Source organism: Tunturibacter gelidoferens, assembly GCF_040358255.1.
GTDB lineage: Bacteria > Acidobacteriota > Terriglobia > Terriglobales > Acidobacteriaceae > Edaphobacter > Edaphobacter gelidiferens.
This window is the reverse complement of record NZ_CP132938.1, coordinates 4381380-4439050: the sequence shown is the minus strand read 5'-3', so window position 1 is coordinate 4439050 and position 57671 is coordinate 4381380. Positions and strand designations below refer to the sequence as shown.

Genomic DNA, 57671 nt, shown 5'->3' with positions numbered 1-57671 from the left:
GCATGGTTGTCGACGGCGCTGTCGTAATGGTGGAAAACATCGTCCGTCACCTCAGCCATCAGCGCAAAGACTCGCTGTCTCCGGCAGAGCAGATTCGCGAGGCCGCGCACGAAGTGCAGCGCCCCGTCTTCTACGCGATCGGCATCATCATCACGGCCTATCTGCCGATCTTCACCCTGCAGGCAGTTGAAGGCCGTCTCTTCCAGCCCATGGCCTGGACCGTGGCGTTCGCTCTTCTCGGTGCTCTTGTCTTCTCCATGCTGATCGCGCCGGTTCTGGCCAGCCTGCTCTTTCCCAACGGCACAACGGAATGGCAGAACCCGGTGATGGCGTGGCTCACCGATCGATATCGTCACTCCGCGAGATGGGCCATCGAGCATCGTTACGTTACGCTCAGCGTGGCAGGTGGGGCTCTTGCTCTTGCTCTGTTCCTGGGGCTCAGCGGCGTGATCGGGTCAGAGTTTCTTCCTCATCTCGATGAAGGCGCCATCTGGGTGCGTGGCACACTCGCCCCAAGCACCGGTCCCACGGAGAGCCTGCGAGTGATGAATCAGGCTCGTATCATCCTCTCTTCTTTTCCCGAGGTGACCCAGGTCGTAAGTCAGACCGGTCGTCCTGACGACGGCACCGATGTTACCGGTTTCTTCAACACGGAGTACTTTGTCGACCTGAAGCCCAAAGAAGCGTGGCGTCCCGTCTTCAAGAAAAACAAAGACGAGCTGATCGGTGCGATGGACCGCGAGCTGGAGAAGATGCCCGGCGTCATCTGGAACTTCTCGCAGCCGATCTCCGACAACGTCGAAGAGGCCGTCAGCGGTGTCAAAGGCGAACTCGCCGTCAAGATCTACGGGGATGATCTCAAGACCCTCGAGGCGAAGGGTGACCAGATCGTCTCCATCATGAGCAAAATCAAAGGAGTAAGTGATCTCGGGCTATTTCGCGTCATCGGCCAGCCCAATCTGAACTACACCGTAAATCGCTCGGCCGCGGCACGCTTTGGAATCAATGTCGCCGATATTCAGGACGCAATCCAAACCGCAGTGGGGGGCAACGCAGTCAGCCAGGTTCTTCAGGGTGAAGCGCGTTACGACCTCGTCGTCCGCTATCTGCCGCAGTACCGCGACACGCAGGAGGCCATCAATAATATCCGGCTTCTTTCGCCCTCGGGAGAGCGTGTCTCGCTGGCACAGCTTACCAACATCTCGATGGAAGATGGTGCTGAAACGATCTCTCGCGAAGGTGGCCAGCGCTTTGTGGCCATCAAATACAGCGTTCGCAATCGCGATCTCGGCAGCACCGTCGAAGAGGCCATCGCTAAAGTCAATGAGCAGGTAAAGCTCCCGCCCGGCTACAAGATCGACTGGGCTGGCGAGTACGAGAGCCAGAAGCGCTCCTCTCGCCGTCTCATGCTCGTGCTTCCCGTTACGATCCTCATCATCTTCATCATTCTCTATTCCATGTTTCACTCCGGCAAATGGGCCGGCCTTATCTTAGTCAATGTCTCAATGGCTCCAGTCGGCGGTCTGCTCGCTCTGCTCCTTACTCACACAAACTTCAGCGTCTCCTCTGGCGTCGGCTTTCTGGCTCTCTTCGGCGTCTCGGTTCAGACGGGTGTCATTATGCTCGAGTACATCAATCAGATGCGGGTTCGTGGCCACTCCATCGAAGAGTCCGCAATCGAAGGGGCAGTGCTTCGCCTTCGTCCCATCATGATGACCATGCTCGTTGCCACTCTAGGTCTTCTACCTGCAGCAACCTCGCACGGCATCGGGTCCGACTCGCAGCGTCCCTTCGCCATGGTCATCGTCGGCGGTCTCATTGGCGCGCTTCTCATCAGCGTCTTCCTTCTGCCCACGTTATACGTCTGGATTGCAAGGCCCGACGATGTCCTCCCTACCCCCGAGACGGAGTTTGAGAACTAATGCAGTTCAAGCATGCAGGCAAATCTTCAATAAGAACTACGCAGACCAAAGGAGGTTCGGAAAACTACATGACGAAGAAAAAACATCGAATCCTCCTTGTTGCCTCCTGCCTTCTGCTCGTGGCTCGTGTCGCGTTTCCGCAGACTCAGCCATCCAGCTCCGCCCCTGCCGCCATCACCATGCAGCAGGCCGTAGATATAGCGCGAATGAAGAATCCCAACCTGCTCTCCTCACAGCAGAACCTGCTCTCAGTCAAAGCTCAGGAGATTCAGGCTGGAGTTAGAGCCAATCCCTACTTCGGATTTACTGGATCAAACATAACTCTTCCTGCAGAGGGAGCCTCTAATCCATATTCCTATAGTTTGCAGGTTTCGAGGCTCTTCGAGCGCGGCGAGAAGCGTCGCTGGCGTCTCGACAGCGCCCGCTCCACCACGGCCCAGACCGACGCCCAATACCACCAGCAGGAGCAACAGACCATACTTGCCGTGCGCCAGGCCTTCACCAGCTTCGTCATCGCAAAGGCTGCAAAAAAACTAGCCGACGACAACCTAAGCGACTTCAGGCACGAGCTCGACATCGGACGGGAGCGCTACAAAGCCGGAGATATCGCCAAGCTCGACTTCGAACGCCTCGACCTCCAGCTGGCTCAGTTTGAATCTGACGAGTCCAACGCCATCACGAATGCCCAGCAGGCCAGCATCCAACTTCAGGCTCTCCTGGGCTATGACAAAGCTCGCACCGACTTCGATGTCATCGGTGATGTTGTGCCGCCGCTCGTCTCCGACACGATGGAAGGGCTGGAACAGAAGGCGCTCGCCGCGCGCCCCGACTACCATGCCGCCCATCTCGGCGTGGCCGTTGCCGATGCCAACGTCAAGCTCGCCTACGCGAACGGCACCACCGACCCAACCCTCGAAGGCGAATATGACCGCAGCGGCACCTATAACTCTGCCGGCTTCAACTTCAATATTCCCATCCGAATCTTTGATCGAAATCAGGGGAATAAAGAGACCAGCAAATATCTCGCACAGGCTAGTCGCTTCACCGAGCTTGCGACCCGCAATCAGGTAGTCGCCGACGTAGATCAGGCTTGGTCCGGCTACGCTAATGCCAAGGTCCTCTCCGACCGCTACAACGGCCACTACCTCGACGAAGCGAAGGACGTTCTCGATATCGCCCAGTTCAGTTATCAGCACGGCGGCCTTGCCCTGATCGACTATCTGGACGCACTGCGCGAATCCCGCTCCGTCACATCCGACGCTCTCAACGCCTACTCCCAGACATGGATGGCAATCCACCAGCTAAGCTTCGCCACCGCCACCGAGATAGTCCCATAGCCTCGCTGAGGTTCTGTATCACATGGCAAAGAAGCGACAGACATACTAGCCCAATTGCAAACAGCTAAACCGCTCCTCTGCGCGACGGCATCAGACGATCCGTGCTTTCGCCTGAACGGCTGAACCGTCCATTAAGAATCGATCCACCCTTCCAGACAAAAAATAAAGTCGAGAAAAGTGGCGCATTTTTTATGCCTCAGAAATGTGGTGTTTGGAAACCACGTTTACCACACATTTCACCACAACCTGACCACGTTTCTACCACCATCTGCAGCCGAAAATCTGGAAAAACCCCTGCAAAACGGTGCAACACCACAGCTGTATATTTATGTCCGCAATCCTCGTTGCAAGGGTCAGTTACTGGGCTTTCAGCGCTTCGACTGGATCGACTCCAGCAGCGCGCCGCGCTGGTAGATAGCTGGCAATCGCAGCCGCTGTCGCCAGGACAACCGGTACCGCAAAGAACGTCAGGGGATCGAGCGGGCTGATGCCGAAGAGCAGGGTTTTCATGAGCTGCATCAGTGCAGCTGCTGCTCCAAGGCCAACGGCAATGCCAACTCCGGTTAGCACAAGAGCCGATCGAACGAACATCCACCGCAGCAGGTTTTTCTGTGCTCCAAGTGCCAGTCGAATTCCTATTTCGCGAGTCCTCTGCGAAACAGCATATGAGATAACTCCATAGATGCCGACGAGGCTCAGGGCAAGTGCCATTGCACCGGCAAGCGCCAGCATTACAAGCGTGAATGAGGTCCGCGCAAGCGACTGGCTATAGATCTCCTGCATAGTGTTCACCGATGCGAGCGGCAGGCTCGCGTTCACAGACCAGACGGCCTGTTGCACCTGGTTGAGGAAGCTTTCAGTTCCAGCACGGTTACTGCGAATGGCGAACGTGACAAAGCGTGGGGCATCGATGGTAGGCTTCGGCGTATATGGATCGTTGATCATTGCCGGCCAGTAGACGATGGCGGGCGCTTTCTCATCAACGCCGTGCACCCTCACATCTTCGACGACTCCGATCACCTCCTGCCATGGAGTGTTTGAGAACTGACGGAGCCGTTTGCCGATAGCCGAGGACGCCGAACCCCACGACTCCCGCGCAAAGTTCTCCGACACGATCACCTTGGGCCGCAGGTCGTAGATATCTGCCCATGTGAAGTCGTGACCAGCCACAAAACGTGTACCCATAGCATTGAAGTACGCTGGTGAGACGAAGTTGAAGAGCCTGAGAGGAGGTTCCCCGCCTTCGTAATTTTTTCCTTCTACGCGAATCTGGTCCCAGTTGGGGTCGATGTTCTCCATGGGAACAGATCCGGCGAACCCAACCGAAGTGACTCCCGGAATGGCAGCGATTTTGTCGGCGATGTTGTTCTGAACGTGCGTGACCACTTGCGGATCGGAGACCAGCAGGTCGGGAATCCAAATATGCATGGTTTGCAGGTGCTGAGGATCGGCAAAGCCGGGCTCGACGCGGTGCAGCGCAGCGAAGGTGCGAATCATAAGCAACGCGCTTATTAACAGAACGAGCGCCATGGCTACCTGTGCTATGACCAGTACATTGCGCGAGTGCTGCCGCGCACGACCAGCGCTGGCTGTCCGGTTTCCGCCTCCCATCATTGCAGAGGTTTGGGTCCGCGCATATCTCATAGCCGGTATGGATCCGAAGAACAGCCCCGAAAGAATCGAGAGAGCGAGAGTCAGGCCGAGCGAGCGCGCATCGAGAGAGAGTTCGCTCAGGCGCGGCAGATCGACGGGACCCGTGGCAACGAGGAGGCGCAAGCCGACAAAGGCTACCACGATCGCAAGTACGCCGCCGAGGAGTCCGAGCGATATGCTTTCGATCATCAGCTCACGCGCGATGCGCATACGGCCAGCGCCGAGCGCGGCTCGAATGGAAAGCTCCTGGTGGCGAGACTCCGCACGCACCAACAGGAGATTGGCCACGTTGGTGCATGCAATCAGCATCACGAGTCCGACGGTCGCCATAACCACCCACAACATACTGCTTACGCCGCCAATGATCTGCTGCTTCAGTGAACGGAGGCTGGGTGTGATTCGCCACGTCTCGTAGAAGTGAGGGTTGGTCCCGGGGCCGTTTGACCAGGAATCCATCCAGACAGGAATCAGACGCGCAATGTCGGCATCTGCCTGTGCGATCGCGATCCCGGGCTTGAGACGAGCGATTCCGTAGAAGCCGAAGCCTGCGAGTTTTTGATTGGTGCGATCCAGCGCCAGCGGGATCAGAAGATCGAAATCACGATCGACGAGCCGGAAGCCGCGCGGCATCACGCCAACAACCTCTCTGGTCTGGGCGTCGACCTGAATAGGGCGCCCGATCACATTGCGATCTCCGCCGAAGCGGCGTTGCCAATACCCGTAGCTCAATACCACGCTCTTTCGTCCATGCGGATCCTGATCGACTTCAGAAAGCCAACGGCCGGCTACAGGAGGAACTTTAAGTGTCTCGAGTACGCCGTCGCTCACGATCTCGGTTCGCACCTCTTCCGGTTTAGCCACGCCCGTTACACTGGCCGTACCCGGCGTCCAAATACCCATTGTCTCGAACGTTCGATTGTGCTGAGAGAAAGTGAGGTACATCGACGATGAGAGCTGAAGGCCGTTGGAAAAGTTGGCGAGTCCCCCGGCGCCTGGAGCGTTGAGCCATAGAGAGACAAGCTGTTCTGAATTGGGGTAAGGCAACGGCTTCAAAAGGATGCTGTTCAACACGCTGAAGATCGCGGTATTGGCCCCGATCCCGATCGCCAGCGTAAGGAGAACGGTCGCGGTAAAGCCCGGCGACGTCCGCAGCCTTCGGAAGGTGAACTTCAAGTCGGCCACAATGGATTCAAGCGCCGGCCATTGCCATACTTCACGGCTGCGCTGTTCAATGAGAGCCACGTTGCCAAATTCGCGCCGCGCCTCCTGCTCTGCCTGCTTGCGCGAGATGCCGTCGTCCATCAACTCCTCGATACGGTTCTCCATATGTTCCTGGATCGAAACGGAGATATCGTCATAGCGGTGGCGTCGAGAGAAAAATTGAGCGAACCACTGCAATTGTGACCTCCTACGCCTTGGCAACAGCGAGCACGCGCGTGATGCCGGCGAACATCTTTTCGAAGCTGATGACTTCTTTCTCGAGGTGGCGGATGCCCGCGTCAGTAAGTCGATAAATGCGCGTGGGGCGGCCCTTGGTAGAAACTCCGGTCTCCGCTTCGAGCCAGCCTTCCTTCAGCATTCGCTGGAGTGCCGGATAGAGAGAACCTTCTTCCACCTGCAGCAGGTCGTCGGACACCTGTTTAATATGCTTCACGAGTGCATAGCCATGCATGGGGTGTAGTCGCAGGGACTGAAGAATCATGACCTCCAGCGCACCAGGGAAAAGATCGCGATGTTTGGGGTTCTTCGCCATGGAAGAAATACTATATCAAAATACCTATTTTAAAAATAGGTATTTTATCAGGTGAAGCATACATAAAAAACTTCGCTCCTTCAACTCGGGCAAAATTCTGCATGTGATCTATAGGCGGGCTCCAAATCGTGCAGAGAACGCAGAGTTGGATCGGTACGGTAAGCCCCGCTCGCTGCGGAAACGTTTCCGCAGTCAACTCCTGCTTCATTGCGGAAGGAGGGCGTACGGTGCGGCTGGGGCTGCGGCACTGTTGCCTGTCGCAAAGAGATCGTGATGGTGACGAGGATCAATCACACCGCCTCACTACCTAAAATGTTCCGGCACTGACGGAGTTCTTCTGCTCAACGTTCGATTTGCAGACGGTGGAGAGACCTAACGAGAAACTAGCGGTGCAGCGGAACACCGACGGCTTTATGCTGATACCGTGGTACGGCAAGCGCATGACTCCGCAGCAGTGGTCTGCCCGATTCTTCTGCATCCGTGAGAGTGATTAGTAGCGCGTCCATAAGTTGCGTGGCAAACCGTGCGCGGGATGAGACCCGCCACTAGACCGAGGCCCAACCTGGACATGCGGAAGAAATTGGGATAGAAGATATACAGTAACCGTGGACCCAATGAGTATAACTTTGGGGCTGGTTCGCTGCCGCTCGGACCTCAAGTCCGGAGCTGGCATTCAAGACAGCCTTCTATATTTCAGGTATCCCGAAACCTCAGGCTACCGAAGCCAAGACCCCTATCTAGCGACTCCATCCGGCACGAGACATTTAGCATAAGGAAGTTACCATGAGCACTCTTTGGTTCCTTGCCGCATTGGCTTTGGATGATCGTACGTTACCGACTCCAGGCGAAAATCCAGGCGAAACTGGCAGTTTTCTCCCAGGAATACCCGACAACCTGCTGATACTCGTTGTCTCGATCGGCGCGCTTCTGGCGGTGCCAACCTTGAAGGTGGCAGTCCTTTTGCTTCGAGAATTTAAGTTCTGGCTTCGTGAACATCTCTAAGAAAAATTGTATCAGCGTAGAAAACGGTGAGGGTTAGGAAACTTTTCTACCCTACGTGATGCTGCTTTCGCAGTCGTTGTCTGCGTACCAACAATTCTCGTCCTCGGATTTTTGCCAAGCCTACACTAGTATCACGTCGTCGTAACCTGTAGTGCGATTCTCAATGCGGCGATCACTGTGGCTGTCTGTTGGAATCCGGATGATATGACCAGGAGTACGGCCTTATCCAACAATGTATAAACAAGAAAGTCTCTTGTTAACGGGGGCTACTAACTCCTGTAGATGAGGTGGAGGAATCTTTTGTTTGCGCGAATTCGTAAATCTGCATTCGGTCCTGCCTTGTGCGGTCTGTTTCTTGTCCTTGCGATTGTTGTTTCACATCCTGTAGCCGAGATGGGTCTGGATGACGATTGGTCTTACATTTGGAGCGCACGGGTACTCGCCGATACGGGGCACGTTGTTTATAACGGATGGTCGGCCGCTATGCTGGGTTGGCAACTGTACCTCGGCGCACTCTTCTTCAAGATATTCGGATTTTCTTTTTTTATTGCTAGGGTCTCCGTACTAGTTGTTGCGGTAGCGACGATCATGTTGGCTCAACGCCTTCTCGTTCGCTTAGGAGTGAACGAGTGGAACGCTACGGTCGGCGCTCTGATGATTGCGCTGTCACCAGTGTTTTTGTCAGTGGCCTTTAGCTTTATGTCCGACGTCCCGGGGTTTTTCTGTATAGTTCTTTGTTTCTACAGTTGCGCACGCGCGATTCAGGCAAGCACGACGCGGAAGGCGATTGGATGGCTCGTGTTTGCAGCGCTATCAAATGCAGTTGGTGGGACTGTCCGCCAGTTAGCTTGGCTTGGGGCTCTGGTAATGGTTCCTTCCGTAGCATGGCATCTTCGGAGAAGGGCTGGCATTCCGATAGTGGCAGCTGCGTTGTGGCTCATCAGTGTCGGAATGATCGGATGGAGTATGTACTGGTTCCGCCACCAACCTTACTCACTTACCGATGCGCTCGTACACATCCCGCATGGACGAGTAGGCGGTGTGCTGAAGAACATAGTGCTGCGTAATAGCCTAGCTATCTGTTTCTTCGTCCTTCCAATTATCACCGCCTTCATAGTCAAGCTGCCCTTTCGTGATCGGCTAACGCGTTTTGAAGCTACTGCGCTATTAACTGCCTTTGCAGTGGCGGGGCTTCTCGGTTTGATTTTCAGCAAGCAGATTAGCCTCGAACTTGAGTTCACTAGCAGCACCGTTATAAACGGAGGATTGACTAGCGGATCTGGAATTCTTGGTGTACAGCCGGATGTACTTCCTTATGACTGTCGCATGGTGCTCACTCTGCTAGTCCTAGCTGCTCTCTCGGGTTTCATTCTATTTCTACTTAACGTTTCCAAAATTCAACGCCCGCATTGGAAAGGCAAAGCGACATTCACATGGAGTAGTACGTTTGCGATGTTTGGTCCATTTACCATGGCCTACATCGTATTGCTCGTGACAAGGACAAACATCTTCGACAGATACCTGATTCCCTTGATCTTTGTGGCCGTAGTGGGTCTTTTGAGGTTATATGAGGAGAGAGTCGGTGGTCGTCTACCGTTGTTGACCGTGGCTTTAATTCTGATGTTTGGAGCCTTTGGTGTTGCTGAACTTCACGACTTGTATGCCAGAGATCGTGCGGTGTTGGCAATCACAAACGAAGTGCTGTCTACGGGTGTGACTAAAAGTGAGATTCGTGCTGGATTTGAATACGACGCCTGGACAGAACTCGAGAATTCTCGTTATGTCAACGATTCTCGGTTGATGGTTCCAACAGGAGCTTACAAGACTCATCCAATGCGGCAAGGTCTTTCGCCGGCATGTCAATCCTGGTTTTCAGGCCTCATGCCGTCGTTGAATATTCACTATGCTTTGGCGTACGACCAATCAACGTGCTATGAAACATCATCTTTTGCGCCTGTTTCCTTTCAGTCGTGGTTACCTTCTCACAATCGCACTCTATACGTTCAGAGGGTCCCGTAAAGCAAAGGATAGTCAGAATCATAGACCCTGAATTCGATAGCTCGCTCAATCGTCGGCCCGCGCCTACCTTCATTTGTTAGAGACTCAACAGGGTAGAGGGGTCAGCGGCTTTGAACTGCGACGATTGTTCCGGCTCTTCTGGTCAGCGAGTGGCGGCAGTCGGCAGAGTGGGGAACAAAGACAGTGGTCGAAGGGATGTCCTAACAGGATACTTCCATTTCGGGGGCGACAACCTCGAAACGGGAGCAAAATCAGCACAAACGGTTAGATGAAGCTGGCTTGGACCTCAGCATAGGCTGGCCATAAGAACCGTCAGAGTCACAACCCTTCGACTCTGGTTGTCTCCACTAATCCGACCACTCACCTCGTCAACCTCAAACTTCACGCCATATACCAGCGCGGGTTTGCACACGCCGCCCACGTTACTCGCATTGGCATTTTACGAGCGTAGTTCACGCAAGGCACGATGGACTTTTCCGGTGCTCAAACGCTAACGGGAACTTTCAAGACTTTTGCGGTTTATGCGGTCATCTGTTTCGGCTGATCTTCGCCAAATTCGGATCATGAGTGGTCGTTTTCGAAGACGCCATCCCAGGCCTCTTCTTAGCGCTGTTTGGTGGAGGCGTCTTCGGATGTGCTCCTGGCTGGATCGGTTCTCTGATGGGCCAATCAATGAACAGACCAAGGGCCAAGCACGGCCTCGACCCCTCAACAGGGATGGCGATCATATTAGTCACGGTAAAATTCTGAGCTTCGCGCTGAAACACCCTGCGACTCCGCCTGACGGTTGTAGACCCCTTTATTTATTCTTTATTCCCTACTTGCAATGTTCCTGCAAGTGGCCAAGTTTCTGAAAGTCCATTGCCGTAACAATATATCTAGACACGCTCAGTCCATGCGTGCTTCGTTTCGCGCTTGCTGCCCATTAAAGCTCCTTGATCCCTCGAAAACCGACAAAAGAGCGGTTTTTCATCTTTTTAATTTCATAGTTGACTGTTTTTGTTTGCGTGTACTATTCTCATTTCGATTTCGTACAAGACTAAATCTATTCCCTGACAGAGAGCTACCCAACAACAATTAGTTCGGGTCACAAAAAAAATCAAGTGAAAGAGGCCGCACCATGCTTTACACAATGTCTAACCTTCAACTCAAAAGGAGACTCGCTTTACTCCTCTTCCTGACCGTCAGCTTGCTCGGCACAGCTACACATCTGCAGGCGCAGACTACTGCCAGTCTCTCGGGCAACGTCGTCGATACGACCGGCGCCGTCATCCCGGGAGCCACGGTCAGCCTCACCAACACGGCAAGCAGAGACAAGCGCAACGTGACTTCCAATGCCTCCGGCTATTTCACCTTCGCTGGTGTTATCCCAGGGACCTACACGGTGCAGATTGCGGCGCCTGGTTTCCGCGGATTCCGTCAGGATAATGTGACGGTCGACCCGGGAGACGTTCGCAATCTCAACAACCTCAGCCTCACTGTCGGTGGCAGTACAGACACGGTCACTGTAGAGAGCGCTGCCAACGAGATCGCCCCCCAGGACTCCGGCGAGCGCTCGGCGCTATTGACCGCCAGGGACATAGAGAGGCTTCCTATTGAGAGCCGCAACCTCTCTGAATTACTAAAAATTCTCCCTGGAACCACGACCACCGCGAGTGGCACGGGCAACGGCCCTGGCTTCGACTTCAGCGATAACGGGTCTTCAGGCTCTGCGGTTGGAGTAGGCCTTAACACCAATGGTGCTCCCTATCGCGGAGGCACCGCCTATCTGTTGGACGGCGCGAGCATCATCGATCCCGGCTGTGCCTGCTGGTCGATCGCAACTGTGAACCCGGATATGACCCAGGAGGTTAAGGTTCAGACCTCCAACTTCGGCGCCGATGCGGCCCAGGGCCCCGTCGTCATCAACGTGATCAGCCGCTCCGGTTCGTCAGAGTTCCACGGTCAGGGGTATTTCTACGCGCGTAACAGTGTGCTGAACGCCAATACCTGGCAAGACAAGCACAGCACAACTCCAACCGCACGGCCGGAAGCCTCTTACTACTATCCGGGCGGCAGCGTGGGCGGCCCCATCCTGATTCCTCACACCAACTTCAATTACAGCCGCAAACTGCTTTTCTGGGCTGGGTTCGAAGATTTTCGTCAGACACTCCCAGCAGCCTCACCCTTAACCTCCTATGTGCCGACCCCGGCCATGCGCGCCGGCAACTTCAGCCTCAGCGATCCGGACAACGCAGCACTCTGCGCTACGAGCACAGGAAACGATTTCTGTCAGTCACTGAACGGCGGATACGCTCCGGATGGAACAAAGCTGAGCGGCACGCAGATTCCTACGCAGTATCTCGATCCAGGTGCGCTGGCGTTACTGAAGCTCTTTCCCCAGCCCAATACGAATCCCTCGAGCAACGGCAGCGGTTACAACTACTTTCTGCAGACGACCAACGTCCACAATGGATATATCTACCGCGGCCGCGTGGACTACAATCTCAGCGACAAAAACAAGTTGTTTGTGAGCTACCAATATGGCAGCGACTCCGAGACCAGCCTGGCGCATATCTATTACACCCCTTCCAATGCCGTCGCCTATCCTGGTGGTCCGCTCGTAAGCGCCGTTCACTCTCACGTGTTGAGCGGCAGCTACATTCATGTGTTTAACTCCGCGGCGACCAACGAATTACGCGTCGCCGTGGGCTGGCTGGACAATCCGTTCTCCGCCAGCAACCTGAAGGCGATGGATATCTCTACCCTCGGCTATCCCTACGGCACCGTTTACAACAACGCCTCCGAGCTTGTGCCGTCAATTAACTCGCCGGGAGCCCGTACGTTACCCGACATTTCACAACCAGACCTGTTTGGAAATGGCGGAGTCTACAACACCAACAAGAAGGCCCCGTCTGTGGCCGATGACGTCACGTTCGTCTACAGAACACATACTTTTAAGATGGGTGGCTACTGGAGCCGGTCAGGTAATAAGCAGGAGACCTACGGCTCTCCCAACGGGTCGCTCTCGTTTGCAAGTGGGGCAAAGACCGATCAGGTCACCGGCCTGACCATAGGCACGGTCAATCCGCTGGCAAACTTTCTGATGGGCATCACCAGCGGCTATACGCAGAATAATAGTAATCCCACCGACGACATGGCCTATACCACCGGTGCCGGCTATTTCCTGGATAACTGGAAGACGACCCGCCACCTGACGCTCAACCTCGGACTTCGCCTCGAACACCTCGGTCGATGGCAGGACAACACAGGTACGGGTCTTGCAGTGTGGGAGCCCAATCGCTACGCTGCCGACGTCAGCACAGGCAAGATCTATCCTGGTGTCTATTGGCATGCTATCGATGGGGCCGTCCCTAACGGAGGATCTCCAGTACAGACGATCTTCTTCGAGCCTCGCCTCGGATTAGCCTATGACGTTAGAGGCAACGGTGAGACTGTTGTGCGCGGCGGCTGGGCGGCCTATCGCTGGAACGATCAGTACAACGACTATGCTGGTCCGCTCCAGACATCACTCGGGGTCAAGACGTACAACTCCAGCAATAACCAAGCAATCACCCTCAAGGAGATTGCAGCCCTCGGTTCAAACTCGGCGTCGCTTGGTTCACTGCCTTCGAGCGTTTACGCTACCGACCAGGCCGACGACAAGGTGGGCGTAACCTATGCCTACAACCTGACCATCTCGCAGCGCATCCCGCGCAATATGCTGCTGGAGGTCGCCTATGTCGGCAATCAAACTCAGAACATCCTCATGGGTGGACAGAGCGGCGGCTCCGGTGTAGGCGGCACCAGCTTCGTCAACGAGAACAAGGTTCCGGTCGGCGGACTTTTCAAACCAGATCCCGTCACCGGCGCACCTGCTCCGGTTGATCCTGAGAACCTTCCCAACATCGCGGACTATTTCCCCTACTACAAGGGCTACGGCACCAACGCAATCTCGGTCAACACCCACTCGGGTTATGCGAACTATAACGGAGCCCAGATCAGTCTGCTTCGCCAGACGGGCCGTGCAACTTTCAATGTCAACTACACCTACTCAAAGTCGCTGGGAATCGTCGGCGGCGTCGGCAACTCATCGACCTCGGTCGATGCCTTCAACGTCGCGGGCAATTACGGCGTCCTGAACATCGACCGTCCCCACGTCGTTAACACTTCCTATGCGTTCGATCTCGGCTCGCCCATTCATGGTCATCTCCTGGCGGGTGGACTTGTTAACGGGTGGACGCTCTCCGGCACCACCACCTGGCAGTCAGGTGGCAATCTGCAGGCAAACACAAGCCAGAACCTCGGCTTGACCATCGAGAACACCACGCTAGGCCACACCGTAGGGTCGTCCACTTTCTACGGAACGCCATTCAACAGTGTGCTCCCGGTCACAATCTGCAATCCTACCGCTGGCCTTAAGCACAATCAGCACGTCAACCTCGATTGCTTCACCGCGCCACAGATCGGGCAGGTGGGAGACCGTCAGGCCCCGTATCTCAGCGGCCCGTCCTACTTCGACTCCGATCTCGGCATTTACAAGAGTTTCCACGTCACTGAGCATCAGGCCCTGCAGATTCGTGGATCGGCGTTCAACTTCCTCAATCATCCGCTGCCTGGCTACAGCACCTCGGATCTGGTGACACTAAAGCTTCAAACTCCGAATAACAGTTCCTTCGCGTCTCAGGTCTCTAATGTCGACCGTGGCATCACCGACGCGAAGTACACACAACGCACCCTATTGCTCGCAATCAAGTACAACTTCTAGCGGAGTTGTTCTCCAATTGTGCAATTGGACGAGCTCTGCCGCCACCTGCCCTGGCGGTAGAGCCTGTCTTATGTTCCGTCTGTATCACTCCGCAAGTCACGCCGAACGATAGGGAGTATCGCTGTCATGTATAGGTTCAACCGATCCATCTACATCGCGTCTACGCTCGCTATCGTCTCCTTCTCGCAGCTTCTACCGGCGCAGCAGAGCTACCGTTTTCAAGACACCCATCTCCCCGTCGAGGAACGCATCACCGATCTGCTCTCGCACATGACGCTCGAGGAGAAGGTGCAAGCACTCAGCACGAACCCAACCATTCCCAGGCTAGGAGTCGTCGGCACCCAACACGTAGAAGGCCTGCACGGGCTCGCCCTTGGAGGTCCTGCCGGTTGGGAGGGTAAGAATCTTCCCGTCATTCCCACGACTCAGTTTCCTCAGTCGCGCGGACTCGGCCAGACCTGGGATCCCGCACTCATTCAGAAGGCTGCTGCTGCTGAAGGTTACGAGACTCGTTATGCGTACGGGAAATACCATCGTGGCGGCATGGTCGTTCGCGCGCCAAATGCTGACCTCAGCCGCGATCCGCGCTGGGGTCGCAGTGAAGAATCTTACGGAGAAGACCCGTTCCTCGTCGGAACAATGGCCGCTGCTTTTACCCGCGGACTGCAGGGCGATGATCCTTATGTATGGCTCACTTCCTCGCTCCTCAAGCACTTTCTCGCCAACAGCAACGAAGACGGTCGCGATGGCTCCTCGTCGAACTTCGACGAGCGCCTCTTCCGTGAGTATTACTCCGTGCCGTTTCGCATGGCCATCCAACAAGGTGGTGCCAACGCCATGATGACCGCCTACAACGGCTGGAACGGTGTGCCGATGATCGAGAATCCTGTGCTTCGCTCTGCGGTCATCAAGGAATGGGGATTCGACGGCATCATTTGCACCGACGGCGGCGCTCTCACAAATCTCGTCACCCATCACCACGCCTTCAAAACTATGTCTGAGGCTGCCGCTGCCGCGATTCACGCGGGCATCAACCAGTTTCTTGATGACTACCGCCAACCCGTCATGGACGCCCTCAAACAGAACCTCATCACCGAGCAAGAGATCGACGCCAACATCCGCGGCGTCTTCCGTGTCATGCTGCGACTGGGCATGCTGGACCCTGCCGAGCAGATTCCTTACGCCAAAATCGGCATAGTCGATCAGGTAAAGGGAGATCCATGGAACTGGCCCGAACGACACGCTCTCGCACGTCAGGTCACCGATGAGTCCATCGTGCTTTTGAAGAACGAAAATAACATCCTTCCTCTTCGTCCCGGCAACGCAAAGAACATCGCAGTCATCGGCCCACTCGCCGACCGCGTAGCACTTGACTGGTACAGCGGTACTCCGCCCTACGTCATCACGCCGCTCGCTGGAATCCGCACACGCGCTGGATCGTCCACATCCGTCACCTTCTCGAAAGGGGATGATGTAAACGAGGCCGCCGCTCTCGCCGCTAAAGCCGACGTTGCCATCGTGATCGTGGGCAACCACCCAACCTGCGACGCAGGATGGTTCAAGTGCGCACTGCCTAGCGAGGGCAAAGAAGCGATTGACCGCAGGAGTCTCACGCTAGAACAGGAAGAGCTTGTCAAAGCTGTCTACGCCGCCAATCCCAAGACTGTCGTTGTACTGCAAACAAGCTTCCCCTATGCGACCAACTGGACCCAGGAGCATATACCAGCCATCCTCCAGATCACTCACAACAGCGAAGAGCAAGGAAACGCCCTCGCGGACGTGCTCTTTGGTGACTACAATCCAGCGGGACGTCTAACTCAGACATGGGTTAGCTCCATCGATCAGCTTCCTCCCATGATGGACTACGATCTTCGCCACGGTCGTACTTACCTCTATCTCAAACAGAAACCTCTATATGCCTTCGGCTTCGGCTTGAGCTATACGAGTTTCGTCTATTCGAATTTGCACGTCAGCACATCCACCCTCGCGCCGAACGGCGACTTGACCGTCACCGCCGACATACGCAACACAGGCACGAGAGAGGGTGACGAAGTCGTCCAACTCTACGTCGCCTATCCTCACTCTACCGTGTCGCGTCCCATCGAAGAACTAAAAGGCTTCGAACGCACGCACCTTCGCGCTGGTGAATCCAAAGCCGTCACTCTTCACCTACCCGCACAGTCGCTCGGCTACTGGAATGAAACACAACACGCCTTTGTTGTTGAACCTGGCCCCATCGAACTTCGAATCGGCGCCAGCTCGGACGATATCAAGCTAAGCAAAACCTTAAACGTCGCCCGTTAGGTACGGACCCCTCTGGTAGATACTTGAACAAAGAAGAGAAAATTATGTCCAGGCACCTCCGCACCGCTGTCCACTTCATTCCGCTTTCTTGTCTCTGCGCGCTTCTGGCAACTCCGGTGATTCGCGCTCAGCAGCTGTCGCTCTCTCGCGATAACGCCACGGTGCTCGTCGAGCCCTACGCGCCAAATATCGTTCGCGTCTCCATTAGCCTGCGGCGCGAGGATGCGCTCGCTGCACCGGGGTATGGCATCGTAGCGACGCCAGCTCCTACGGGATGGACAGCCGGGAGTGAGACTTCAGGTGACACCTTGCGTTCCAACCGCCTTGTCGTCACGATCTCATCCCAGGGGCCGAAGTGGGTTCCCACCGGAACCAGAGCCGACATAGCGAAGTTCTTCAACGGCTCCACTCCAGGCGTCGGCCTCTCCATAAAAACCCCCGATAATGCGGACCTCGTTCACATGCAGGGCTGGCAGATGTCGGTCCCCAACCACAAGGACGGTAACGCCGACATCCTCTATGACAGGCGCGCTACGGACCCACCCTTCTTCCAGGTGGGCGCCAGCTTCGCTTCTCCTCCAGACGAGCACTACTATGGCCTGGGCCAGAATCAGGAAGGTTACCTCGACCATCGCAACCATGTGCTTCGTTGTGCTCACGATTACAACGCACCCTCGGGCCAAAGTGTATGTGTTCCATTCATAGTTACAAACAAAGGTTACGGCATCCTCTGGGACAATCCATCCGCGACCACCGTTGCCTTCGGATTCAACGATCAGGTACGTTGGACATCAGATGTCGGCCAGCGAGTCTCTTTCTTCGTCATCGCTGGTGCAACCTACGATGAGATCTACGCCGGCTACCGTCTGCTCACCGGCTCAACCCCTATGCTCCCAAAATCTGCATACGGCTACATTCAGAGTAAGCAGCGCTATACAAGCCAGGCCGAACTTCTCGGTGTGGCGCACGGATATCGCGAACGCCATTACCCGATCGACGACCTCGTCATCGACTGGTTTCACTACACTATCATGGGTCAGATGGACATGGATCCCGCCAAATGGCCAGACCCCACGGCGATGAACAAAGAATTGCACGCCATGAACTTCCACACCATGATCAGCATATGGCCCCGCTTCGTCCCGGAGGGTCGTTACTACAACACAGTGCTAAAGAATGGATGGTTCGAGCATCTCGCCGACGGCACGCCCACCAATGGCTTACCCTACGACCGCGCCGGCTCAGACATCGACACCACCAATTCCGGCGCTGCAAAGTGGTACTGGGGCGTCGTCAAAGAGAACTACATTAGCAAAGGTTTCGACGCCTTCTGGGCCGACGAGACCGAGCCGGATCTTCCTCCTAGCGGAAGTTACTTCCACATTGGCCCTGGCACGCAGTTCTTCAACACCTACCCCCTCTTTCACACTGCAGCCTTCTACAACGGCTTTCGCGAAGACCTTCCGACCCGCGCACTCATCCTCGCTCGCGACGCCTATCTCGGGGCGCAGCACAACGGCGCCATCTTCTGGTCATCCGACATCAGCGGAAATTGGGACACCCTGAAGCGTCAGGTCCCAACCGGCATCAACTTCGTGGCATCGGGTACACCCTACTGGAGCACCGACATCGGTGGCTGGCAGTATCTTCCCTCGCATCACACGCCGCTGCACACTCCGCTCATCGACCCCTCTGACGCCCGCGAAAACATCGGCCACTACGATGACTATCCCGAACTCTACGTACGCTGGTTCGAGTACGGGGCCTTTCAGCCCAACTTCCGCAGTCACGGAAGCCGTCCGCAGAATGAGGTGTGGTCCTACGGCAAGCAGGCCGAACCAATCCTCGTGAAGTATCTCCGCCTTCGCTATCAGCTCATGCCGTATATCTATAGCCTAGGCCACATGACCAACCAGACCGGCGCTCCCTTCATGCGCGGACTGTTCATGGACTTCGGAAGCGACCCTAAGGTTGCCAACATCGGTGACGAGTATATGTTCGGACCTGCTCTGCTGGTCGCTCCGGTAACAGAGCAGGGAAGTACTTCACGGGAGGTTTATCTGCCCGCTGGAACCGACTGGTACAACTACTGGACGAATGCGAAGGTGCATGGTGGGCAGGCCATCACTGTCGATGCTCCCATCGACACGATTCCCCTCTTCGTTCGTGCCGGTTCTATCATTCCTCTCGGCAGCGCTGTTGAAAGTACCAACGAAGATCAGAAGATCGATCGCGTTCGCGTCTATCCCGGCGCCGACGGCGACTTCGACCTCTATCGCGACGATGGCAACACCTACAACTATGAGAAGGGCCAATTCCAACTCACCCATCTTCACTGGTCCAACGCAACAGGAAAGCTAACCCACAGCGGTCCAGACGCATGGAGCGCGCCCGATGCCTCGGTGATGGAGGTAGAAAACCGATAGCTAGAGTCGCACCTTCTGAGACGGGTTACTCGAACGCGCTCTAGCCAACCGTTCGCAGCAACCCGTCGAGAACCTTCCTCGCGCCAGCCTTCATCTGCAACTCGCGAACAACCGATCCATAGCGGACTTTGACAACCCCATCGCGCTTTGACTGTAGCCTCAACTCTGTCATTCGCCCAGCCTTCCATGTCACTCCAACGGTCACTCCTCCCATCGCCCGTAGCCCGTCGACTCGCCCCTCGGGCAACGCGGAGGGCAATGCTGGCAGCACGCGAACTTCATTCGGACGGCTATCCAGCAGCATCCCCGCAATCGCCGCGGTTGCTCCAAGGTTTCCATCGATTTGGAACGGCGGATGCGCATCCCACAAATTCGGAAAGCTTCCCGCCGAGCTCTGCTTAATGGGATCTACTGGATTCCAGAGGTTTCGGAGCAAGGCATACGCATGGTCGCCGTCTCCGAGCCGCGCCCACAGCAACATTTTATAAGCAAGCGACCAACCCGTTGCGCCATCACCTCTTACCTCCAGCGACTGTCGCGCCGCCTCAGCCAGCTTCGGAGTTGTTTCAGGATCGATCTCTCCTCCGGGATACACGGCCCACAGATGCGAAACATGACGGTGATGCGGATCGACCTCGCGATATGGCTCAAGCCACTCCATCACGCGGCCGTCGGTGCCAATCTGGATAGGAGCAAGCTGCGCCTGAGTTTGGATCAGCTTCGTTCGTAGATCCTCGTCCAGCCCAAGCTTCGCCTCCGCCTCTGCCGTCGCGCCGAACAGGTAACGCAGATTCTCCTCGTCGATCGCAGGTCCCATGCACACACTGGCCTTCCGTCCATCGGGCATGTAAAAAGTGTTCTCCGGCGAATTGGAGGGCGCGGTGACAAGCCATCCATGCTTCGGTTCGTGAACCAGCATCGACAGATAAAACTCTGAAGCGCCCTTCATCGTGGGATACATACGTCGTAGAAACTCCGCGTCGCCCGTGTAGAGATAGTGCTCCCATATGTGCTGGCACAGCCACGCCGAACCGATAATAGTCGAACCCCACGAAGCCTCTTCTCCGGGTGACGTGAAGCCCCACGCATTCGTCATCACATGCGCGACCCATCCATCGGCGCCGTAGTAGCTCCGTGCTGTATGCCCGCCGGGCACCTGCAGTCCTTCCATAAGAGCGAACAGCGGATCCGTTAGATCTCCTAGCGCCGTCGGCTCCGCTGGCCAGTAGTTCATCTGCACATTGACGTTCAGGTGCCAGTCGCTCTTCCATCCAGGATGAATCCCCTCTGCCCAAAGCCCTTGAAGATTTGCCGGCAGGCCACCCGGACGAGACGACGAAATCAACAGATAACGCCCAAACTGAAAGTAGAGCGCCGCCAACCCAGGATCGTTCGCTCCCCAATGAGCCGCGGCTAAGCGGTCTGCGGCCGTGCTCTGTTCCAGCGCTGCGTCGCCGTCTCCCATCGCAAGCGATACTCGGCGGAAGTAGCTGCGATAATCCGCCTGGTGGCGCGCAAGCAACAACTTATAAGGCTGCTGTGCCGCCGCGCGCATATCCTGCAGAGCGACGAACTCGGCGTCATGGCTGTGACGGCCTGCGAAACCTCCATAGTTGGTTGCCGCGGTCACCAGTAGCGTAACCTCGTCAGCGCGATAGATCAAAAGAGAATCGCCATCGACTGGTTTTATCGTGCCGCCGCGAGTGAACGCTCGCACACGGGTGGCATACCGAAGACCAGCCACGTCGTGCGCGCCCGAATCCAGCGCGCCCGTCATTACCAAGCCATCTTTACCATCGGTCTTCGTCTGGAAACGCTCCACTCTGCCCAGACGAACGCGCAACGAAAGCGAACGGAATCGGCTCACCCGCAGGTGCACCACAATCACCTGATCCGGGGCGCTTGTGAATACTTCGCGTGTATAGCGCACTCCATTTACAACAAAACTCGTTGTCGCCACGGCCCCATCGAGATCAAGCCATCTGCGATATGCGCTGGCGTTCGCATCCTTCATCCCATCAAACGAGAGCAGTAGCTTTCCCAACTCCTCGTACGAACCATAGCGAGGATCGCCGCTCCCCGCATCAGCCGATGTAAAGCTCTTATTTACCAGCGTCTCAGCGGCCACATTGTCACCTGCAAGCAGAAGCCTGCGAATCTCTGGAAGCTCCTTCGCCGCGTCTGTGCGATCCGAGTCGTGGGGTGAGCCGGACCACATCGAACTCTCATTCAGGTCCACTCGCTCCTCGGAGACGCCTCCATACATCGTCGCTCCCAGCCGTCCATTGCCCGTTGGCATAGCCTCCTCGAAGACGCGTGCCGGCGCACCGAAGCGCACCAGCAGGTCACCGGAAGGCACGAAGCTCTGGGCTGCAAGCATTGAACTGAAGCCCAACAACAACGTGAGCGCGCCCCATCGTTCCGCCTTCGAGAAGCCAGACAAAGCGATCCTCCTACTTACTCCCAGCCGACTCCTGAAGCACCACAACACCAAACCGCGGAAGCGAAACGCTTGTCGTGTCCCCACCCTTGAGCACATCGTGCATTGCATGTGGCAGCTTGATGACGCGCATCTCCGATCCATAGTTTGTCAGAATGAGAACCCGCGTCTTTGCGTTCGACCGTATCGCCATATCCACGTCTGCCGGAATCTCAGGCAATACTGTCGCGATGTCGCTCTCCTTGAGCATCCACTCAGCAGCACGTCTCATCGCAGCCGCATCAAGCCCCGTGCCAATGTATGTAATCGTTCCCCGCCCAACTTTGCGTGTCACAGCCGCGGGCTGTCCGTCCAACCAGCCGTTGCTTGTTCCGTAACGCATCAGAACCTGCGTAGCCTGATCCGTTACGCCAAGCTGTTCGGCCCAGGTCGTATCCTGCGCATCTCCCCACACGCCGCTCACCGGCACTGTTTGATCCAGTGCGTAGAACTGCTCAACCCTCGCTCCCAGCATTGCGGCGAGTGGTCCCGGCTGCCGCTCTGGAAATAGACTGTTGTCTTCGTCCTTCATGGCACTCCGCTGCCCCAGCACAAGATTGCCACCTGTACGAACGTAAGCCTCCAAATTCTTTGCAGCCTCTGGCGTCAGTACGTTCAACGCCGGAGCGACGACCAGCTTGTACTGCGTCAGAGGGGCTGTATCCGCAACCACGTCAACCGAGCCAGCAAGTTTATGCAGCGGAGCGTAGTAACTCAACAGAGCATCGACCGGATCGAATGCTTTATTGTGCCTCTGCCAATTAATAGCCCATCGACTCGAGTAGTCCTGCAGCACCGCAATCTGCGACCTCACGGTCGTTCCAGCCAGCACCGGAGCGGCCTTCTCGAACTCTTCCCCAATCTGCTTCACCTCGCCGTATAGCGGGACGGGCGTCCCATCGGCTCCAACCAGCGTACCGTGGTACTGCTCCTGTCCGTTCAGCGCGCTCCGCCACTGCCAGTACTCCACTGCCTCCGAGCCATGGCCAATCGCATTCCACGCCATAGCCCGAACCTCGCCCTTATCGAGCGCATTGTTGTCCGTCTGCCAGTTCACAAAGCCCGGCTGCGTCTCCATCACCCAGAAGTTCTTGCGCAAAAATCCACGAGTCAAATCGTGTGTCGCCCCATTGCGCACTGGGTCCAGATGTCCCGTCCCCACATAATCGTCCCACGAGGCAAAGTCCAAATCCTGCGCCACGGTGTAGTGATCGTATGCGTCGAACCATCCCATCATGTTCGTAGTGATCATCTGTCGAGGCTCAGCATGCGCGCGAATCGCATCCAACTGGTTCTTCTGATAACTCCGCCAAGTGTCGGAGACGAACTCTTTCCAGTTCAGCATCAGACCAGGATTCCCACCATGCTCCTCAATCGGAATCTGGCTCCAATCCTGGTAGGTCTCGCTCCAATAAGCGGTGGTCCACCGCGCATTTAGATTCTCGAGTGTTCCGTACTTGGCACGAAGCCAGCTTTGAAATTGTGTCTGGGTCGTTTCTCCGAAGCTCTCGTTGGCGTATTCGTTGTCTATTTGCCAACCGATGACATTCGCGTCATGACCGAACGCCTCGGACATTTTCTCCGCGACCTTCCGGCTCAGCTCGCGATACGTCGGATCGCTCCAGTCGAACTGTTGGCGATTTCCATGCCCATCCTTCCTACCGTTTTCCATGGTGCGCAGGGTTTCCGGATACTTCTGCGTAAGCCAAGCCGGCGGCGCGGCGGATGGCGTGCCCATCACAACCGCGATGTGATGCCGTTCTGCCGCACGCACTGCATGCTGCAACCACTCCAGATGAAATTCGCCCTCGTGAGGCTCGATGGTGCTCCAAGCAAACTCACCCACACGTACAAAATTTACATGCGCCTGTTCCATGAGTGTGAGGTCTGCATCCCATCGGCTCTCGGGCCACTGCTCGGGATACCACGCTGCTCCGAGCCCCAACGCAGGGCGTCGCACATCAGGGGGCAACGCAACCTGAGCAAGAGCAGGGACACTCAAAGTCAACAGGGCAAATGCAGATCGTTTAACCCAACGGCGGAAAATCATGGAAACTCCTTCACTCGAGGACCCACAGGTATTCGCTGTCCGATGCGGCCCTTGCCTCGCTACAGGTAACGGTTGATCAGGTTTTCTAGCTGCTCCTGCCGTCCCGATCGCGGCTGGGGATTAATGTTGTGCTCTTCGCTTCGGGCAGCGATTGTGTCCAGCGACTCCTCGCCTGCAAGCATCGCCTGGTTCTCCGGTAACTTCCAGCCGGCATATCGGATTGCAACAATTTCGGCGAGGCGTCCTTCCTCATGGATCTTTGCCGCGATTAGGAACGCACGCGCACACATATCCACCCCGCCGATATGCCCATGTAGCAGATCCTCGGGATCGATCGACTGCCTCCGCACCTTAGCGTCGAAGTTCATTCCGCCCGGCCCTAGACCTCCAGCCTGGATCACGTGATACATCGCCAATGTCATCGAGTACAGATCGACTGGAAATTGGTCTGTGTCCCAACCAAGCAACGGATCGCCGCGGTTGATATCGAGCGAACCGAGAATTCCAAGGTCAGCGGCGGTCGCAATCTCATGTTCGAAGGTGTGACCCGCCAACAACGCATGATTCCCCTCGAGGTTCACTTTCACTTCGCTCTCAAGCCCGAACCTCTTTAAGAACCCGTACACGGTCGCCACATCAAAGTCATATTGATGCGCGGTGGGCTCCTTCGGCTTCGGTTCAAGCAATATCTGACCATTGAATCCGATCTTGTGTTTGTAATCGACCACCAACGCAAGCATGCGGCCCATCTGCTCCAACTCATGTTTCAGGCTGGTGTTCAGCAGCGTCTCGTAGCCCTCGCGGCCGCCCCACAATACATAGTTCTCGCCACCCAACTTCTTCGTCACATCCATGCAATGCTTGATCGTCGTCGCACTGTACGCAAAGACCTCAGGGTCTGGATTAGTCGCCGCACCCGACATGAATCGCGGATGAGTGAATAGGTTCGCCGTACCCCACAACAGTCGAGTTTTCGACGACTCCATCTTCTTCAACAGATAATCCGACATGTAGTGAAGATTCGCGATTGACTCACCTAGGGTTCTGCCCTCGGGAGTGACATCGCGGTCATGAAACGTGTAGAAGGGAAGATCAAGAACACGAAATAGATCAAATGCGGCGTCTGCCTTGTCCTGTGCAGCTTGCATCGCGTCGCTACGACCCATCCATGGACGATGAATCGTTGGAGCGCCAAACGGATCGCTGCCGTTCATTGCAAGACTGTGCCAATATGCCACCGCAAATCGAAGGTGCTCGCGGAGTGGTTTGCCCAACACTGTTCGATCCGCATCGTACCAGCGGTATGCCAGATCGGACGTGCTCTCGGCTCCCTCATATCGCACGGTCGGAAAGTTGCTGAAAATAGATTGACCCATATATCCCCCAAAAAAGTGTGTTTTGTGCTGTGTGCTGCACAGAAACTCAATCCACCGAGTGCGCCGTAGGCCGGAACCGCACAGTGTAGAACGCTCCGAAGAGAGTCAGAAGAACGCCCCACCAGAGCGTCGGTTGTAGATTCGCTAAAACCGTTTCGGGCTCGTGCCCGAACCGCTCAAAGAGGCCTTGGCCTAATAGAACCAGACCGTCAGCCAGCATCAAGATGCCGCAGAAAAACCATATGGAGATCCTTGCTCTGCGCGTCTGCCATTTCCGCTCTTGCGATCGATTGTCTCTCATTGTCTCTCCTCGCAGCTCGATTCTAAAAAAACACTATATTCAGAATGAAAAACACAACGATCACCACAACCGCCCAGAATGCGGGCTTCTGCCAAAGGTTTTCAGCTCCATCGCTAGGCAGCGGAGTGACTCCGTACACTAGGCCCGCAAGCTGAGCGGTCGGTATGGGCTTCGTCATCAGGCTTACAACCACTGTAACTCCGACGCAGATAAGCCAACTCCACAGCGCGCGGTAGAGATTTTCTGCCATGGGACGTGCATCGGAACTCATCGCGATATACCGCAGACCATCTGCGTTTACACGGACCCACACGAACATCCCTATTGAAGCCACGGTCCCGGCCAGCAGGCCCCAGAATCCTCCGGCCTTCGTCGCCCTCTTCCAGAGCATCCCGAGAATTACAGTGCCAAAGAGCGGCGCGATAAAGAAACTGAACAGCGCCTGCACGTAGTCCATAATCGATGCTGCATTCATCACGAGATACGCTGTCGCAATCGACACAAGCATTCCGATAACCGTTGACCATCGTCCCATCGCGACGTAATGTTTGTCCGAAGCTCTTTTATTGATGAAGGCGCCGTAGAGGTCGTAGGTCCAAACAGTGGAGAATGCGCTGATATTGCCTGCCATACCGCTCATAAAGCCCGCGATCAATGCCGTGATCCCAAGTCCCAAAAGACCGGGGCCACAATAGCGAATTAACATCAACGGCAGAACGTCGTCGTAGCTATGCTGTCCGGTCGCCTTTGCTACATTGCCGGAAACCAGGTGAAACACCATGGAGCCATCCGCATTGTGCAGGCCAAGTGCAATCAGACCCGGAAGAATCACGATCAACGGAACTGCTATCTTGAACGCCGCGCCGATCACGGGTGCCATCTTTGCGGAGCGTAGGCTATTCGCACTCAATACGCGCTGAACCACAAGAAAATCTGTCGTCAAGTAGCCGAAGCTGATGACAAACCCTAGGCCAAACACGATGCCTGTCCAGTGCACGCCCATCGGATTGTCCTTGAATCCTCCAAGCGTGTTCCACAGGTGCGTATAGTTGGCGCTCCCTACGTTCGCCGCAATCTGCGCCTTCAGGTTTGTCCACCCATGCGCCTCAAGCAACCCTAGAATCGGAATCGTCGCGGCCCCCGCCCATATCAAAACGAACTGCAGCACCTCGTTGATGATGGCCGAGCGTAAGCCGCCGAGCATTACGTACAACGCCACTGTCCCCGCGCCACCCAGATCGAGAACGTCAGATTCCAGCCAAGCACCGTCTGCATCACGACAGCCATGGCGTACATATTGACCCCGCTCATCAGGATCGTCATCAGCGCAAACGACACCGCGCTCACCGCTCTTGCACCCTCGCCAAACCGAAGATGCAGATATCCCGGCACGGAGTGGGTCTTCGAGATGTAGTAGAACGGCATCATGACGATGCCGAGGAACAGCATCGCCGGAATTGCGCCTATCCAATACCAGTGGGTCGCCAGCATCCCGTATTGATACGCGGCCCCGGCCCATCCCATTAGCTCCAATGACCCCAGATTCGCTGATACGAAGCTCAGCCCAGCCACCCAGGCAGACATCTCTCTTCCAGCAAGAAAGAACTCTTCGCTCGTGTTCGTCGATCCCTTCACATAAAACCCAATGAAGATGACTAGGGCGAAGTAGAGCAGCAGGATCAGGACGTCGACTGGATTCAGTCGCGTCATCTGGGCGCCGAGTATAGAAGAGCTTGAAGCGATAGAAAGCATTATGTACTGCGGAGAGCCTTCCAAAAGGTTAGGTGCAGCAGCATCGGGGCCACGTCGAGAACGTTATTTTACTCGCGACCCGAACTATATCGACTCCCCCACAAATTTGTCAATGGACGATGTGTCGACCACAAAGCCCTATTATCGCTCTGACCGCCTAGAATTTGGAGTTCGCAAGTTTTCTTTTCCTTCTCCTGAGATCGTTCAACTTAGCCCTGTAAATTGCGACGGCACACCGCTATACTGAACCTCGAAGAAATAGTTCTTGCGGTTGTATTAACTCAGGGAACGCCACGCACATCCCTGCAAAGTCGAGATAGGCCAATTTTACGGGACCTGCATTTCTCCCGCTATGGAGCACTGATGAATTCTCAGCTCGTGCGAGCGCACCATGTCTGCTAAAGAAAGAACAGGACATGTCGACAAAGGATTCAGGCGGGTAGACCTCGCCTATGTAGAGCTAGCATCAAGCGAGATCGCTCGCGACATCAACCGCGACATCGTATTGGAGATCGTTCGTTCCAAGCAGCCCATCTCGCGTGCTGATCTATCACGCGTCTCTGGCTTGCAGCCAAGTACCGTCTCCAATATCGTCGAGCAGCTCCTCCAGGAGACATGGATTGTTGAGGGTGCTTTAGCCCGCAGACCGCGCGGCCGTCGCCCGACTATGCTCTCGCTCAACGACAACCTCGTGATGTTGGTCGCCGACCTTCGACCCCGCAGAGCAATCCTCGCCATTATCGACCTCAATGGCCGCATGCTTGCCCATGAGGAGATCAGCATCTTCTCTGATCCGGAGCGATCGGTCGCGGGAATGATCGAAACCATGCAGGCCATGCGCGATCGCTTCCCCCACAAAACCTTCGAAGGCGTCGGAATAAGCGTACCGGGCCGCGTTCATCCAAAGACAAACCACCTCATCCACGCCCCGAATCTCAAATGGGCGGACTACGACATCAAAGGAGCGATTCAGAAAAAGCTTCGCCTTCAGGTCGAACTCGACAACGACGCGACAGCCTGCCTTCTCTCTGAACTATGGTTCGGTCGCATGGACAAAACGCGCAACGCCGTTCTCATCAGCCTCTCGGAAGGCCTTGGCACTGCAATCTTCGCCAACGGACAGATCGTCTCGGGCCTTAACGGCCTCGCCGGTGAGTTCGGTCACATCCCGGTCGATCCTGCCGGTCCTCTCTGCGGCTGCGGCAAGCGCGGTTGCTGGGAGACGCTCGCTTCATCCGACGCAGCCCTGCGCTTCTATTCCGAACTCAACCCAAACGCAAACGTCACTTCCATTCAAAACCTCATGCACCTCGCCGAAGAAGGTGATTCTCTCGCAATCAAGGCGATAAAGAAGCAGGCCCTGCATCTCGGACAAGGCCTCCGCCTCGTCACCGCGGCCCTATCTCCCGAACTCATTCTCATCACCGGCGCCCTCACCACAGCTTGGTCGACCTTCGGCTCCATTGTGCAGGACGAGTTAGTCTCAGGCATTCTCGCAGGCTTACCACCCCGCCTCGAGATCACAACCGGAGGAGAGATGGCACGCCTTCGCGGAGCTGCAGCCATCGCGCTCCAGCGTCACTCCGGTTATCACAGTTCATCGCGCCGTGGCGCGAAGATAAATCGAACGTAAGCAAGCGCTCCGAGACGAGTAACTAAAACCGCAAAAACCGCACATAATCAAGAGACTTTACTTCTATGTATCTAGGAATCGACTGCGGCACTCAAGGGACAAAGACTCTCCTGATCGATGAGCAAGGCATCGCGCACGGTCGAGGACATGCCACGCATCAAGTCATCCAGCGACCCTCCGGCACCCGCGAGCAGGAACCAAAGTGGTGGATTGATGCGCTCCGTTTCTCAGTGAAACAAGCGATATCACAGGCTCCTGGCCATCAAATCGAAGCTCTCGCGGTCTCCGGCCAGCAGCACGGCCTTGTCGTTCTCGACGAGCACATGCAGGTTATTCGTCCCGCCAAGCTCTGGAACGATACCGAAACAGCAACGCAAAACGCGGAACTCCTCGCCCGCTTCGGAGGTCCGCAAGCCTTTTTCGAGCGCTTCGGCATCATCCCCCTCACCGGCTACACCGTATCAAAGCTGCTCTGGCTGCAGCAGCGGGAACCAGAAAACTTCGCCAGAATCCGTCACATTCTTCTTCCCCACGAGTACCTCAACTTCTGGCTTACCGGCAATCTCTGCGCGGAGTACGGAGACGCATCCGGAACCGGATACTTCGATGTCCGCAATCGCACCTGGGCCGCCGAGGTCCTCGCCTCCATTGATCACGGCACCGGTCATCTCCTTCGAGCGCTGCCACCTCTCGTTCCCGCGCAGCGGATTATCGGCACCGTAAAGTCGGATGTAGCCGCCGATCTCGGCATCTCCAACTCCTGTCTCGTCGCCAGCGGCGGGGGCGACAACATGATGGGAGCCATCGGCACAGGCAATGTTACCGAAGGCGTCGTCACCATGAGCCTTGGTACCTCTGCCACGGTCTACTCCTTTCGCAACGAGCCCGCGGCTAAACCGAATCCGGGCATCGCTCCCTTCTGTTCCTCTTCCGGCGGCTGGCTTCCGCTCGTATGCACGATGAACGCAACCAACGTCGTCACGCAGATTCTGGGCACCCTTGGCCGTACCGTAGCTGATATAGAGTTTGCCCTCGCCACCACAAGCCCCGGGTCAAACGCATTGACCTTCATTCCTTTTCTGAACGGCGAGCGTACCCCCGATCTGCCCTCCGCGCTAGGCGCTCTCATCGGAATCTCCGCATCCAACTTCGGGCCTGAAAACTTTATCCGCGCAACAATCGAGGGAGTCAGCTTCGGCATTCTAGACGGCCTCGATCTTATTCTCGAAGGCACCAACGCCAAACGCATTCTGCTCATCGGTGGCGGGTCAAGATCCGCGCAATGGCGTCAGCTCCTCGCCGATGCCAGCGGCACAGCCGTTCACGTCCCTCTTGAAGAAGAGGCAGGCTGTCTCGGCGCCTGCATTCAGGCGATCTTCGCCGCTCGCAGCGAAATCGGCTCGCCGGAGACTTTCATCGAAATCTGTGATCGTTGCGTCAAAGTAGATGACAAAAGAACAGCCTCCCCGAATCTTGCCCTGGCATCGCAATACACTCAAGCGCGCGCAGCTTACAAGCACCACCGGGCTACTCAATACGGGATTTAGCCGGGGCGATTCGCTGATCGGCGGTTCGCGCCCACAGTACTATTAGTCATGGAAATTCAGGTTCCAAACAAATCTGAAATCTTCCCTCTCTGACATTCCGTCAAAGAGACTGAGTGCTACTACGCGACCAGATTGCTTTCTCGGTAGACGAGAAATCGCCTGATCACCCATCGAGCCGTGATTGGCAACCAGAAGTCTGCCTCTCGCCCGTGAAGTCCTTTGGGTGAGAGCCAGGCTCGTTTGTTTACAGGATCTCGCAGCGCTCTCTCTAAAACAGAGAAATATTCCCTGTGGACACCCCTAAAGAAAAAAACTTTGACGGCGAGAGAGAATCTCTGCGGGCCTGTGTCGAGGTTGTTACGGACCTCAGTTCGCGAAATGGTGGAGGGATGCGATTGATCCAGTTAACGATCATCGGATTCGGGAGCGGGCGCTATGTGCTGGCCCATCAGGCGTGATGCACCGCTTCCGTCAATTCGGTTGGGCCGAGCACGTTTGTGATGCGCTTTAGATCATATGCCATTGCCGCGAGCCCGATTTCCACCTTTGCCCGGACAACCCTCGCATCAGCAGACGAGGATGTCCGAAAATACTGTACTCCATCGTAGCGAAGGGATGCTCGATGGTGGATCGGCGTAACCTCATCGCTTCTGGGGTCATAGCGGAAGTCCTCCTGCTCGAACAGCTTGCCATCGCATTGATTATTAACTGTCCTCCGTAGCAGCCGGTATTGTGAGGACAAATGTTGTCCCGGCCTGAACACCACTTTCAAGGGAAATCTTTCCGCCGTGCGCTTCTACAGCTTTCTTCGCCACCAACATCTGCCATTCAGTACAAGGGAATGCTGCCACCCTTCAGCGATCATCAAAGGTGTGCAAAGTCTCATTCACGCCGGATGCGTGCGGTTATAGCTAGGGCGATGTCCGGTTCGGACTCAGAGGAGTAAGGTGCGGTTTGCCGACAAACCTGAAGTCAACTCACGAGAAGCGCGTTTTTCGTTACTAATCCTCGGACCAAGCTCACCAGAGCTCAAAAAGCGCACTGCCTAGCTGTCCCTGGGAACTGGCAACATCAAATGGAACCGCCGTCCCAGCACGTGCGTACACCGATACAGCCCCGGGAGTCCGAGGGAAATACACGACGATGCGTAAGGGGGGAGCATGAACGCCGATATACGACTCGCTCTACGACAGTTGCGAAAAGCGCCTGGATTCGCCCTGACCGCCGTGCTCACACTGGCACTCGCCATTGGCGCCAATGCAATCGTGTTCAGCGTACTGAATGCGTTGATCTTGCGACCGCTCAACGTGCCGCACCCTGAGACGCTGTTCATGCTGGAACGCGCCTACGGGTCAGATTCATCTCCATCGGAGTCCTATCCGGATTACCGTGACCTGCGTGACAGGAACCGCAGCTTCGACTCGCTGGTGCTATACAACATCATGGGCGGCGTTGGGCTCGATACCGGCCACGGAAATCCCTCCGTAGTCTGGCCCTATACCGTAAGTGGCAATTACTTCGATGCCCTCGGCATTCAGCCCTATCTTGGCCGGTTTATCCATGCATCCGAAGAACATGGGCAGAACAGCGTGCCCGAGATCGTTCTCAGCTATGCGCTCTGGCACAGCAGCTTTAACGCGGATCCAGCTGCAGTGGGCCGCACTGTGCAGATCAATAAGCATCCCTTCACCATCATCGGTGTTGCACCGTCGGACTTCCGCGGCACCGAACTCTTCTTCGCGCCCGATCTCTGGGCTCCCATCGTCGATTCGCCCCAAATTACTGATTGGTATTCGCTCGAGGAGCGTGGTAACCATAGCGCCTGGGCGATAGGACACCTCAAGCCCGGAGTAACGCCAGCCGCAGCTACTTCGGACTTGAACACCATTGCAAATTCGCTGGCGAAAACCTATCCCAAATCCGATGACGGCCTCAAATTCTCCTTGTCCCGCCCCGGACTTGCTGGGAATACCCTCGGCCGACCCACGCGCGCTTTTATGTTCGGGCTCATGCTCCTCGCAGGTCTTATCCTGCTTGCCGCATGCGCCAATCTTGGTAGCCTGTTCGCGGCGCGCGCAGGGGATCGCTCACGGGAAATCGCAGTGCGCATGGCTCTGGGATCGCGTCGCCAGCTCATCTTCCGCCAGCTCATCACGGAGGGCGTTTTGATCTCTCTGGCCGGAGGTCTTTGTGGCATGGCGGGAGCGGCGGTCATCCTGCGTGCCCTCAGCACATGGCGACCGATTCCGAATATCCCGATCAACATACCGGTAAATCCGGATGTGAATACCTACGCTCTGGCCTTCCTGCTGGCTGTTTTCAGTGGCTTGTTCTTTGGCTTGGTCCCTGTCCGCCAGATTCTTCGCTTCGATCCCTGGCAGATCATTCGCTCCGGGTCCACAAGCGTCGGCGGGTCACGCCGCTTTACACTGCGCGACGTTCTGTTAGGTTTACAGATCGCCATTTGCGCCATATTGGTCACCGCTTCGCTCGTCGCCGTGCGCGGCCTGGCTCGTTCGCTACAAAGCAACTACGGTATTCAGCCTAAGAACGTGATGCTCGTAAAGACCGATCTGAAGATGGCTGGATATGATGCCGACAAGCGTGTACTGATGGAGAAACGCATGCTCGATGCCGCCGCTGAGATTCCGGGTGTCGCTGCTGTGGGATATGCCGATCGCCTTCCACTCAGCATTGGCGGAGGGGATTCCGACGTATACACCGACACCACCACCGATTTTCGCCCGACGAACGCTGCAGCCGATGCCCAGAACTTCAGTGTCTCGCCCGACTATTTCCGTGCCGCCGGCACTGCTCTCCTCGTCGGCAGAGCTTTTACCATGCGCGACGAAGACAAGGCTCCCATCGTGGCCGTCGTGAATCGAGAATTCGCCCGCAAGGTCTTCGGATCCGTCGACAAAGCCGTAGGTAGCCATTTCAAGTTTTGGGGCGGCAACCGGGCGGAAGTGGTAGGCGTGGTCGAAGACGGCAAATATCAAACCTTGACCGAAGATTCCAAGCCGGCCATGTTCTTTTCTTTCCTCCAGCACCCTTCCAGCGACACCTGGCTCATCGTTCGCTCGGAGCGTGACCCGCAGGAGATTGCTCCAGCGCTGCAACGCTCGATGCGTAGCCTCGATCCAGCTCTACCGCTTGAAATAAGGACTTGGCACAGCGAGCTGGATTCCGCACTCTTCGCCGCTCGCGTAGCCACCGTTTCTCTCGGCGCGCTTGGCCTGCTGGGCGCGATGCTTGCCATCACCGGCATCTTCGGCATGGCCGCTTATACCGTCAGCAAACGCCTCCGCGAACTCGGTATCCGCATAGCTCTCGGAGCTGGTCAACACGAACTAATCGGTTCAGCGCTCGGACGTACCTTCCGGCTGCTCGCGATTGGATCGATAGCTGGCATGATTCTCGGCGTACTGGCAACCCGTGTCCTGTCGTCTATCGTGTATCAGGCCACGCCGAAAGACCCCGTCATTCTCGGCGGTGTCATTCTCACCATGCTTTGCGTAGGTCTCGTAGCCGCTTTGGTTCCCGCTCGGCGTGCCCTCGCTGTCGACCCGATGATCCTGCTGCGCGAAGAATGAGTTGAAGCAAAACAACTCACAGTCGACAAGTGAGCACTTGCCAATGCACATCGACACGATGTCGAGTCGGCCACAGGCATCGAGGATGATGCGTATCCCGCCTTCGGAAAGTAATCCGTGGGAGTCTGCTTGGCGATGATCTTCCCCATCGCCTGTGTGGGGTTCTGCGGGATCCAACCTTGGCGCACGCAGAACCAGAAAAAGCCAACGACGCGTTCGTGTTTCTTCTTGCGGGCGAGCGGGCCGTCCTTCCAGCCATGCCTCCACTTCGTCAGTTCCTTCGTTTTGAGATCTCGCAGGAAGCGAATCTCTTCTACCTCGCAAAAGGCGAGGAGCCGCTTTTCGAAGGTTGTCGTGAGTTTGCGGACGGTGTCGTCGACCAGACCGCGGGCGCGGGCATCGGCGAGGTAGGCATCGACCGCATCCTTGACCGCAGGAAGGGACATGGCTGTTTCCATATCCTTGCCGCCGCCGGCTGCGGCCTCGTACTGCCGGGCGATCCCTTCCACCTGCTCTCAGGAGGTGGTCTCCGCCGAGGTGCGAAAACGGCCCTTGCGACCGGGGAGGGTGCCGACCAGCCACTTCATGCAGGTGCAGCGTTTGCTGGTGGCGTCGCGCTTGTTTTTGGGTGGTGCGATGGCGGACGTAGACGGAAGCATGGCGTCATCAGTTAAGTCTGACGGTACAAATTTGCCACAGGTTCCTAGCTTGTCCGGATTTTATGGTGCTAATTATTTATTTTGTTTTACTTAGAGATCGTGGAGGCGGTGGGAGTCGAAACCCCTGTTTCGCGTTGATGCAGCGTAACTTATTGATTCTAAAAACACACAAAACACACAAAATGGCATGTTTCGCAGGGGACTAGCACAAATTAGCACAAAATGACTTTTACTCCGAAGCGTGGGTTCTTACCAGACTCACGCTTCGGCGCGCACCCTCGTAGTCTCGGTTGTGCGCCCGATTCCTATGCTGAGCGCATACTGCTCCCTTAGTAGAGCCGACACCATTTTGGGGAAGAGAGGTTGTTAGGGGAGGGGAGAAGACACGATATGGTGACCCGACCGAAGGCTGTTGAGGTACCGGTCACGAAGCGAGACAACAGCCAAGATTCAGGCAACTCTTCGAGTCGCCTGTGCACCTGGAGTGCGATCCGTTCCGGGATTCTTAGGGAGATATAGCGCCGCTTGAATCTCGTCTCCTCATGAGCAATCTTCAGGACCCCTGGTTCATCGATGAAGAGCCGCCGGATCGTGCTTTCGCTCAAACCCCACAGCCTTGCGATCTCAGCCACAAATAGTGCCTTTCAAGCGCAGTCACGGAGCCCGGCCGGAATTTAGGGGGAGCTTCGAGCGAGGCAAGTTGAGTTCTCTCTTGTGGCAGATAGGTTCCCATCTCTAACTCCAGTTCTGGCGGTCGTAGACGCGCCCTGCGACAGCTGTGGCTTGTCAGCCGACCCTCTGAACTTTGATTGTGACGAGCCTGCGATTCTCTCGCCGTCTAGAGTGCGGCCATTTGTAATGAGCTTTACTGGCTAACCGCATTCTTGGATGCGAGTTCATCACAACATCCCGTGAGGCCCGCGACTTTCTACCAAGCTAGGACTGTTTTGAGATTCCGGCTTATTGGCGATTCCGTCCAATACTTTTCAGTTATCGGGTGATACCAAAAAAATATCAGGCAAAGCCTCTACCGCAATTTTGTGCAGGAACAAAAGAGCTTACCGTTCTCTAAATACACAAAAAGTATTTGGCTCAGGCGTTGGAGGATCAAGTCGGCGCATCGGAGTGCCGTTGCGGAGCATCTCTCACCTGCAAAGCAGCGAATAACGTAAGATCGTTGCCTTGTATGCTACGCATATGTCTTGAAACCCATTGATCGCTCGTTCTGAACTGGCAAGCAGCTAGAAAGCTGTAGCTCCTGTTTTGTTGTTTTTCTCTTGCGACTCCCGTTCTGAGACTTTTCGAGGAGGCTGCTCATTGTGTACAACTTCGTTCCACGCGAGCAAATCGGTGATACGCTGATTCATCTCCGAGGGCTCTTCCGCGCACTCCCGCTCTCCAGCGAAGAGGACGTTCGCGCGCAAGAGAAGCGAGAGATTCTGACAAAGAACCTACTTTCGAATTTCTCTCGCACTAAGGAACACCCAACCCTCCACGCCGTTCTGGAGGTTGCGGATGCCTTTTAATTGACGCTCGATGGTGCTCACCGACTTTGGATACGAGTTGGAGCGCATTCGAGAGTATGACCTAAAGTTGAATGCCGGCCGCACACACATTATCGAGACGTACCCGTTTGAGCGCGATCTGCCGGTAGATCTTCCGTCTCAATTCGGTGGTGATGAGACTTTTGCCAGGAGTTCCACCCTGCACGATCTTGTCCCGGAGTGGCAAGGAAATGTCCCGATCCGCGCCTTGGAGGATGCTGATTGGCGGCAACCGGGCGCATTTTATGTGCACGTAGGGACAGAAGACAGTCTGGGCTCTAGCTTGCCGCCGGGGGCGGTCACTCTCGTAGTACCGGTTGACGAAGCAGAACGACTGCGCCCGAATCCGAGAGCGATTTACTTGCTTCAGTTCGGCAACGGATACCGCTGCAGTCGCTGCGTCGTCACCCGAGGCAAACTCCTATTGTTAGTCTCTGGCAGAAGATACACCGGGCCCCATGAGTTTGCTTATCCCAAAGACGTACGGATCGCAGGACGAATACGGATGTTCGCGTCCGCGCTTCCGCTGCCGGACTATCCGTTGCTGCATTCCCTTCCAACCTCTGAACACGGCGCACCGCTGGTCTTGCCCTGGGAGCATTCCTCTATGGATCGTCTTTTTACGACCAAGCATCGCCGGTTTCGGAGACCACGGCAGGACGTCCCGCGCATTCAGGAGACAATGGAGTCGATCTTCCATACGAAACTCAGTGGCAGGACGGAGCGGCGCTATCGCCGGCCTACGTCATCGGTGCCCCATGTCGATGCACTGATCCAACTGACGGTGACCCATCTGACGCGCTACACCGATGCGCTCCGTGTGCAAAGACCTCTGCTCTCCGACAGGGGAAGGTATTCTCTAGACACGCTTCTCAACACAAGACACCTTGCGGATTTATCAGGAACGTTTCGCAGGCCTCACGTACCCGTCCCGCGAGATCGGTGGATGGCACTCCGTAAAGAGTTTGTTGAGTGGCCAATGTTGCTATCGCTGCGGTTCCCGCAACTCCGGTCTTTGGACGAACGGATTGTGCGGCTTCCGCAAGGGCGCGCCCTCCAAGGCATCGATCCGCCAATCTCTCCGGGCTCACTCATTCTTTTGGAGGAGATCCCCGGCCTTCCTGAAATCGAGAGCGAAACGACGAAGACGGGTTGGAGCCGCCGCGTCTATGCACTCCGTAGAGGCGCAGATCTACTATGCGGCTACTTAGATCGAAATGACAATCAGTACGTGCTTCTGGCCGGCGTCCACGGGATCGGTGAGGTGATTTCGGTCCATCAAGATGATCTGCATCAGCTCAGCTACGTCTCCGGCGTTGCCGTACCCGTGTAACTGTCTGCGTTGGCGATTCGTATTTGTGGGGATAGAAGACAGAGGCTCCAAAATTGCTGCCTCCCTCTATCTTGCCTCGATCAGTGACTTGGCGATTTATCATTCACCGAGAGCCCCGCCGTAACTTCCGAGTTGCCGACCACTCGGAAACTATCCGGCCACCACGTCTAAACACATCGAGCAGCGCTCAACTCTATATGATCGGTGATGGAGGTTGGCGAAATGCACATCGGCCTTATTGGAGGGATCGGCCCTGGAGCAACGGATTTTTACTACAGGCGATTGATTTCCACGTTCGCCAGGAAGAACGCGACGCTCGAGCTGACCATTGTGCACGCCGACACGCCAACGCTCTTGAGCAATCTGGCCAAGAATGACGCCGTCGCGCAGACCGCGATCTATACCCGACTCACGAACCGCCTTGTTTCGGCAGGGGCCGAATGTGTCGGCGTGACATCGATTGCGGGACATTTCTGCATCGACGACTTCAAGGCTGTATCTCCGCTTCCCGTCGTTGATATGATCGCCGAAGTGAGCCTGGCCATCGAAACGCGCGGGCTCAAACGGATCGGAATTATTGGAACTCGCACCGTGATGGAGACACGCTTTTACGGACGCATCGCCAGTGCGGAGATCGTTCCGCCAAGCAAACCGGACTTGGACGATGTGCATCAAGCATACATTTCGATGGCCGCGTCGGTTTTTGTGACTGAGGATCAGCGTTCGATCTTCAATGCCGCGAGCCACCGTTTGCTCTGGGACCAGGGCGCGGAGGCGATCATGCTTGGGGGTACCGATCTCGCGTTGGCCTTCAACGAACAGACTGCCGAATTCCCGTTGGTCGACTGTGCGGGCATTCATGTCGATGCGATTACACGGTTGGCTATCACTTGAGGAGTACCGACGCAATCTGCGAGGGCGTCAAGCGTAAGGTGCGGTTTGCCGACAACTCGACCAGAATCGTTCGACTTCTCTGCCCCCCGCGTGATAAGCCTTAGCAAGTTCCCAGAAGCCGGCCTAGGAGAGCAAGCGGCATCCAATCCGAGATTCCAACTTGTCGTCGGATCTAATATGAAAACCAAGCTGGCATTCGGGACAGCCTTGGGATTAGCAGTCTTGACCATACTACCGGCAACAGGTACAGACGAGTCTGCAATATCTTAACGCAGACTTAGTATGTGGAACCTCATTCAGGTTGTACTGGTTAGTGCTTGTTCGCAAAAGCACACCGAGGAGAGTGGACCCATGAAGACGAACCACAAACTGGCGCTCGCAGTGTCGGCCGGCGTCTCGATCGGCGTTGCTGGCGCCAAGGCGATGCATGCGCGGCAAGTTATGCCGCCGCCTGTCTACGTCATCTCGGAAGTCGATGCAATGGACCTCACTGACTTACAGAAATATGGGGAGAAGGTCCCGGCGACGCTGGCGCCTTTCAATGGCCACTATCACTTTCTCGTTAGTGGAGGTGCCAAGACACAGGCCCTCGATGGCGAACCGCCAAAGGGCATCGTAGTGATCGCTTTCGACAGCGTGGAGAAAGCGCGTGGCTGGTATGGTTCGCCAGCCTATGAGGCGATCAAGCCGATCCGGCTAAGCTCGTCAAAGGGCCGCATGTTTATCGTCGAAGGCCTCGCCCCCAAGTGACGGGACAAGTCAAGTTTTCAGATGACTGCATCAGAATGCTGGCTCCCCCGGCCAGGGCAGATTGTGGCTTATCGACTACCACGGCTCGGCAGGAAGAAGCCGACTCTGTTTATGCAATCAAGCGAAATCTCGCTGACACCCAGAAATCGGCGTCTGGGAAGTCAGCCTCCAGTCAGTCGACGAGTTCTTCCCGAGTCACGGGCAACCCGGAATTAATCCCAAGGTAAGGGTTGCCGACCATCAGGATGTATGGTTCGCCAAGCGCGGTCTAGCTATGCGATGCCTGTTCAGTCAGTGAGTAACAGTTCCAGGTTCACGATGAGACCACCATCTGGGGCATTCGTTGCGCTGACACTTCCGCCATATGTCTGCACAATGCGCTCGGTGATCGCGAGGCCCAGTCCCGCGCCGACTGCAGGTTCACTATGGATCGTTGGGATCCGATAGAAAGGGAGAAATATCTTTTCAAGGTGTTCCCTGGTCACGCCCGGACCATGATCGCGTATTTGAATGACGGCCCTGAAAAGCGCGGGAGCATATTGTTTGCGTAAGGTGATTTCCACGTCGGTACTGGGCTGCGTATACCGGATGGCGTTGCGTACAACGTTCTCGATCGCTCGACGCAGTTGTTCCCTTGCGCCCGTCGTCGCGCACGCCTCCATGGAATCGACCTTGACGGAACAGTATTTGGCCTGGGCCTCGAAGTTTCCATCGACGGCAACTTCCTGAATCAGACTACTCAACTCAACCCTTTCTGTGCGGCTCGAGTCGGCACCACTGTCGATTCGAGCCAACGTCAGGAGCTGGCCGATCAATTGATCGAGATGTTCCACTTCGAGAGCGATCCGGTCCAGATATTCCGGCCGCTCGTCAGGGGGACATTGCCGCAGCAATCCCTCTGCCACACTCAGACGGGCAAGAGGAGAACGCAATTCATGAGAAACATCTCCGAAGAGCCGTTGCTGCCCGTAAACCAGGGATTCGATTCGCTCCGCCATTCGATCGAAGCTCACACCCAGGCGCCCAATCTCATCACGCCGTAGTCGAATACTTTGCTCGCTCCGCGTATCAAGCCAGCCGTCTGCAATTCGGCCCGCGGCTTCGCTCAGTTGCACGACTGGACCGGCGATATGACGGGCGAGCCAAAAGCAAAAAACTCCTCCAATCAACAGAATCGCAAACAGGCCGAACAACGTGCTGAAGCTAAGTCCTTTGATTAGATCAGCAACCGATGGCCCGTGCGCCACAACCAGCGTAGTGTATCTGTGCCCACTTGCTCCAATCGCTTGTTGCGCCGCAAATCCGTTCCATCGTGAGAGTTTGCTGATGACAGGTACATCCTCCCTCGCGGTCTTTGCGAACTCGACCGCACCCGCAGGCGGATTGCGGCCCAGCACATCCTTCCAGTTTTCGTCTAACAGGTAAGGCGCGATGGACCCGCTCTCTATAATTTGATCGAATTGATGCCTCAGACTGGCTTTGCCTTCACGTTCATAAATGTCCGCGGCATGCCTCGCTTCAAGAGGCAGATAAAGCGATAGCCTGGCGATCATCGTCTCATTCGAGCGAGTGATCACCGTTACCGCGGCCAGCGTCACCGCAACAATCAGAAATGTCATCCAAAACCAGAGAAATATCTTCAGAAACAGATTTCGCATTTTGCTTACTCGCCTCCGGACCGATCAGGTAAGGCATAGAGATATCCGACGCCACGGATGCCCTTGATTCTTTCGGTGCCATCCAAAGCGTTTCCCACCTTCCTGCGAAGGCTCCAGACGTGGGTGTCGATGCTCCGGTCAAACGGCGAGAACTCTCGCCCGAGCACATCTTTTGTCAGCTCTTCGCGCCCCACAACTGATCCTGCCGATCGCAACAACCTCTGAAGCAAATCAAATTCAACCGTCGTTAGATTCAGCGCTTCGTCTCCACAGCGTACGGTCCTGGCCCCGGCATTCAACTCCAAATCGCCAACCCGAATGGAAGCGGTCTCGGAGAGAGCGGCATTGGTATTCGTCGAGCTTGCCCTGCGCAAAATGGCGCGAACGCGCGCGGAGAGCTCGCGAGTATTGAACGGTTTTGGCAGGTAATCGTCAGCTCCCATCTCCAAACCTAAGATTCGATCGAGGTCATCGCCCCGTGCCGTGAGCATCAGGACAGGCATATTGGATTTCGTTCGGATTCGCCGGAGCACTTCGAAGCCGTCCATCTCCGGCAGCATCACATCCAGGACAACCAGATCGTAACTTCCTGACAGCGCACGATCGACACCCAGTCCACTGGTTTGGACTGTCTGTACCGAGTATCCTTCCGCTCCCAGAAAGCGCGACACCAGCCTGCATAGCTCCGCGTCGTCGTCGACAACCAAGATATGTCCCGCGACTGACTCCAATTTGCGATCCATTACAACGCTCGTGCCCAACAGTACTCCGCTCCAGATACTTCTCCGCCAATCATTCATTGTAGGTCTCTCGATCACGGGCGGTGTCGAGAAATGTCAAGTCAGTCCGCATCTCGTCTTGACAGGCCTTGACGATCGCTTGACCGAACTTGACGCAAATTTTACTGCCTCGCCAGTCAAAACAACAGAACGAAATCCAACTTCATATCGAGGGCAGGATGGCACAGACCGGTGTTAGTTTGACGAAACTTTATTGGAAACGATCCCGCGGCGCAGTATCCATATCGCTTCTCCTTTTGCAAAAGACGTTGTTTATCTTTTTCGGTGTGATGCTGTTGGGCCCGCTGTTTATCGTTCTTTCAACAGGATCGGTTTTGCATGCGCACGCTCAGACTGCTTCCGCATACGTTTCCTCCTCTGCACCCGCGGAACCGGACCTGCCCGATGCTCCGTCACCTTCGCCAACTCCTCAACAAAGCTCCCCGCCAACCATTCCATTGCTGTCGACACTGTCTAGCCGGCCTATCTATCAATCGATGGACGTTGGAGACAAGTTCAAATATTTGGTGGAGCCCGCGTTTGGCCCTCGCAGCTTCTTCACGAACGCTTTCAGTACCGGCATACGCATGGCAAATCCCCCCAAGAACTACCCTCATGAATGGCACGCTGGTGCCGAGGCATTTGGACGCAACTATGGAGACAGTTTTGCCCGGACTGGAGCTGAAAGCATTGGGCGTTTCTCCGCTGCCGTTCTGCTGCACGAAGACCCTCGTTATCGACGCTCTGAAAGCACCTTCTTTCCTGCACGCCTGGGCCATGCCTTTATCTTCACCTTCATCGATAGGACCGACGGAGGTCATCCCACCGTTGCGATCTCAAACTTCACCGGCGCCGCAGCCGGCGGTTTTGTTGGCAATGCCTACCTTCCGGCCGGCTTCGACAACCTGACCCATGCGGGGCAGAGATCCGCCATCGCCTTCGGTGGCATCGCTGCTCAGAATGTTCTGCAGGAGTTTTCCCCGGAACTAGGCCAATTCCTGAAAAAGATACATCTGCCCCATATACCGACGCCTCCGGTCTGGTGGACAGGAGACAACTAGCAACTCGCAGACGGTATTTCCTTCAGGAGATGTGATGCAAAACAATCGGTCAGACCCATCGACCGTACCCGGAGACCCCAAACTGACTGAGCAGACACTTCTGAAGGAAGCCGATCTGCAACGACGCATTGAGTCTCTTCAGTGCATTATTTGTGACTTGCTTATCGAGAATGAAGAGTTGCGACTACGGCTGGCTGCGAAGCAAATTCATGTCGAATGATTTCCTATGACCAATAAGAACTGGACAGGCAACGAACGACATTCCTCTCAATAAGCCAATTGCCTCGCAATCTGCCTCTTATGGCGCGCTTCCCGCAAAGATCGCGCGCTGCAAAGAATACCACCCTCGCCAAACACTTCAGATCTGAAACCAACCGCCCGGGTGACGGGCAACCCGCACCTTGCCCGTCATTGGCTAATCGGGCGAGAAATGGAAGGTTTGCCGACCACCCGGGAATCGACCATGACATCTCATAGGAATACGGGAGAGGTTCGAATTGGCAATTCGAAGACCTTCAGGTCGACCCTATGCAATGGAATCGCAGAGATTTCACGAAGCACGCGTTTCTGGCTGGCGGATCGGCTGTGCTGGGTTGCTCAACCCGTGTTCAATCGATTGCACCGATCGCTTCGCCGACCTATCCAACCCTGCCTCCCCCGGCATCTTCCGGCCTCGAACATCTTGTCGTTGTCACGATGGAGAACCGCAGCTTTGACCACTTTCTGGGCTGGCTGCCTAACGCGGCGGGCATACAAGCAGGGTTGAACTTCACCGACAAGAGCGGCGCATCGCGTCTGATCCACTCTCTCTCCGGCGACTTCACAGGCTGCCCACAGTCCGATCCGATCACTCCTACGACGGGTCGCGCGTCGCCTACGACCGCGGCATGATGGACGGCTTTCTCCGTGCCGGATCGAATGACCTCTTCAGCATTGGCTATTACGAGGAGAAGGACATTCCCTTCTATGCGGCCCTGGCTCGCAACTACACGACCTGCGACCATTACTTCGCTGCAATACTCGGCCCGACCTTTCCAAACAGGATTTTCCTGTACGCGGGCCAGACGGATCGCACTGACGATAGCGTCGCCATCAGTTCGCTGCCGACGATCTTGGACCGGCTCGCGGACGCGAAGGTGAGCCACAATTACTATTACTCCAACTTGCCCTTCGTCACACTCTGGGCCGACCAGTACCTTGGCATTTCGAAGCTCTACAGTGATTTTCTTGCGCAGGCGAGCGATGGTACCTTGCCAGCGGTCTCCTTCATAGACCCGACCTACACAGTCCTGGACGATGGGACCGGCAATGACGACCATCCCCACGCTGATATTCGCGAAGGCGATCGCTTTCTTTATGACGTGTTCGAGGCCGTAGCCAACGGACCCGCCTGGTCAAGCACCGTGCTCGTCGTCAATTTCGACGAGTGGGGCGGATTCTTCGATCACGTCCCCCCGCCGCGAGCGGAGGCAGCAAACGCAGTCGATATCGACATCATAGGTGGTAAGACGCTGCTCGGATTTCGCCTGCCGGTTGTGATCGCGTCTCCGTTCAGCCGCGGCGATGCCCAAAATCCACGGATCAGTTCGCTCGTCTTCGACCACACATCCGTGCTCAAGCTGATTGAATGGCGCTGGGGCCTTGCGCCGCTGACACCACGAGATGCGAGTGGCGACATCAACAACCTGGCCTACGCTCTGAACTTCAATGAGCCGCAGACGGCAGTCCCTGGCCTGCCCAAACCGAACACGCCCGCGATCCCGACCCCTTGCCTTCAGAATGTGGGTAGCGTGTTCGGCGCGGTGCAAGTCAGCAGCGGAGCTGGCCCGTCAGGTTCGAGTAAAACGGCGAGGTGGAAAGATCTGCAGACCCAGGCCTCGAAGTACGGATTCAAAATCGGATAGAACGCCAGGCGTAGAGATCTCATTGCTCCCGGATGACGGGTAAATCGCACCTTCCTCCCGTCAGTGTTGGCAGCAGCCGCGCCCGCGTGGGTTTTGACCGCCGCTCGGAAACTCAAAGGGTTGGTGGATCCTGCGGCGTTTGTGAGGACTAATCCGTATCAAGTAGCACCGATTCCGGATTGATCGTCGATCCCCAAGAATACGCAAAGAGCGGCCAAACTGTTTTGAGGGCTTACTGAGCGAAACTGTCTGGTGTTATCGGTCAGGTTTGGATGAAGGTGCCGTTGTTGTGTCTTGTGCCGCAGGTGCTGCTTCAGGTGCTGGGGTTGCAGTCCGAGCTGTTGATGTGGCAGACGATGTCGGTTCCTGCACGGGTGTTAGCAGAGTTACAGTAGCGACCGCACTGGGATCATCGCGCAACTTGAGATACAACGTTGCTCCGTCAGCCGGCGTCGGCACGGTGAAGTTATTTTCGGCAAAGCCAGTGGGTACATCGGCCGTCCTGGCAAAATCCTTTGTTGCGCCAAACGACTGCACCAGGAATAAGTTGTTCCCTTCGACAGTGCAGGTAGGAGCGTCTGCGGAGGTGCAGAGGATTGCTGTGATCTGCGGCGCGCGAACGAGAATGCCAAGCGGCGTCCAGTTTCCCGGCGTTCCGTCTGCCGCGACCGGACGCATCTGCAATTTGCCAAAGGCTGATTGACCGAACGCCTTCAAAAGATCCAACGTGGCAACGGCTGTATGGTCATCCTGGAGCACGAGGTCATTTGTAGCAAGAGAGAGGGTGCTGTGTACTGAGCCATCGGTGGCAGAGACTTCAATGGTCTGTGTACGGAGAAAGACGTCCTTCGTTTGCACTACAAAGGTGAGTTTACCCTCGAGCAGGATGTCGTCCTTTGAACCAACGCTGACGGGTAGCCCGCCATCCTTCTGGGCTGATGTGACCTTGAACGAAAGCAACGTCAGCTCCGGGCGCGCAGCTTCGGCGGAGATCCTGACGGGCATCGTGCGGCCGTCTTTCAGCTTCGCCGTCGCGTTGGAGCCGTTGTCGGGCGAGACACCGGTGTCGGCCTGAAGATGTATCGTCTTGTCGTCATTACCTTCGCCGCTGAGCGTGAAGGTCTGCTTGCCGATTTGGACAGAGACCACATCCTTGAGGCCCTCCCCGGTCAGTACGGCTATCTTGTCGCCGCCGTGGATCTTAAGGTCATCGAGCTGGATGCCGGCGGTGTACGCGGTGAGCGGGACCTTGTCTCTATCCGAGTCGCCGTACTGTTGGATAGCAAGTGAATAACCGCCAGGTTGAACGGTCTTGAGCGAAACGTCCAAAGCAAGCGTGTTTTTCGCATCTTTGCCTGCGGCAGGCTTGAAGGAGACGTTTACATCTTTCGCGTTGTCGCTCGCAAGGGCAATGTGCTGGACGCAGGCGCTGCCGTCAGCTCTAAGCGAAAGGTGATTGTCCTGCCCGGCCAGCAGCTGGGTGCTGTCCACAATCTTCCAATCCTTGCCTTTGATCTGCTGGACTGTAATCGTGGGGCCCTCGAAGGAATCGAAGCCCCAATAGCCACGGACGGTTCCCGTGATGGTCAAATCGGTTGTCGCGCCGATCTTGACGTCTGGTTTCGCGGCTAGCATGTTATCGCCTTGAGGCTGCGGGTCTTTCAGTGGCTCACTCTTCTCTTCTTTCGCCCCGACAAGTCCGCCTTCGAACGCATCAGGCGTCAGGGGTATATCCGTAGACGCACCAGTTCGGTTTAGGTGCAGAACCAGACCGTGCGCGAAGCTGCTCGAAAAAACAAGCGGCGCGCCCTCCAGAGGAATAGTTATCTTAGGCTGCAACAAACAGGCGACCTGGTTGGGATCGTGGGGATGAAGCAGCGGCAGCTTGGCTTTCTGAATGGCGGGCAGACCCATGACGATGACCGATTCGGGCTTGTGGAAGGAGGGCGGCGCGTTGAGCCTCAAGCTGAGTGACGCGCCTTCCGGGAAACTGAGTCCGGGAATGTACTGGTACTGCGCCGTGCGCAGCATGCCGACGAGGTGAACGAGATCGACAACTGCGCCGACATACGCCGAGTAGAGCCCAGCTCCGACAGGCTGTGTATAGGAAGCTGCGTTGATAAAGTCAGAGGATGGACCGGCAGATATCGCCTCTGCAATGCTCTGCCCATGCCCATCATCGAGGAGAACTGGAGCGCTGGCCTGGGTCAGGCAGATTACCTGTTGATCGACGGGCTGTTTGAAGCAATCAGCGTTCGGCTTGAGTGCTAGTGTGGCGGCAAGCTTGGCGGAATGTTCCTCAATGGCTTTCGGGTCATCTTGCGGGACCGTCTTCATGGCGGCGAGATAGCGCTCGATGCGCTGCTGCTCGAAGGATGCTTCATTAAGATCGGCATCGGCGCGAATGAACAGGCCAGGTTTGCCCTTGACGGCGGAGCGAAGCGTCTTGAAGTCGCCTCCGGTCTCAGGCGCGACAAAAAGCAAGGCCTCCTCAGCTTCCTTCGGAACGGTGATGGTTGTGCCTTCAGCAGTTTTCTTTTCCCATGTATCGATCTCAGTGAACCAATTGTCAGGAGGCTCATTTGTCGTGCCGCGAAGAAAGGCAACGATCAGTATCAAATGGTTCGACTGGCTCGGCGGAAGATCAGCCTTGATCCATATCTTGTCGCCTGGCTGAAGGTTTGGGATCTGGGCGATGGGCAGCGTCGAACCTCCTCGCGTCACGCGGATGTCGATCGTAGGACCGGCCAGGTCAAAGCGTGCTTTGTCGTCAGCTCGAAGAGCCGCCGTGAAAGACATGGCGAGAAGACAGACCGCAACTTTCAGAACTTTCATCTATGGACTTGAGATGCGAAACGGTCAAGGCCGGGTTGCGGAGCCATGTCCGAAAAGGAGTCTTCGCTGACAGTCTCCAAACCGGACGGCATTTAGATGCCGTATACGCTTTAGTAGGCGATTGCAACCATTGCAGTTCTATCCGTCCCAAAGTTTTCCGCGCGTGACAGCGAATTTAGTAACCAAGTCGGCATAGCGGAAGTGATCCCCGGTTCGGCCCTCCAACTACCTAGTTCCTCCCGGTTGACGGGCAAACCGGAAGTTACGCGGTTGTGCCTGTGAAGTCAGGTTTTCGGCAACTTCAGCGACTCACGGGAAACATGCAGCCTCCACACAGCTTGGCGAGCGGGGTTCGTAAAGGTTTACCGCACCGCTCACACGGGGGACCATAAAGCGATAGCCGGTGGTGCATCACCGCGTTCTCATGACAATCCTTCATCCCGGTCAATTGCTCGTAACGATTCCGTACCTGCGCGAATAGCTCTTGTAGAGGCCAGCGGCAGCGAATGATCTCCTCGAATTCTCTTCGTGCCCTTGATCGACTCACTGTAGAGTTGGGCCACCTGAGCGTACTCAGCCTCATCGAGGCTCGGCACGTCAGCTTTGCATCGCCAACACCAAAGCATCTCGATAGCAAAATGATGACGCCAATCCCGAGCCCGTGCAAGGTTCGGGTCCGCCCGTTCCTCGAAAGTCAGTGCCAGCTCAACCGGTCGATGCAACACTATCTAATCAGCTGATCCGCAAAATGCTTACCCTGAAGAATCGATCTGTTTGGCTGATGTGGCCAAAACCTAGCCAGGGTAGGTTCCGGCTGATCTAACCCTAGCCAGCGCTTTTAGATTTTGTTTTCAATGAATGTGGGTCTGAGCTGAGTGTTGCGTCGACCCATTGAGACCACCAGTGTTTGCGGCAAGTTCAAGGTCGAAGTTTGTCATAACGCCGTTTTCAAGGAATCAGGTTACTACTTCCCAAAAGCCGACCTATCGTTACTTATCAGGTGTCGCTGAGTCCATTGGCGATCCATCACACTATTGAAAAATCCATAACGAGAAGGGTTGGCAGCACTCATCTTGTCCGACAAGCCGATGCTGACGACGGTGCCGGGTTGTTGCATGCCTACCGCCTAGTTCGGAGGTGGCGGCAATACCCTCCGCGAGCCCGGCTTCGGAGCCTCCACCTCCGGGTGCAGCGTAGTCGGGTCGGCAAGCACCTTCGGGTTCGCGACCGGGAAGGTCACTCCCGTCGTTCGGATATACGCCTTACCATTCAAAATGGACACTGCGATACTGTGATGCCCCGGCTTGAAATCGTCGCTTCGCGGAAACTCCAGGATGTACCGTTGGCGCACCATGGTTACCAGCTCTTGAAGCGTCTGGTCCAGTGTCCGTTTGGTCGCAAACAGCTCCACGCCGCCCGTCAGTTCACAAATAATGTCGAACGGGTCCTCTGGGTCCGCGCTCCCGGTCGTCAGCACCCCGAAGATGGCCACCGACTCTATCTGCCCACGCTCCTGCACCGTCCACCACGTTGCCTTGTTGCTTCCCGAGTCCGCCCCATCAGAGATTGTGACGAGCACTCTCCGCCCCGGCTGTTGATGGAGTTTCTCGGTCACATACGACAGTGCATCCCAAAGGGGCTTGCAAGCCCTGGAATGTGCATTTGAAACCGTAACGCCTGAACCCGTCCTCTGCCGGATCGCCCACGCCGCCATCGCAGTGTTCATCGCGTTCTCCAGAGACTTCGCATCTGGCGTAATCTGGTCGGCTACAAGGGTGAGGTCGCAGCCCATCGCATAGATGGATACCCGGTCTTGCGGGCCCAGGGACCCACGCGCTAACCCCGTCACCGCTTCTTGCACTCGGGGCAGCAATTCGCTCTTCGGTACCATCGTGTCGATCAGGATCGCCATCGAGATCGGGTCGTCGCCCTCCATCCGCACATAAGTCGGTGGAACCGCCGGTCCCGAGTCAAGGCTCAGCCGAAATTGCGCAGGCGGCACCGGCGTCATCTCCTTGTGCCTCTTCGTCAACACAAGTGTCGGAACCTGCGCCAGGTTCGTATACACATGCAGCGTCGTTATGGGTGCGTCGTTCGCGGGCGAAGTCTGCTGAGCCCATCCGCAACCCGCACCCAGTAAACCTAGCCATACCCGCCATAACCAGCCAGACCCAAAGCTCTGCGAAGGTACCAGGCGCCTCCCCATAGTGCCAACCAGTATGCCATTTTCGGCGCGCCTTCGCAGCCGGTCAACCCGACCGTCACAGGCCAACGCACTCATTGAGCAACGTTGGAATATTAGTCCTGTAAAACGCTCTTCTCGGAAGTAATGATTCGTCATCACCCGCGGAGTTGAGTTGCAGTTCCTTGTCTTGATGGCCGAAGATCCCGTCACAGTACTAGTTGGGTCGTGGATTGAACTGGAAACAAAGTGCAAAAGTCTTCTCTAGGTGCTCTATGAAGATGCGAACTTTGGCAGACATCCTGCGGCTCGCCGGCCGCACAGCAAGGATCGGCACTGTCCGTTCAAACGGAGTGAGAAGACGTACAACTGTACCTTCTCTGAGCTCTGCAGCGAAGAGCCATGCCGGCGCCTGAGCAATACCTAAATGCTCAAGGACACCCATCCTCATCTGTTCAATATCGTCGGTTCTAAAGACTCCTGTGGGGACAACACGCTTCACATCTTGTCCAGAGCCAAAGCTCCACGGCTGTATGGAACCTCGTTCGACAAAGACGACGGATCGAAAGCGGCTAAGATCCTCAGGTGATTCCGGTGCTCCGTAACGTGCGAGGTACTGGGGGGTCGCGACGAGAACGGTCATCGTCTGCCCCAGTCTTCGCGCAACCAGGGTGGAGTCCGGGAGGTCACCGGAGTGGATTGCCAAGTCGAATCCGTCTTCGATGATTGTTGCGGGACTTTCCGATGTGGACATCTCGATCGCTATATCAGGGTAGGCAGTAAAAAATGCAGGCAGCTTTGACACCATATGGAGGCGGGCGAATGTGGGAGGAACGGCTACTCGAATGAGGCCTTTCGGGGCGGTCTGGCCTCGACCAATTCGCGAAGTCGCGTTTTCAAAATCGTCGAGAATGCGCAAGGCTGACTCGTAAAAGTCGCGGCCTGCCTCAGTCAGAGCAATGGAACGAGAAGTGCGGTGAATCAACTCGGTGCCGAGTTCCTCTTCAAGGGAGGAAATCTGTTTGCTAACAGCAGGCTGACCAATTCCACGTTCTTTCGCAACTGCGGAGAAGCTCCCTTTCTCAATCACTCGGACGAACGCTTGCATCGCATCCAATCGGTCCATACAGCCTCCCTATTCCTCTGTGGAATGGATTGTATTTTGCTAGAGAAGGATTCACGTCTTGAGTGAGTATTCCCATCTGGAATTGCTTGAATTCCTCGAAGCACCATATCTTCTTGCAGGAATGGCACATCAGATGAGCGTCGCTTAATACCACTCAACACGACATGGAAGGAAACCTCGATGACCCCGACCTCTAAAGAGTCAGCTTCGGACCGTGAAATCCTGCTCGTTGGTCCATATGGCGTGCTTGGAACAGGAGTGATCGACGCTGTTGCCGCTAACCCGGTCTGGCGTATCACTACAGCAGCGCGCCGGCCTGCGCCGACATATCGCGCCCAAATCCCACCCCGCCACATTAGCGTCGATCTTATGGATCGTGACAGCACGATCAAGGCTTTCTCGAATCTGGATACCGTGACCGATCTGGTTTACGCGGCCTATGTTGAGAAGCCGACGATGGCCGAAACCGTAGCACCCAATGCCAGGATGCTGACAAACACACTTGAAGCCCTTGCGGCGCGGAATATCCCTCTCAAACACATCGTTCTGGCGGGCGGGGCCAAATCTTATGGATTCAGTCTAGGCTCGTTCAACGCTCCCGCAAAAGAAACTGAACCCCGTCTTATCGCACCGATCCACTATCACCAACAGGAGGACATCGTTGCCGCTTGGTCCAGCAAGAATGGAGCGACCTGGACGGTCTTGCGCCCGCATCTCGTGATGGGGCCGAGCTTAAATTCGCCGATGAATCTTGTCACGAGCCTAGCTACCTATGCTGCGATGAGCCGCGAACTTGGAATTCCGTTGCGGTTTCCAGGCCGCCGCGAAGGATGGAACACACTTCAAGAAACCACCGATGCAGAGTTGTTTGGACGGGCCACCCTGTGGGCGCTCGACGAAGACAAGGCACGTAACGAGATCTTCAATGTGTCCAACGGGGACCTCTACCGTTGGCGGCAGCTTTGGAACGAGTTGGCGTTTTTTTATGATCTTCCCGTGGCAGAGCCTCTTGCTCTGTCTACAGTTTCGGAGATGAGTGAGAAGGGTTCGTTGTGGGATTCGATAGTAGCTCGCTATGGACTGCATGCAACGCCGTACGAGCAGATCGCGAACTGGCACTTCGTGGACTGGATGCTCAACTTCGGCGAAGAGGTAACCCTAAGCACAATCAAGATTCGCAAAGCCGGCTTCGCTGATTGCATCGACACGCATGAAAGTTTCAGACGACAACTGACGAAGCTTCGGGAACAACGAATCATCCCGTAGATTGCGCTTTCGCGGTGCGTTAGAAGATGCGGGGGGTCACTCTCCCACATCGCACCAGTTTCCCATTCCTTTCAGGAATAGTCGGTATTCCTGATGCTGCCAAATCTGATTCAGAACTCACACATCAGATGAATGTCTGGCAGCAGGATGCGCTGGCGGTCAGTTGATCAGCGAACCGATCAAACATTTTCAGAAAACGAAGGAGATCCATGTCTAAGTTAGCAAACAAAGTGGCACTTGTTACCGGCGGTTCCAGGGGTATTGGCGCAGCAATTGCGAAACGTCTGGCTGCAGATGGAGCAAACGTAGCCTTCACGTACGCCAAGGACGCTGGTGCGGCCGCGGCTGTAGTCAAGGCGATTGAGCTCGGCGGTGGAAAGGCCGTCGCGATCCAAGCAGACGCTGTTAAAGTCGAAGCGGTCAAAGCCGCGGTCGAAAAGACCGTCGCGACCTTCGGCCGGTTGGACGTACTTGTGAACAACGCTGGCACGGCCATTCCGAAATCGTTCGAAGAGGCGACTCTGGAAGAGATGGACCTCGTGATCAACATCAACATCCGTGGTGTATTCGCCGCGACTCAGGCGGCGCTTAAGCACTTGGGTGACGGTGGCCGAATCATCAACGTCGGTTCGTGCGTGGGCGAGCGTGCCGCTGCACCCGGTCTTGTGCCCTACGCGGCCACAAAGGGAGCCGTCAAAATGTTCACTCAGGCGCTGTCCAGAGAGGTCGGCAGCCGGGGCATCACGGTCAACAACGTGCAGCCGGGTCCGATCGATACGGATTTGAATCCCGCCTCGGGTGATTGGGCGGTACCGCAGAAGGCCGCCACAGCACTCGACCGCTATGGGAACGTTGAGGAGATCGCCGCAATGGTGGCGTTCGTCGCCGGTCCTGAATCCTCTTACATCACCGGTGCAAATCTGACCGTTGATGGCGGAATGAATGCCTAAATCAGCACCTGCATTCAGGCCAGACGCGACCAGATATGTCACCTCGCATATCTGGTTGCTCACTTTCAACTGAGGGTGCACTCGTGAGGCACCTGCATAGCGAAAGAGAACAATGACTACACTTCAAAACAAAACGGCGCTCGTGACGGGCGCATCGAGAGGAATTGGGCGCGCGACAGCACTGGCGCTTGCTGAGGCTGGGGCACACATCCTGGTTCACTACAGCCGCTCAAAACAGGAAGCAGAGTCTCTCGTGGCCGCGATTCAAGCTAAGGGCGGCCGTGCAGATGCTATCTCAGCGGATCTGGGAACTCCGGACGGTGCTTCGTCTCTCACCAAACAGGTGCGCTCCATCATCGGCGATCGACTAGATGTGCTTGTACTCAACGCCGGAATCAGCAAGCTTGCCCGCATCGAGGATCACACGATAGAGGATTTTGACAACCTCTTTGCGACAAACGTCCGAGGTCCGTTCTTCGTGGTTCAGCAACTCCTGTCCGTTCTAGGCGAGGGTTCGAACATCGTTGTTATCTCTTCTGCTGTAGCCCGTACAGTGGTCGGTAAGCCTGCGTTGGAAAATCCTTCCATTCTTGCCTATGCCGCGACCAAAGGGGCCCTGGAGACTCTGGTCAAGAACTGGGCTGCTATTCTCGGGCCGGGCGGCATTCGTGTAAATGCTGTCGCTCCAGGGGTCATCGACACGGATATGTCGAATTTCACCAAGACCGAAGTGGGACGCGAGGCTGCGCTGGGGATGCAGGCGCTGAAGCGGCTCGGTAAACCCGAGGATGTCGCCGATGTCGTCGCCTTTGTGGCGTCCGATGCGGCGCGCTGGATCACCGGTGCCAGTATTCCCGTGGATGGTGGTTCGAAGCTTTAACCGGCAACGTGAGGAGCGCAATGGATACCAAGTCGAGTAAAGGTAAAGATGTCAAGATTCCCGGGCCTGACCATCCCATCACAATTTCTCTTACTGAGGGCAAGGTCCGTATAACGGTTGCCGGGAAGATCGTCGCTGAATCGACACGAGCACTTCTGCTGGAGGAGAAGGGGTACCCACCCGTCTACTACCTGCCGCGCAACGATGCGGACATGTCGCTTCTCGCTCGGACAACGCACTACACCTATTGTCCGTATAAAGGTGATTGCACGTACTACAGCATTCCCAGTGGTGGAGCGAAGTCAGAATATGCCGTTTGGACCTACGAAAAGCCTTACGAAGCAGTCGCCGACATTAAAGAGCATCTGGCGTTTTATCCCTCGCGTGTCGACGCAATCGAAGTCATATCGTAAGGCGCGAGCTGATTTCAGGGAACTCATTGCTTGATTAGAGGGTACGAAGGGCTGCCATAAAGTTCTCGATTTTGCGGGTCGACGAGACTTTGCCGGATTTCAAGTTGCGCTCGATGCATAATCCGGAAAAGAAGGACAGCACCATCTCCGCAATTGCGGATGGAGCCATCCTGGTTTTTTCGGCTTGATATTCATAGCGAGAAGGCGCTGCAGCAGTGTTCGAGCTTCCGCCATCATCTCGCCGGTTTGACCGGGTAGGATGGCGAGTTCCCGCATAGAGTTGACGGAAAAGCAGCCCTGCTGGTCTCCCTTGTTGTAGGGACCCTGCTTGAGGAACGTCTCGACGTTGTTCCAGCCAAAAGGTTGAGTGGTAAGAAGCCCCCTCTTCTCCTGGGTGTCAAGGTAGTGCTGAAGACACGCTACAAACAAATCTTCCTTGTCTCGAAACTCGGTATACAGCCCTGACTTGTTCACGCCTGTGGCTTGTTCCAGTTCCTGGAGACTCGTGTCCGCAAACCCATGCTTCCAGAAGACGGGCATCGCCTTCTCCAGCACTTCCCGGCTAAAGCGCTTTGGACGTCCCATAGCAGTATTATCTGATAACGAACCAAATAGTTCAATATCTCTGCATCCTCGCCGCCCCATCGTCATCGTATAGAACTAAACGGTTCTAAACCGTACGCAAGGTCGAATAAGCCCGATGCCGGAGTTCATGTGATGTCGAATCAGCCGCTTTTTACAGCATATCGGATGGGAGACCTGGATCTTCCTAACCGCATCGTCATGGCCCCTCTTACTCGGATGCGCGCGCAATCACACGATCATGTGCCTACTGCGTTGCAGGCGGGTTATTACGCGCAGCGTGCTTCAGCCGGAGTAATCATCGCCGAGGCCACCGCGATTAGCCCGGAAGGATTTGGCTGGGCCGATACGCCGGGACTGTGGACGGAAGAGCAGGTCCGCGGATGGCGACGCGTCACGAAGGCCGTCCATGCGACCGGTGGTCGCATCATTGCGCAACTTTGGCACACCGGCGCAATCTCGCATCCGGAATTACGGGACGGCGCGCAGCCCGTGTCCGCATCCAACGTCGATCCAGGCCAGATCTCGGTCACGCGGACCGGAAGGAAGCCTACGGTAACACCGCGGCCCCTGACAAAGCAGGAGATTCAAGTCACGGTTGCGGACTTCGGGCGAGCTGCTCGAAACGCGATGGAAGCCGGCTTCGATGGTGTCCAGATCCTCGCCAACTATCTCTATTTGATCTCACAGTTTCTAAATGCCACCACCAACCTGCGTCAAGACGAGTATGGCGGGCGCCAGGAAAATCGTTCGCGCTTTCTCTTCGAGGTCGTTGAGTCGGTCCTGGGTGAGGTCGATGCACAACAGGTTGGAGTCAAGATCAGCCCGATGCACGAAGGCGGTGCATTTCAGGCCAACGCCGAAACTCTGCCCGTCACCGAATATGCAATTCGGAAGCTGAGTACCTACAATCTTTCGCACTTGTTGCTCATGGGCAATACCACCGACTTCTCCGGAACTCCACTCGAAAAGTTGGCCGGGGATGGTATGTTCCAGCATTTCCGCCCTCTCTATAACGGGACGTTGATCGCCAACGTGAATATGGATCGCGAGCGCGGGAACCGGCTTATCTCAGAAGGATTGGCCGACCTGATCGCGTTTGGCCGTCCCTACATCGCAAATCCCGACCTGGTTGAGAGGTTTGTAGAGAACGTCCCTCTCGCTGAGGTTGATTGGGACACAGTCTACGGCTCGGGGCCGCGTGGCTATTCCGACTACCCAACCTACCAGCCATCAGAACTCACACGGAGCTGAACATGCCAAAGACAACACCCGAACAAAACAAGGCGATCGTTCTCGAAGCCTTCGATACTCTCTTCAATAAACGCGACTACGCCGCAGCTGAACGCTTCTGGTCACCGAAGTACATTCAGCACAGCGCGCACATCGCTCCGGGACGCGAAGGGCTTTTTACTCTTGTCCGCGCGACCCCAGATACGCTGCGCTATGAAAACCAACTCATCGTCGCAGAAGGAGACTATGTCATCGCGCACGGCCGTTTCACCGGGATGGGGAGGCCCGCAGCCTGGATTGCCGCCGACGTTGTCCGATTCGAAGACGGTCTCTTGGCCGAGCACTGGGATGTATTGCAAGACGAAGCCACACAGGCAGAGTCCGTCAGCGGCCTTCCCATGTTTGGGGACACATTCCCTTCGTAAGTGTTCGGCATTCACATTTCGGGGACAACTGAGCGCAACGGAGACAGAGGACGCCTGCTGATGAGCGGACATAAGAAGCTGCAAGGAAAAATAGCAGTGATTACTGGTGGCACAACCGGGATCGGGTTGGCTACGGCGAAGCTCTTTGTAAAAGAGGGCGCCTATGTCTTCATAACAGGCCGCCGCCATAAAGAACTCGACGAGGCAGTGAAAGCAATTGGCAGCAATGTCACTGGCGTTCAGGGAGACATTGCCAAACTAACGGACCTTGATCGTCTCTATGAGGCTGTCGCGGCCAAGGGAAGGATCGATGTCGTCTTCGCGAATGCCGGCGTCGCTGAATTTGCTCCACTCGGCAAAATCACTGAAGAGCATTTTGACAAGCTCTTCGACATCAACGTCAAGGGAACGCTATTCACTGTGCAGAAATCGTTACCGCTGATGAACGATGGTGGTTCGATTATTCTCAACGGCTCAGTCGCGAGCGTGAAAGGCACGGCCGCCTTCGGCGTTTATGGCGCAACGAAGGCAGCTCTCCGTTCTTTCGTCCGAACCTGGACCTCGGATCTCAAGGACCGTCATATTCGTTCCAACGTCATTAGTCCAGGACCGACCGATACGCCGGTTATCGATGGGCAACCTGCAGACGCAATTGCACGAATCGTGTCCACCATCCCCATGGGACGCATGGGACGACCCGATGAAATTGCTAAAGCCGCGCTTTTTCTGGCGTCCGATGATTCCAGTTTCGTCACGGGTATCGAGCTGTTCGTCGATGGCGGCAGAGGGCAAGTCTGATCAACGCACGCTGCACCGAATACCTTGCCTTGTCACGTTCAGGCGGGATGCTTTAGAAGGTTGGCCACCGTCTTCAGGATTTCGTGCGAAAGCGCCTCATCCGATACGGCGCGGGCCAGCGACATCGCTCCGACAAGAGCGCTGAACGTCAGGATCGCCTTCGATCTTGCCGCGCGCTTATCCCTACCTGGCAGCAACCCGACAAGCAAATCAAGATCGGCCTCGACTTGATCAGAGGTGAGCGCACGAGTCCGCTTATCGCTGCGAGCGATTTCCGGGGCCAATGCACTGAAGGCACAGCCTGCACCGGGATTCTTGCGGTGCGCATCGCTCACATAATCGTCGATAAGCTTCTCGAAGGAGAGCGGCTGCCCGCTGGATGCGCCAGCTTCCTTTTGTCGCTGCCAGACACCGAATGCATCGCCGAGTGCCTCCGCCACGAGTTCGTCACGAGAGTCGAAGTGCTTATAGAAGCCGCCTACCGTCAGGCCCGCTTCCTTCATCA

Annotated in this window: 38 protein-coding genes and 1 pseudogene (2 of these 39 cut by a window edge); 25 read left to right on the top strand and 14 right to left on the bottom strand. The window is 56.0% G+C overall.

Annotated features, from left to right (window positions below):
* Both RBB81_RS19185 and RBB81_RS19180 read left to right on the top strand, forming a co-directional pair.
* Positions 1-1922, top strand: the 3' portion of a protein-coding gene (locus RBB81_RS19185) for an efflux RND transporter permease subunit (RefSeq protein ID WP_353071747.1). 1315 nt of this gene lie to the left of the window's left edge; 1922 of the gene's 3237 nt are visible here — the last part of the coding sequence; its start codon lies off the left edge, out of view; its stop codon occupies positions 1920-1922.
* A gap of 68 nt (positions 1923-1990) precedes the next feature.
* Positions 1991-3259, top strand: a complete 1269-nt coding sequence (locus RBB81_RS19180; RefSeq protein ID WP_353071746.1) for a TolC family protein — start codon at positions 1991-1993, stop codon at positions 3257-3259.
* A 357-nt stretch (positions 3260-3616) separates the two neighbouring features.
* Here RBB81_RS19180 and RBB81_RS19175 read toward each other — a convergent pair whose 3' ends face one another.
* A complete protein-coding gene (locus RBB81_RS19175) occupies positions 3617-6310 on the bottom strand; it encodes an ABC transporter permease (protein WP_353071745.1) in 2694 nt (897 codons plus the stop codon).
* A 10-nt stretch (positions 6311-6320) separates the two neighbouring features.
* Positions 6321-6665, bottom strand: coding sequence for a PadR family transcriptional regulator (locus RBB81_RS19170; RefSeq protein WP_353071744.1), 345 nt, complete (start codon positions 6663-6665; stop codon positions 6321-6323).
* A gap of 783 nt (positions 6666-7448) precedes the next feature.
* On the opposite strand from RBB81_RS19170, the gene RBB81_RS19165 reads away from it, so the two are divergent.
* The 6 genes and pseudogenes from RBB81_RS19165 (at position 7449) to RBB81_RS19145 (ending at position 19163) form a co-directional block, all read left to right on the top strand.
* Complete coding sequence (locus RBB81_RS19165) at positions 7449-7667, top strand: hypothetical protein (protein ID WP_179584695.1); 219 nt, start codon at positions 7449-7451, stop codon at positions 7665-7667.
* Between the two features lie 300 nt (positions 7668-7967).
* Positions 7968-9686 carry a glycosyltransferase family 39 protein gene (locus RBB81_RS19160; protein WP_353071743.1) on the top strand — a complete coding sequence of 573 codons (1719 nt, stop codon included), beginning with the start codon at positions 7968-7970 and terminating at the stop codon, positions 9684-9686.
* Positions 9687-10143: 457 nt separating this feature from the next.
* Positions 10144-10361 (top strand): annotated as a pseudogene (locus tag RBB81_RS23515) (hypothetical protein); the annotation flags it as partial.
* Between the two features lie 445 nt (positions 10362-10806).
* Positions 10807-14433, top strand: a complete 3627-nt coding sequence (locus RBB81_RS19155; RefSeq protein WP_353071742.1) for a TonB-dependent receptor — start codon at positions 10807-10809, stop codon at positions 14431-14433.
* A gap of 126 nt (positions 14434-14559) precedes the next feature.
* On the top strand, positions 14560-16737 hold the full coding sequence (locus RBB81_RS19150) for a glycoside hydrolase family 3 C-terminal domain-containing protein (RefSeq protein WP_353071741.1): 2178 nt from the start codon (positions 14560-14562) through the stop codon (positions 16735-16737).
* 44 nt (positions 16738-16781) lie between these two features.
* The gene (locus RBB81_RS19145) at positions 16782-19163 is read left to right on the top strand and encodes a glycoside hydrolase family 31 protein (RefSeq protein WP_353071740.1); all 2382 of its coding nucleotides are present in this window, start codon (positions 16782-16784) and stop codon (positions 19161-19163) included.
* A gap of 40 nt (positions 19164-19203) precedes the next feature.
* Here the strand turns inward: RBB81_RS19145 and RBB81_RS19140 are convergent, their stop codons facing one another.
* The 5 genes from RBB81_RS19140 to RBB81_RS19120 all read right to left on the bottom strand — a co-directional run bounded on the left by RBB81_RS19140 (position 19204) and on the right by RBB81_RS19120 (position 27079).
* On the bottom strand, positions 19204-21606 hold the full coding sequence (locus RBB81_RS19140; RefSeq protein WP_353071739.1) for a glycosyl hydrolase family 95 catalytic domain-containing protein: 2403 nt from the start codon (positions 21604-21606) through the stop codon (positions 19204-19206).
* Between the two features lie 10 nt (positions 21607-21616).
* Positions 21617-23692: a beta-galactosidase gene (locus RBB81_RS19135; protein ID WP_353071738.1), complete on the bottom strand. Its 2076-nt coding sequence runs from the start codon at positions 23690-23692 to the stop codon at positions 21617-21619.
* 59 nt (positions 23693-23751) lie between these two features.
* Positions 23752-25068, bottom strand: a complete 1317-nt coding sequence (gene xylA, locus RBB81_RS19130; protein WP_353071737.1) for a xylose isomerase — start codon at positions 25066-25068, stop codon at positions 23752-23754.
* A 323-nt stretch (positions 25069-25391) separates the two neighbouring features.
* Positions 25392-26588, bottom strand: coding sequence for a sodium:solute symporter family transporter (locus RBB81_RS19125; protein ID WP_353071736.1), 1197 nt, complete (start codon positions 26586-26588; stop codon positions 25392-25394).
* Complete coding sequence (locus RBB81_RS19120; protein ID WP_353071735.1) at positions 26573-27079, bottom strand: sodium:solute symporter family transporter; 507 nt, start codon at positions 27077-27079, stop codon at positions 26573-26575. Before RBB81_RS19120 ends, RBB81_RS19125 begins: the two co-directional genes overlap by 16 nt.
* Positions 27080-27512: 433 nt before the next feature.
* Between RBB81_RS19120 and RBB81_RS19115 the strand changes: the two genes are divergently transcribed.
* The 7 genes from RBB81_RS19115 (at position 27513) to RBB81_RS19085 (ending at position 39074) form a co-directional block, all read left to right on the top strand.
* On the top strand, positions 27513-28754 hold the full coding sequence (locus RBB81_RS19115; protein WP_183787796.1) for an ROK family protein: 1242 nt from the start codon (positions 27513-27515) through the stop codon (positions 28752-28754).
* 65 nt (positions 28755-28819) lie between these two features.
* The gene (gene xylB / locus RBB81_RS19110) at positions 28820-30301 is read left to right on the top strand and encodes a xylulokinase (RefSeq protein WP_183787797.1); all 1482 of its coding nucleotides are present in this window, start codon (positions 28820-28822) and stop codon (positions 30299-30301) included.
* A gap of 1160 nt (positions 30302-31461) precedes the next feature.
* Positions 31462-33894 (top strand): ABC transporter permease, encoded by a 2433-nt coding sequence (locus RBB81_RS19105; RefSeq protein WP_353071734.1) that lies wholly within the window; start codon positions 31462-31464, stop codon positions 33892-33894.
* Positions 33895-34073: 179 nt separating this feature from the next.
* Positions 34074-34568 (top strand): hypothetical protein, encoded by a 495-nt coding sequence (locus tag RBB81_RS19100; RefSeq protein ID WP_353071733.1) that lies wholly within the window; start codon positions 34074-34076, stop codon positions 34566-34568.
* A 2475-nt stretch (positions 34569-37043) separates the two neighbouring features.
* On the top strand, positions 37044-37430 hold the full coding sequence (locus RBB81_RS19095; protein ID WP_353071732.1) for a hypothetical protein: 387 nt from the start codon (positions 37044-37046) through the stop codon (positions 37428-37430).
* 222 nt (positions 37431-37652) lie between these two features.
* A complete protein-coding gene (locus tag RBB81_RS19090; protein WP_353071731.1) occupies positions 37653-38324 on the top strand; it encodes an aspartate/glutamate racemase family protein in 672 nt (223 codons plus the stop codon).
* 351 nt (positions 38325-38675) lie between these two features.
* On the top strand, positions 38676-39074 hold the full coding sequence (locus tag RBB81_RS19085; protein ID WP_353071730.1) for a DUF1330 domain-containing protein: 399 nt from the start codon (positions 38676-38678) through the stop codon (positions 39072-39074).
* A 287-nt stretch (positions 39075-39361) separates the two neighbouring features.
* On the opposite strand, the gene RBB81_RS19080 is transcribed toward RBB81_RS19085, so the two are convergent.
* Positions 39362-40732: an ATP-binding protein gene (locus RBB81_RS19080; protein WP_353071729.1), complete on the bottom strand. Its 1371-nt coding sequence runs from the start codon at positions 40730-40732 to the stop codon at positions 39362-39364.
* A gap of 5 nt (positions 40733-40737) precedes the next feature.
* Positions 40738-41475: a response regulator transcription factor gene (locus RBB81_RS19075; RefSeq protein WP_353071728.1), complete on the bottom strand. Its 738-nt coding sequence runs from the start codon at positions 41473-41475 to the stop codon at positions 40738-40740.
* A gap of 146 nt (positions 41476-41621) precedes the next feature.
* Between RBB81_RS19075 and RBB81_RS19070 the strand changes: the two genes are divergently transcribed.
* The 3 genes from RBB81_RS19070 to RBB81_RS19060 all read left to right on the top strand — a co-directional run bounded on the left by RBB81_RS19070 (position 41622) and on the right by RBB81_RS19060 (position 44476).
* Positions 41622-42572 (top strand): hypothetical protein, encoded by a 951-nt coding sequence (locus tag RBB81_RS19070; RefSeq protein ID WP_353071727.1) that lies wholly within the window; start codon positions 41622-41624, stop codon positions 42570-42572.
* A gap of 528 nt (positions 42573-43100) precedes the next feature.
* Complete coding sequence (locus RBB81_RS19065) at positions 43101-43463, top strand: alkaline phosphatase family protein (protein ID WP_353071726.1); 363 nt, start codon at positions 43101-43103, stop codon at positions 43461-43463.
* Complete coding sequence (locus RBB81_RS19060) at positions 43460-44476, top strand: alkaline phosphatase family protein (protein WP_353071725.1); 1017 nt, start codon at positions 43460-43462, stop codon at positions 44474-44476. The genes RBB81_RS19065 and RBB81_RS19060 overlap by 4 nt, the downstream gene beginning before the upstream one ends.
* A gap of 255 nt (positions 44477-44731) precedes the next feature.
* On the opposite strand, the gene RBB81_RS19055 is transcribed toward RBB81_RS19060, so the two are convergent.
* The 3 genes from RBB81_RS19055 to RBB81_RS19045 form a co-directional block, all read right to left on the bottom strand.
* Positions 44732-47311: a hypothetical protein gene (locus RBB81_RS19055; protein ID WP_353071724.1), complete on the bottom strand. Its 2580-nt coding sequence runs from the start codon at positions 47309-47311 to the stop codon at positions 44732-44734.
* 1126 nt (positions 47312-48437) lie between these two features.
* Positions 48438-49517, bottom strand: coding sequence for a hypothetical protein (locus RBB81_RS19050; protein ID WP_353071723.1), 1080 nt, complete (start codon positions 49515-49517; stop codon positions 48438-48440).
* A gap of 193 nt (positions 49518-49710) precedes the next feature.
* Entirely contained in the window at positions 49711-50619 is a 909-nt protein-coding gene (locus RBB81_RS19045; protein WP_179584666.1) for a LysR family transcriptional regulator, read from the bottom strand.
* A gap of 180 nt (positions 50620-50799) precedes the next feature.
* Here RBB81_RS19045 and RBB81_RS19040 point away from each other — a divergent pair, with 180 nt between their 5' ends.
* The 4 genes from RBB81_RS19040 to RBB81_RS19025 all read left to right on the top strand — a co-directional run bounded on the left by RBB81_RS19040 (position 50800) and on the right by RBB81_RS19025 (position 54128).
* Positions 50800-51885 carry an SDR family oxidoreductase gene (locus tag RBB81_RS19040; RefSeq protein ID WP_353071722.1) on the top strand — a complete coding sequence of 362 codons (1086 nt, stop codon included), beginning with the start codon at positions 50800-50802 and terminating at the stop codon, positions 51883-51885.
* A 209-nt stretch (positions 51886-52094) separates the two neighbouring features.
* Positions 52095-52835 carry a 3-oxoacyl-ACP reductase family protein gene (locus tag RBB81_RS19035; RefSeq protein ID WP_353071721.1) on the top strand — a complete coding sequence of 247 codons (741 nt, stop codon included), beginning with the start codon at positions 52095-52097 and terminating at the stop codon, positions 52833-52835.
* A 112-nt stretch (positions 52836-52947) separates the two neighbouring features.
* Positions 52948-53715: an SDR family NAD(P)-dependent oxidoreductase gene (locus tag RBB81_RS19030; RefSeq protein ID WP_353071720.1), complete on the top strand. Its 768-nt coding sequence runs from the start codon at positions 52948-52950 to the stop codon at positions 53713-53715.
* A gap of 20 nt (positions 53716-53735) precedes the next feature.
* Positions 53736-54128, top strand: a complete 393-nt coding sequence (locus tag RBB81_RS19025; protein WP_179584658.1) for a DUF427 domain-containing protein — start codon at positions 53736-53738, stop codon at positions 54126-54128.
* A gap of 99 nt (positions 54129-54227) precedes the next feature.
* Here the strand turns inward: RBB81_RS19025 and RBB81_RS19020 are convergent, their stop codons facing one another.
* Positions 54228-54713 carry a TetR/AcrR family transcriptional regulator gene (locus tag RBB81_RS19020; RefSeq protein ID WP_257025683.1) on the bottom strand — a complete coding sequence of 162 codons (486 nt, stop codon included), beginning with the start codon at positions 54711-54713 and terminating at the stop codon, positions 54228-54230.
* Positions 54714-54845: 132 nt separating this feature from the next.
* Here RBB81_RS19020 and RBB81_RS19015 point away from each other — a divergent pair, with 132 nt between their 5' ends.
* The 3 genes from RBB81_RS19015 to RBB81_RS19005 are packed head-to-tail and all read left to right on the top strand — an operon-like array spanning position 54846 to position 57166.
* On the top strand, positions 54846-55964 hold the full coding sequence (locus RBB81_RS19015; protein WP_353071719.1) for an alkene reductase: 1119 nt from the start codon (positions 54846-54848) through the stop codon (positions 55962-55964).
* Positions 55965-55966: 2 nt separating this feature from the next.
* The gene (locus RBB81_RS19010) at positions 55967-56368 is read left to right on the top strand and encodes a nuclear transport factor 2 family protein (protein ID WP_179584654.1); all 402 of its coding nucleotides are present in this window, start codon (positions 55967-55969) and stop codon (positions 56366-56368) included.
* A gap of 60 nt (positions 56369-56428) precedes the next feature.
* Positions 56429-57166 (top strand): SDR family oxidoreductase, encoded by a 738-nt coding sequence (locus RBB81_RS19005; RefSeq protein WP_179584652.1) that lies wholly within the window; start codon positions 56429-56431, stop codon positions 57164-57166.
* A 38-nt stretch (positions 57167-57204) separates the two neighbouring features.
* Here RBB81_RS19005 and RBB81_RS19000 read toward each other — a convergent pair whose 3' ends face one another.
* Positions 57205-57671 carry the 3' portion of a TetR/AcrR family transcriptional regulator gene (locus tag RBB81_RS19000; protein WP_423248031.1) on the bottom strand. It continues 1 nt past the right edge of the window, so only the last 467 of its 468 coding nucleotides appear in the window; the start codon is cut by the window's right edge — 2 of its three bases fall inside, at positions 57670-57671; the stop codon is at positions 57205-57207.

What these genes read in the sequence shown, in the direction of transcription:
- RBB81_RS19180 (WP_353071746.1), top strand. Translation starts at nt 1,991, where the DNA reads ATGACGAAGAAAAAACATCGAATCCTCCTTGTTGCCTCCTGCCTTCTG.
- RBB81_RS19170 (WP_353071744.1), bottom strand. Translation starts at nt 6,665, where the DNA reads ATGGCGAAGAACCCCAAACATCGCGATCTTTTCCCTGGTGCGCTGGAG.
- RBB81_RS19165 (WP_179584695.1), top strand. Translation starts at nt 7,449, where the DNA reads ATGAGCACTCTTTGGTTCCTTGCCGCATTGGCTTTGGATGATCGTACG.
- RBB81_RS19155 (WP_353071742.1), top strand. Translation starts at nt 10,807, where the DNA reads ATGCTTTACACAATGTCTAACCTTCAACTCAAAAGGAGACTCGCTTTA.
- RBB81_RS19150 (WP_353071741.1), top strand. Translation starts at nt 14,560, where the DNA reads ATGTATAGGTTCAACCGATCCATCTACATCGCGTCTACGCTCGCTATC.
- RBB81_RS19145 (WP_353071740.1), top strand. Translation starts at nt 16,782, where the DNA reads ATGTCCAGGCACCTCCGCACCGCTGTCCACTTCATTCCGCTTTCTTGT.
- RBB81_RS19135 (WP_353071738.1), bottom strand. Translation starts at nt 23,692, where the DNA reads ATGATTTTCCGCCGTTGGGTTAAACGATCTGCATTTGCCCTGTTGACT.
- xylA (WP_353071737.1), bottom strand. Translation starts at nt 25,068, where the DNA reads ATGGGTCAATCTATTTTCAGCAACTTTCCGACCGTGCGATATGAGGGA.
- RBB81_RS19120 (WP_353071735.1), bottom strand. Translation starts at nt 27,079, where the DNA reads ATGACGCGACTGAATCCAGTCGACGTCCTGATCCTGCTGCTCTACTTC.
- RBB81_RS19115 (WP_183787796.1), top strand. Translation starts at nt 27,513, where the DNA reads ATGTCTGCTAAAGAAAGAACAGGACATGTCGACAAAGGATTCAGGCGG.
- xylB (WP_183787797.1), top strand. Translation starts at nt 28,820, where the DNA reads ATGTATCTAGGAATCGACTGCGGCACTCAAGGGACAAAGACTCTCCTG.
- RBB81_RS19105 (WP_353071734.1), top strand. Translation starts at nt 31,462, where the DNA reads ATGAACGCCGATATACGACTCGCTCTACGACAGTTGCGAAAAGCGCCT.
- RBB81_RS19095 (WP_353071732.1), top strand. Translation starts at nt 37,044, where the DNA reads ATGGCACTCCGTAAAGAGTTTGTTGAGTGGCCAATGTTGCTATCGCTG.
- RBB81_RS19090 (WP_353071731.1), top strand. Translation starts at nt 37,653, where the DNA reads ATGCACATCGGCCTTATTGGAGGGATCGGCCCTGGAGCAACGGATTTT.
- RBB81_RS19085 (WP_353071730.1), top strand. Translation starts at nt 38,676, where the DNA reads ATGAAGACGAACCACAAACTGGCGCTCGCAGTGTCGGCCGGCGTCTCG.
- RBB81_RS19080 (WP_353071729.1), bottom strand. Translation starts at nt 40,732, where the DNA reads ATGCGAAATCTGTTTCTGAAGATATTTCTCTGGTTTTGGATGACATTT.
- RBB81_RS19075 (WP_353071728.1), bottom strand. Translation starts at nt 41,475, where the DNA reads ATGGATCGCAAATTGGAGTCAGTCGCGGGACATATCTTGGTTGTCGAC.
- RBB81_RS19065 (WP_353071726.1), top strand. Translation starts at nt 43,101, where the DNA reads ATGCAATGGAATCGCAGAGATTTCACGAAGCACGCGTTTCTGGCTGGC.
- RBB81_RS19060 (WP_353071725.1), top strand. Translation starts at nt 43,460, where the DNA reads ATGATGGACGGCTTTCTCCGTGCCGGATCGAATGACCTCTTCAGCATT.
- RBB81_RS19055 (WP_353071724.1), bottom strand. Translation starts at nt 47,311, where the DNA reads ATGAAAGTTCTGAAAGTTGCGGTCTGTCTTCTCGCCATGTCTTTCACG.
- RBB81_RS19050 (WP_353071723.1), bottom strand. Translation starts at nt 49,517, where the DNA reads ATGGGGAGGCGCCTGGTACCTTCGCAGAGCTTTGGGTCTGGCTGGTTA.
- RBB81_RS19045 (WP_179584666.1), bottom strand. Translation starts at nt 50,619, where the DNA reads ATGGACCGATTGGATGCGATGCAAGCGTTCGTCCGAGTGATTGAGAAA.
- RBB81_RS19040 (WP_353071722.1), top strand. Translation starts at nt 50,800, where the DNA reads ATGACCCCGACCTCTAAAGAGTCAGCTTCGGACCGTGAAATCCTGCTC.
- RBB81_RS19035 (WP_353071721.1), top strand. Translation starts at nt 52,095, where the DNA reads ATGTCTAAGTTAGCAAACAAAGTGGCACTTGTTACCGGCGGTTCCAGG.
- RBB81_RS19030 (WP_353071720.1), top strand. Translation starts at nt 52,948, where the DNA reads ATGACTACACTTCAAAACAAAACGGCGCTCGTGACGGGCGCATCGAGA.
- RBB81_RS19025 (WP_179584658.1), top strand. Translation starts at nt 53,736, where the DNA reads ATGGATACCAAGTCGAGTAAAGGTAAAGATGTCAAGATTCCCGGGCCT.
- RBB81_RS19020 (WP_257025683.1), bottom strand. Translation starts at nt 54,713, where the DNA reads ATGGGACGTCCAAAGCGCTTTAGCCGGGAAGTGCTGGAGAAGGCGATG.
- RBB81_RS19015 (WP_353071719.1), top strand. Translation starts at nt 54,846, where the DNA reads ATGTCGAATCAGCCGCTTTTTACAGCATATCGGATGGGAGACCTGGAT.
- RBB81_RS19010 (WP_179584654.1), top strand. Translation starts at nt 55,967, where the DNA reads ATGCCAAAGACAACACCCGAACAAAACAAGGCGATCGTTCTCGAAGCC.
- RBB81_RS19005 (WP_179584652.1), top strand. Translation starts at nt 56,429, where the DNA reads ATGAGCGGACATAAGAAGCTGCAAGGAAAAATAGCAGTGATTACTGGT.